The 56,854-nt window shown below is 44.9% G+C and carries 61 protein-coding genes (2 of these 61 running past the window's edge); 55 read left to right on the top strand and 6 right to left on the bottom strand.

Annotated features, from left to right (window positions below; translation table 11 throughout):
* Positions 1-45: the final stretch of a threonine ammonia-lyase gene (gene ilvA / locus BQ9856_RS24825; protein ID WP_200801285.1), read on the top strand. It extends 1,179 nt beyond the left edge of the window; the window shows 45 of its 1,224 coding nt (coding positions 1,180-1,224); its start codon lies beyond the left edge, outside the window; its stop codon occupies positions 43-45.
* Positions 46-95: 50 nt separating this feature from the next.
* On the opposite strand, the gene BQ9856_RS10100 is transcribed toward ilvA, so the two are convergent.
* Positions 96-836: a LytR/AlgR family response regulator transcription factor gene (locus BQ9856_RS10100; RefSeq protein WP_159441977.1), complete on the bottom strand. Its 741-nt coding sequence runs from the start codon at positions 834-836 to the stop codon at positions 96-98.
* Between the two features lie 10 nt (positions 837-846).
* Positions 847-2,160, bottom strand: a complete 1,314-nt coding sequence (locus tag BQ9856_RS10095) for a sensor histidine kinase (protein ID WP_077610922.1) — start codon at positions 2,158-2,160, stop codon at positions 847-849.
* A gap of 177 nt (positions 2,161-2,337) precedes the next feature.
* Between BQ9856_RS10095 and BQ9856_RS10090 the strand changes: the two genes are divergently transcribed.
* The 3 genes from BQ9856_RS10090 to BQ9856_RS10080 all read left to right on the top strand — a co-directional run bounded on the left by BQ9856_RS10090 (position 2,338) and on the right by BQ9856_RS10080 (position 3,579).
* On the top strand, positions 2,338-2,901 hold the full coding sequence (locus BQ9856_RS10090; protein ID WP_159441976.1) for an accessory gene regulator B family protein: 564 nt from the start codon (positions 2,338-2,340) through the stop codon (positions 2,899-2,901).
* A gap of 4 nt (positions 2,902-2,905) precedes the next feature.
* Positions 2,906-3,061 carry an exodeoxyribonuclease V subunit alpha gene (locus BQ9856_RS10085; protein ID WP_077610920.1) on the top strand — a complete coding sequence of 52 codons (156 nt, stop codon included), beginning with the start codon at positions 2,906-2,908 and terminating at the stop codon, positions 3,059-3,061.
* Positions 3,062-3,399: 338 nt separating this feature from the next.
* On the top strand, positions 3,400-3,579 hold the full coding sequence (locus BQ9856_RS10080) for a hypothetical protein (RefSeq protein WP_077610919.1): 180 nt from the start codon (positions 3,400-3,402) through the stop codon (positions 3,577-3,579).
* A gap of 119 nt (positions 3,580-3,698) precedes the next feature.
* On the opposite strand, the gene BQ9856_RS10075 is transcribed toward BQ9856_RS10080, so the two are convergent.
* The gene (locus tag BQ9856_RS10075) at positions 3,699-5,438 is read right to left on the bottom strand and encodes an Rqc2 family fibronectin-binding protein (protein WP_077610918.1); all 1,740 of its coding nucleotides are present in this window, start codon (positions 5,436-5,438) and stop codon (positions 3,699-3,701) included.
* A 143-nt stretch (positions 5,439-5,581) separates the two neighbouring features.
* Here BQ9856_RS10075 and BQ9856_RS10070 point away from each other — a divergent pair, with 143 nt between their 5' ends.
* The 11 genes from BQ9856_RS10070 (at position 5,582) to BQ9856_RS24820 (ending at position 13,744) form a co-directional block, all read left to right on the top strand.
* Positions 5,582-6,460: a YicC/YloC family endoribonuclease gene (locus BQ9856_RS10070; RefSeq protein WP_077610917.1), complete on the top strand. Its 879-nt coding sequence runs from the start codon at positions 5,582-5,584 to the stop codon at positions 6,458-6,460.
* A gap of 16 nt (positions 6,461-6,476) precedes the next feature.
* Positions 6,477-7,097, top strand: a complete 621-nt coding sequence (gmk, locus tag BQ9856_RS10065) for a guanylate kinase (protein WP_077610916.1) — start codon at positions 6,477-6,479, stop codon at positions 7,095-7,097.
* Positions 7,098-7,120: 23 nt separating this feature from the next.
* Positions 7,121-7,378 (top strand): DNA-directed RNA polymerase subunit omega, encoded by a 258-nt coding sequence (rpoZ, locus tag BQ9856_RS10060; RefSeq protein ID WP_442855518.1) that lies wholly within the window; start codon positions 7,121-7,123, stop codon positions 7,376-7,378.
* 73 nt (positions 7,379-7,451) lie between these two features.
* The gene (rimO, locus tag BQ9856_RS10055; protein ID WP_077610914.1) at positions 7,452-8,792 is read left to right on the top strand and encodes a 30S ribosomal protein S12 methylthiotransferase RimO; all 1,341 of its coding nucleotides are present in this window, start codon (positions 7,452-7,454) and stop codon (positions 8,790-8,792) included.
* Entirely contained in the window at positions 8,776-9,318 is a 543-nt protein-coding gene (pgsA, locus tag BQ9856_RS10050) for a CDP-diacylglycerol--glycerol-3-phosphate 3-phosphatidyltransferase (protein WP_077610913.1), read from the top strand. Before rimO ends, pgsA begins: the two co-directional genes overlap by 17 nt.
* A 2-nt stretch (positions 9,319-9,320) precedes the next feature.
* The gene (locus BQ9856_RS10045) at positions 9,321-10,568 is read left to right on the top strand and encodes a competence/damage-inducible protein A (RefSeq protein ID WP_077610912.1); all 1,248 of its coding nucleotides are present in this window, start codon (positions 9,321-9,323) and stop codon (positions 10,566-10,568) included.
* Positions 10,569-10,590: 22 nt separating this feature from the next.
* Positions 10,591-11,931 (top strand): hypothetical protein, encoded by a 1,341-nt coding sequence (locus BQ9856_RS10040; RefSeq protein WP_077610911.1) that lies wholly within the window; start codon positions 10,591-10,593, stop codon positions 11,929-11,931.
* Positions 11,912-12,241: a hypothetical protein gene (locus BQ9856_RS10035; protein WP_077610910.1), complete on the top strand. Its 330-nt coding sequence runs from the start codon at positions 11,912-11,914 to the stop codon at positions 12,239-12,241. The genes BQ9856_RS10040 and BQ9856_RS10035 overlap by 20 nt, the downstream gene beginning before the upstream one ends.
* 7 nt (positions 12,242-12,248) lie before the next feature.
* Entirely contained in the window at positions 12,249-13,124 is an 876-nt protein-coding gene (locus BQ9856_RS10030) for a DUF2953 domain-containing protein (protein WP_077610909.1), read from the top strand.
* A gap of 17 nt (positions 13,125-13,141) precedes the next feature.
* Positions 13,142-13,552, top strand: a complete 411-nt coding sequence (locus BQ9856_RS10025) for a GerW family sporulation protein (protein ID WP_077610908.1) — start codon at positions 13,142-13,144, stop codon at positions 13,550-13,552.
* Between the two features lie 54 nt (positions 13,553-13,606).
* On the top strand, positions 13,607-13,744 hold the full coding sequence (locus tag BQ9856_RS24820) for a hypothetical protein (protein WP_013272624.1): 138 nt from the start codon (positions 13,607-13,609) through the stop codon (positions 13,742-13,744).
* 110 nt (positions 13,745-13,854) lie between these two features.
* Here BQ9856_RS24820 and rpmB read toward each other — a convergent pair whose 3' ends face one another.
* Positions 13,855-14,040: a 50S ribosomal protein L28 gene (gene rpmB, locus BQ9856_RS10020; protein WP_077610907.1), complete on the bottom strand. Its 186-nt coding sequence runs from the start codon at positions 14,038-14,040 to the stop codon at positions 13,855-13,857.
* A 168-nt stretch (positions 14,041-14,208) separates the two neighbouring features.
* Here rpmB and BQ9856_RS10015 point away from each other — a divergent pair, with 168 nt between their 5' ends.
* The 10 genes from BQ9856_RS10015 (at position 14,209) to BQ9856_RS09970 (ending at position 23,925) form a co-directional block, all read left to right on the top strand.
* Positions 14,209-14,565 carry an Asp23/Gls24 family envelope stress response protein gene (locus tag BQ9856_RS10015; RefSeq protein WP_077610906.1) on the top strand — a complete coding sequence of 119 codons (357 nt, stop codon included), beginning with the start codon at positions 14,209-14,211 and terminating at the stop codon, positions 14,563-14,565.
* A 14-nt stretch (positions 14,566-14,579) separates the two neighbouring features.
* A complete protein-coding gene (locus BQ9856_RS10010) occupies positions 14,580-16,253 on the top strand; it encodes a DAK2 domain-containing protein (protein WP_077610905.1) in 1,674 nt (557 codons plus the stop codon).
* A 21-nt stretch (positions 16,254-16,274) separates the two neighbouring features.
* Positions 16,275-18,401, top strand: a complete 2,127-nt coding sequence (recG, locus tag BQ9856_RS10005) for an ATP-dependent DNA helicase RecG (protein WP_077610904.1) — start codon at positions 16,275-16,277, stop codon at positions 18,399-18,401.
* A gap of 30 nt (positions 18,402-18,431) precedes the next feature.
* On the top strand, positions 18,432-18,881 hold the full coding sequence (locus BQ9856_RS10000; RefSeq protein ID WP_077610903.1) for a DUF975 family protein: 450 nt from the start codon (positions 18,432-18,434) through the stop codon (positions 18,879-18,881).
* 244 nt (positions 18,882-19,125) lie between these two features.
* The gene (locus tag BQ9856_RS09995; protein ID WP_077610902.1) at positions 19,126-21,012 is read left to right on the top strand and encodes a leucine-rich repeat domain-containing protein; all 1,887 of its coding nucleotides are present in this window, start codon (positions 19,126-19,128) and stop codon (positions 21,010-21,012) included.
* Between the two features lie 62 nt (positions 21,013-21,074).
* Complete coding sequence (gene udk, locus BQ9856_RS09990) at positions 21,075-21,689, top strand: uridine kinase (RefSeq protein ID WP_077610901.1); 615 nt, start codon at positions 21,075-21,077, stop codon at positions 21,687-21,689.
* Positions 21,690-21,898: 209 nt separating this feature from the next.
* Positions 21,899-22,102, top strand: a complete 204-nt coding sequence (locus tag BQ9856_RS09985; protein WP_077610900.1) for an alpha/beta-type small acid-soluble spore protein — start codon at positions 21,899-21,901, stop codon at positions 22,100-22,102.
* Between the two features lie 154 nt (positions 22,103-22,256).
* Positions 22,257-22,838: a 16S rRNA (guanine(966)-N(2))-methyltransferase RsmD gene (gene rsmD / locus BQ9856_RS09980; RefSeq protein WP_077610899.1), complete on the top strand. Its 582-nt coding sequence runs from the start codon at positions 22,257-22,259 to the stop codon at positions 22,836-22,838.
* A complete protein-coding gene (gene coaD, locus BQ9856_RS09975) occupies positions 22,835-23,323 on the top strand; it encodes a pantetheine-phosphate adenylyltransferase (RefSeq protein WP_077610898.1) in 489 nt (162 codons plus the stop codon). The genes rsmD and coaD overlap by 4 nt, the downstream gene beginning before the upstream one ends.
* Positions 23,324-23,346: 23 nt before the next feature.
* Positions 23,347-23,925, top strand: a complete 579-nt coding sequence (locus BQ9856_RS09970) for a vacuolar family H+-ATPase subunit H (protein WP_077613327.1) — start codon at positions 23,347-23,349, stop codon at positions 23,923-23,925.
* Here BQ9856_RS09970 and BQ9856_RS09965 read toward each other — a convergent pair.
* A complete protein-coding gene (locus BQ9856_RS09965; RefSeq protein ID WP_077610897.1) occupies positions 23,882-24,808 on the bottom strand; it encodes a nucleoside recognition protein in 927 nt (308 codons plus the stop codon). The genes BQ9856_RS09970 and BQ9856_RS09965 overlap by 44 nt on opposite strands.
* A 51-nt stretch (positions 24,809-24,859) precedes the next feature.
* Between BQ9856_RS09965 and BQ9856_RS09960 the strand changes: the two genes are divergently transcribed.
* From BQ9856_RS09960 to BQ9856_RS09875, 18 genes are all read left to right on the top strand, one after another.
* The gene (locus BQ9856_RS09960) at positions 24,860-25,669 is read left to right on the top strand and encodes a M23 family metallopeptidase (protein WP_077613326.1); all 810 of its coding nucleotides are present in this window, start codon (positions 24,860-24,862) and stop codon (positions 25,667-25,669) included.
* Between the two features lie 43 nt (positions 25,670-25,712).
* Positions 25,713-27,077: an RsmF rRNA methyltransferase first C-terminal domain-containing protein gene (locus BQ9856_RS09955; RefSeq protein WP_200801283.1), complete on the top strand. Its 1,365-nt coding sequence runs from the start codon at positions 25,713-25,715 to the stop codon at positions 27,075-27,077.
* Positions 27,077-27,802 (top strand): pseudouridine synthase, encoded by a 726-nt coding sequence (locus BQ9856_RS09950; protein WP_139348678.1) that lies wholly within the window; start codon positions 27,077-27,079, stop codon positions 27,800-27,802. The genes BQ9856_RS09955 and BQ9856_RS09950 overlap by 1 nt, the downstream gene beginning before the upstream one ends.
* A 16-nt stretch (positions 27,803-27,818) precedes the next feature.
* Positions 27,819-28,484, top strand: coding sequence for an HAD family hydrolase (locus tag BQ9856_RS09945; RefSeq protein WP_077613324.1), 666 nt, complete (start codon positions 27,819-27,821; stop codon positions 28,482-28,484).
* Positions 28,481-30,370, top strand: coding sequence for a YgiQ family radical SAM protein (locus BQ9856_RS09940; RefSeq protein WP_077610895.1), 1,890 nt, complete (start codon positions 28,481-28,483; stop codon positions 30,368-30,370). The genes BQ9856_RS09945 and BQ9856_RS09940 overlap by 4 nt, the downstream gene beginning before the upstream one ends.
* A gap of 32 nt (positions 30,371-30,402) precedes the next feature.
* Entirely contained in the window at positions 30,403-31,173 is a 771-nt protein-coding gene (locus BQ9856_RS09935; RefSeq protein ID WP_077610894.1) for an SDR family NAD(P)-dependent oxidoreductase, read from the top strand.
* Positions 31,174-31,204: 31 nt separating this feature from the next.
* Positions 31,205-31,774 (top strand): O-linked GlcNAc transferase-like protein, encoded by a 570-nt coding sequence (locus BQ9856_RS09930; protein ID WP_077610893.1) that lies wholly within the window; start codon positions 31,205-31,207, stop codon positions 31,772-31,774.
* A gap of 25 nt (positions 31,775-31,799) precedes the next feature.
* The gene (locus BQ9856_RS09925) at positions 31,800-32,798 is read left to right on the top strand and encodes an RluA family pseudouridine synthase (RefSeq protein ID WP_077610892.1); all 999 of its coding nucleotides are present in this window, start codon (positions 31,800-31,802) and stop codon (positions 32,796-32,798) included.
* Positions 32,771-33,304, top strand: a complete 534-nt coding sequence (locus BQ9856_RS09920) for a Holliday junction resolvase RecU (protein ID WP_077610891.1) — start codon at positions 32,771-32,773, stop codon at positions 33,302-33,304. The genes BQ9856_RS09925 and BQ9856_RS09920 overlap by 28 nt, the downstream gene beginning before the upstream one ends.
* Positions 33,305-33,462: 158 nt before the next feature.
* Entirely contained in the window at positions 33,463-34,725 is a 1,263-nt protein-coding gene (hisZ, locus tag BQ9856_RS09915; protein ID WP_077610890.1) for an ATP phosphoribosyltransferase regulatory subunit, read from the top strand.
* 12 nt (positions 34,726-34,737) lie between these two features.
* The gene (hisG, locus tag BQ9856_RS09910) at positions 34,738-35,388 is read left to right on the top strand and encodes an ATP phosphoribosyltransferase (RefSeq protein ID WP_077610889.1); all 651 of its coding nucleotides are present in this window, start codon (positions 34,738-34,740) and stop codon (positions 35,386-35,388) included.
* Positions 35,385-36,686, top strand: a complete 1,302-nt coding sequence (gene hisD / locus BQ9856_RS09905) for a histidinol dehydrogenase (protein WP_077610888.1) — start codon at positions 35,385-35,387, stop codon at positions 36,684-36,686. The genes hisG and hisD overlap by 4 nt, the downstream gene beginning before the upstream one ends.
* Before the next feature lie 23 nt (positions 36,687-36,709).
* Positions 36,710-37,297: an imidazoleglycerol-phosphate dehydratase HisB gene (hisB, locus tag BQ9856_RS09900; RefSeq protein ID WP_077610887.1), complete on the top strand. Its 588-nt coding sequence runs from the start codon at positions 36,710-36,712 to the stop codon at positions 37,295-37,297.
* A 12-nt stretch (positions 37,298-37,309) separates the two neighbouring features.
* Positions 37,310-38,050 carry a 1-(5-phosphoribosyl)-5-[(5-phosphoribosylamino)methylideneamino]imidazole-4-carboxamide isomerase gene (gene hisA, locus BQ9856_RS09895; RefSeq protein ID WP_077610886.1) on the top strand — a complete coding sequence of 247 codons (741 nt, stop codon included), beginning with the start codon at positions 37,310-37,312 and terminating at the stop codon, positions 38,048-38,050.
* Positions 38,050-39,339: a bifunctional phosphoribosyl-AMP cyclohydrolase/phosphoribosyl-ATP diphosphatase HisIE gene (gene hisIE / locus BQ9856_RS09890; RefSeq protein WP_077610885.1), complete on the top strand. Its 1,290-nt coding sequence runs from the start codon at positions 38,050-38,052 to the stop codon at positions 39,337-39,339. The genes hisA and hisIE overlap by 1 nt, the downstream gene beginning before the upstream one ends.
* Positions 39,340-39,460: 121 nt before the next feature.
* Positions 39,461-40,963, top strand: a complete 1,503-nt coding sequence (locus BQ9856_RS09885) for a hypothetical protein (RefSeq protein WP_077610884.1) — start codon at positions 39,461-39,463, stop codon at positions 40,961-40,963.
* A gap of 34 nt (positions 40,964-40,997) precedes the next feature.
* On the top strand, positions 40,998-42,227 hold the full coding sequence (gene pepT, locus BQ9856_RS09880) for a peptidase T (RefSeq protein WP_077610883.1): 1,230 nt from the start codon (positions 40,998-41,000) through the stop codon (positions 42,225-42,227).
* A gap of 38 nt (positions 42,228-42,265) precedes the next feature.
* Complete coding sequence (locus BQ9856_RS09875) at positions 42,266-43,387, top strand: M20/M25/M40 family metallo-hydrolase (RefSeq protein ID WP_442855517.1); 1,122 nt, start codon at positions 42,266-42,268, stop codon at positions 43,385-43,387.
* A gap of 8 nt (positions 43,388-43,395) precedes the next feature.
* Here the strand turns inward: BQ9856_RS09875 and BQ9856_RS24200 are convergent, their stop codons facing one another.
* Positions 43,396-43,641: a hypothetical protein gene (locus BQ9856_RS24200; protein WP_139348677.1), complete on the bottom strand. Its 246-nt coding sequence runs from the start codon at positions 43,639-43,641 to the stop codon at positions 43,396-43,398.
* A 12-nt stretch (positions 43,642-43,653) separates the two neighbouring features.
* On the opposite strand from BQ9856_RS24200, the gene BQ9856_RS09870 reads away from it, so the two are divergent.
* The 12 genes from BQ9856_RS09870 to BQ9856_RS09815 all read left to right on the top strand — a co-directional run.
* Complete coding sequence (locus BQ9856_RS09870) at positions 43,654-45,384, top strand: ABC transporter ATP-binding protein (protein ID WP_077610882.1); 1,731 nt, start codon at positions 43,654-43,656, stop codon at positions 45,382-45,384.
* Positions 45,381-47,237 carry an ABC transporter ATP-binding protein gene (locus tag BQ9856_RS09865; protein WP_077610881.1) on the top strand — a complete coding sequence of 619 codons (1,857 nt, stop codon included), beginning with the start codon at positions 45,381-45,383 and terminating at the stop codon, positions 47,235-47,237. The genes BQ9856_RS09870 and BQ9856_RS09865 overlap by 4 nt, the downstream gene beginning before the upstream one ends.
* On the top strand, positions 47,237-47,710 hold the full coding sequence (locus tag BQ9856_RS09860; RefSeq protein ID WP_235839184.1) for a MarR family winged helix-turn-helix transcriptional regulator: 474 nt from the start codon (positions 47,237-47,239) through the stop codon (positions 47,708-47,710). Before BQ9856_RS09865 ends, BQ9856_RS09860 begins: the two co-directional genes overlap by 1 nt.
* Positions 47,711-48,088: 378 nt before the next feature.
* Positions 48,089-49,405, top strand: a complete 1,317-nt coding sequence (locus BQ9856_RS09855; RefSeq protein WP_077610879.1) for an acetyl-CoA hydrolase/transferase family protein — start codon at positions 48,089-48,091, stop codon at positions 49,403-49,405.
* Between the two features lie 148 nt (positions 49,406-49,553).
* Positions 49,554-50,453: a LysR family transcriptional regulator gene (locus BQ9856_RS09850; protein ID WP_077610878.1), complete on the top strand. Its 900-nt coding sequence runs from the start codon at positions 49,554-49,556 to the stop codon at positions 50,451-50,453.
* A gap of 72 nt (positions 50,454-50,525) precedes the next feature.
* Positions 50,526-51,707, top strand: a complete 1,182-nt coding sequence (locus BQ9856_RS09845; RefSeq protein ID WP_077610877.1) for an acetyl-CoA C-acetyltransferase — start codon at positions 50,526-50,528, stop codon at positions 51,705-51,707.
* 62 nt (positions 51,708-51,769) lie between these two features.
* The gene (locus BQ9856_RS09840) at positions 51,770-52,546 is read left to right on the top strand and encodes an enoyl-CoA hydratase-related protein (protein ID WP_077610876.1); all 777 of its coding nucleotides are present in this window, start codon (positions 51,770-51,772) and stop codon (positions 52,544-52,546) included.
* Between the two features lie 53 nt (positions 52,547-52,599).
* Positions 52,600-53,439 carry a 3-hydroxyacyl-CoA dehydrogenase NAD-binding domain-containing protein gene (locus BQ9856_RS09835; RefSeq protein ID WP_077610875.1) on the top strand — a complete coding sequence of 280 codons (840 nt, stop codon included), beginning with the start codon at positions 52,600-52,602 and terminating at the stop codon, positions 53,437-53,439.
* A 74-nt stretch (positions 53,440-53,513) separates the two neighbouring features.
* Positions 53,514-54,665 (top strand): acyl-CoA dehydrogenase, encoded by a 1,152-nt coding sequence (locus BQ9856_RS09830; protein ID WP_077610874.1) that lies wholly within the window; start codon positions 53,514-53,516, stop codon positions 54,663-54,665.
* 11 nt (positions 54,666-54,676) lie between these two features.
* Positions 54,677-55,459 (top strand): electron transfer flavoprotein subunit beta/FixA family protein, encoded by a 783-nt coding sequence (locus BQ9856_RS09825; RefSeq protein ID WP_077610873.1) that lies wholly within the window; start codon positions 54,677-54,679, stop codon positions 55,457-55,459.
* A gap of 24 nt (positions 55,460-55,483) precedes the next feature.
* A complete protein-coding gene (locus BQ9856_RS09820; RefSeq protein WP_077610872.1) occupies positions 55,484-56,527 on the top strand; it encodes an electron transfer flavoprotein subunit alpha/FixB family protein in 1,044 nt (347 codons plus the stop codon).
* Positions 56,528-56,709: 182 nt separating this feature from the next.
* Positions 56,710-56,854 carry the beginning of a hypothetical protein gene (locus tag BQ9856_RS09815; protein ID WP_077610871.1) on the top strand. The gene runs 1,271 nt beyond the window's last position, so only the first 145 of its 1,416 coding nucleotides appear in the window; it begins with the start codon at positions 56,710-56,712; its stop codon lies off the right edge, out of view.

Below are 56,854 nucleotides of genomic sequence, written 5' to 3'. Positions count from 1 at the left end.
TACCGGCCCAAGCTGGTAAAATCAAAAGGTACTTATGGGGAATAACATTAGGGAAAGCCAGGTTTATTCTGCCTGGCTTTTTCTATATGGATCAATCAAAGCTGGTTTAAGGCCTTTTGCACTTTTCCCATCATGCGAACGGATACAGAAAAGGTTTCTTTATTATCCATGGTGAGCAGAGCTTCTTCTCTGGAATACTTTATCACATGTTTCAGATTAACAATGGTAGAACGGTTGCATTGGCAGAAAGTGGAATTCAGGGTTGCGTACAGTTCTTTTAACGAGCCGGCCAATTGCCGGATTCCGGTTTTTGTATGAATGGTAATCTTGTGATAATCGTCACCGGTGGTAATGGCCACAATGTCATTTTGATCCAGAACCAGCGAAGCTCTGTCAACTTTTACGGATAAGAGACGATTGGAAGAGTCCAGCTGTACTCTGTAATTGCTTTCTGCGTTTTGAATACAGGCACAAATCTGCTCCGGCAAAGTTTCCGGTTTATCTTTTACAATAAAATCCATGGCTTCCACCTTATAGCGGAAGGTGAGAACAGCCATTTCACTGTGGGTAGTTACGAAAACAATATATCCCCGGGGATCATATTTGCGTATTTCCTGGGCCAGTTCAATGCCGTTTTTCTCTGCATGCAAATCAATGTCGAGAAAATACAGCCCGGTAATGTTGGAGCGCCTCCGCATGGAAAGCAGTTCCTCCGGCTTTGAGACAGAACAATACAGCCGGGATTCTGTCGAGTTCATTAATAAATATTTTTCTATGATGTCTTTCCATCGTTTTAATTGTTTTTTATCATCTTCGCAAAGGTATATGTGGATCATTTTGTACTCCTCATGAACCATTATGCATTAGGATTAGTTCCTGGGTGAAATAAGGTTCTTCGTATGTTGTATTCCAAATGGCATTTTCATAATTTTTTAAGATCATAACTACATTGAACAGTCCGACACCCCGGTTTTCGCCTTTCGTTGAAACGCCTTGATTATTAAGATCAGTTATGGCATGAGCTGGAGGAAGGGCGGTATTCCGAATGATAAGATAAAGATCATTCTCTTTATAAAACATACAGAAACGTAATTCTCTTTCTGCTGTTTCCATAGCAGCTTCTATGGCATTGTCTAAAAATATACCGATAATTCGCGAGAGGTCCAGAGAATCTATGAACAATTTGTCGATTGGCTCGGTCAGCTCTATTTCCGCTTGAATTCCTATTTCCATCGTATATATAAATTTGGAGGAGAGCAGGCTTTTCAAAGCTGTATTCTTAATATTGGAAAGCGCTCCCAGTTTGGTATCTGATTCCGTAAATGCATGGCTGATAGGAAGGATTCTGTCACCGTAATATTCCTTTAAACCTTCCATGTCTTTTTCGTTTATATATCCGGATAATGTGCTAAGGATATTTATGTAGTCGTGTTTGAATTTACGCATAACTCCATAGGATTCTTCCAGTCTGTCCGTATAGAGCCGAAGGTTTTCAAATTGAGCCATGCGGTGTTTATAAGCCTGTTCTGCCACAGTGATCTTATAGATAGAGTACATGAGGAAAACTGTAATTGCAAATAGTAATAGGAATATAATTCCGTTTAATGCAATGACACCGTAATTGTAGCCGAGACGTTCCCCATAGGAAAAATTAAAAATATAAAAGAACACCAGGAGAAACAGGTCAATAAAAATAGTTTTCACAAGGTGGCGGTTGGCCAGATATTGGGAAAGATTTAATTTCATGTGCAGAAACCAACCTAATAACTTGGTTGTAGACCCGCAAAACAAACAATAAATACAGGAAAAAGCTATTGTCAGTTCACTGTGGGATAATAGTTCTACCATATTCATTTTTAATAAAGAACCAGTTAGCCACATGATTACATAATTAAGAGTAACCGCATACAAATATCCAAAAAGATTGCAGGATAGGCTGAAAAAATCATATTTTGAGAAATAAAAAGTAAAGAGCAGAATTCCTCCATAGGTCAAAAAAGTACTTGTCTGCCCAAAAGTTTTATTAAAAAAGTAAACTGTAATAAAAATATAAAAAAACAGGAGGCATCTTTTTACTGCGGAAAACTTATATGGCAGCAGATTGACACAAGAAAAGTAACTGCATAGGCTTCCTGTTAGTGAATATATAAAGTAAGTCATATTCTGGCACCTCTTTTTGTAGGTACTAATATTCTACAATTCCTATGGGAAAAAGTAAAGTAAAATTGTACTAAAATAACGGGCAATTAACGTTTAGGAAGAAAAATACAACGAAAATTGCGAAAACATATCTAATTCAATATTTGTGGTAAAATGACATTGTCTGGTGGTGATAAGATGGTTATAACAAAGTTTTCAGCCATTCTTTGTGGTTTGTTGAATAAAATTAATCCAAGAAGCGATGAAGATAATATAGCAATCCAATATGGTTTTGAATTAATTTTAGATAATATAATAAAGTTATTCTTTCTTCAAATGTTAGGAGCATTTTTAGGAAAAGGTTGGGAGACCTTTATTATATTATTTTCTTTTTGCTTGTTGCGTCTACAAGCAGGAGGAATACATGCAAGGACGAATATTGGATGCAGCTTAGGGATGATATTGGTTTGGGGATTATCACTAGTTGGAAGCGTGTTTATAAAAATCAAGGTACCTTTTTTGATTTTGCTTTATGTTATTTGCGCAATTGTTGTAGCTTATCGTGCACCTAGAAGTAAAAATATAAGTCACTTTACATATTCATCAAAATTAAAAAAGAAATTTGTGTCTTTAGTGATATTAACATTAATAATGGTAATTGCATATATGAATGAGAGTTTGCGGGAATTACTAGTATATCCGGTTACTTTGGAAGTTCTAACATTACTTCCTGAAAATAATACAGCTGCGAAAGGAGAATGAAGTTATGAAGGGAAAAATTGTAGAAGGATTACAGAAGGCATTGGTGAAGGTTTCTATTAATTCAATTGGAAGAAGTATCCCTGCAACGATGTATGAAAGAGAGATACCAAAAGAAGTATTAAAAAAATTTGAAGACGGTAACAAGGAAATGAAAGGTTAAATCTATTTAAATCATTTGATACATAATAAGCAAAAGTTATTAAAAGGTATTTTACAGTCGTATTCCTGTAAATACTGATAAACAAATCCGGTATGAGTAACACGATAGTTATACGATCGTTGAAAAAGAAAAAGCGCTATTAGTCATGAAAGAAACTAGGGGGAACTTCTTTTTGAATAAATATAATTTCAATTAATGAATATTGTATATTTATAGTATTTTTTCCTTTTTAGAAGTTTATTTGTTTCTTTCAATGGTCATAAGGTCAAAAAATTGCTGCCTTTTGAATGATTTCAAAAGGCAGTTGGTTATATCCGATAGATTAGGGGATAATGCGAATGAGAGAGAATTTGTTTCGAAAAATTCTAAAACTGGAAGAGAAAATGGCAGATGCTTCTGCGCTAAAGAGTATCATATCAAAGCGCAGAAAGAGAAAGATCATTCCAGAAGAATATTTCATAGAAGTGATAACGGTAATACCGGAAAGGAAAACCGTTTTAGAAATTAGTGAGGTATAAACGAATTCAGATTCAAAAAATTTGATCCGGAATATTTAAAGCAGGTACTGGGAAGAAAACGGTTTTCTCCCCTATACCTGCTTTTTGTACTATAAAAGCCAGAATTTTCTTAATATCTTCTAACATTCTTCCAAAAGTACCTGAGGTTCTGCGACCATGGAATAATTGGTGTGGTATATAACAAAACCAGGTGCTGCTCCGGTTACCTTTTTGATCTGCTTTTTTTGAACATAATCCACTTCAACCTTGTCATTTTCCCGGCCTTTGGAATAGTAGGCTGCCAGGGCCCCGGCTTCTTCAAATACCCGGTCCGGAAGCTCCTTACCTTCTGCCTTTACGATCACATGGGAACCTGGGATTCCTTTTGCATGGAACCACCAGTCATTGCCGCTTGCAACTTTAAAGGTCAGTTCTTCATTCTGGTAATTATTCTTTCCCACATAGATATGGAAGCCGTCTGAAGAAAGGTAGTGGAAGGGCTTACTTGTGATTTTGGGCTTCTTGTCGCCGGCACGGCGGTGCTTGATGTAGCCGTATTCCATCAGCTCTTCTTTGATCTGCACCAGATCCTCCTCCATTAAGGCAATGTCCAGAGCGGCGCTGACAGATTCCAAATGGTCGATTTCCTGCCTGGTTTCCGTAATTTGTTCTGCCAAAGCCTCAAAGGTACGTTTCAGCTTATTGTACTTATCAAAATATTTCTGGGCATTTTCCTTAGCGGATAACTGGTCATCCAGAGGAATGGTGATTTCCTCATTGGTATAATAATTCAGGCAGGTAAACTGTTTTTCCCCGACCGTTATTTCATATCCATAGGTATTTAAAAGTTCCCCGTAAATCTTATACTTGTCCCGTTTCTCCGTATCCTTAAGCTGTTTTGTCTGCAAATCATACTTTTTATAATTCCGTTCCAATGCGGTCTGTACGATTTTTCGTAAGTCCATAGATTTCTGACGGATTCTGGTGATGGTATTCTTCGATGCATAATAGCTTTCTAAAAGAGAGCTAATGGAATCAAAGTGCTCCGCCTCATAACCCTCCCCTTCGTAGCAGGTCAGGGGAAGAGCAGAGAATTCCACAGGTTCTTCCTTCCTATATACAATATTTGGGGAGAAATGTCCCTGTTTTACGTCATCCATCAATAAAGTAAACATGCGATACAAATGGACCAGCTCCAACTCGCTCATTTCATTGGCAGAGTAATCGCCGTCAATGGAAGCCAGATGGCAGAGTTCGTGGCCCATAACAGGGCTTAAACCGGTCAGCTTCATATACAGCGCTTTTTGTACGGGAGCTGCAGTATGACCGATCACATCAATGAATTCTTCCTGAGTGATATTTAAAGGGTCCTTTTTATCCATGGTCTGCGGAATAAAATAGGTCCTGCCTGGAAGAACCTCGCGAACGGAACTGACCTGAGCGGAAATGTGTTTGATGCTGTCTATAATCAGGTCCTCTTCATTGCAGAAGATGATGTTGCTGTGTTTTCCCATGATTTCAATGATTAATTTTTTTGTCTGCCTGTCACCTAATTCATCTAAGTGTTCTACTTCCATGCACAGGATCCGCTCCAGGCCAGGCTGGCTCACCCGAATAATGCGTCCGTTTCCAATGTGCTTTCTTAAGAGCATACAGAAATTCGGAGCAGTCATGGGACTTTGTTTGTTTGCTTCTGTAAAATAAATCAGGGGGAGGCTGGCGCTGGCCGAAATTAAGAGCCTCCAGGTGTTTTTTTGATTTTTAATGGTAAACAGCAGTTCATCCTTTTCCGGCTGGGCGATCTTTGCGATTTTACCGCCTTCCAACCGGTTTTTCATTTCTGCTGCGAGATTTGCCATAACAATTCCGTCTAATGCCATTGTTTGATTCCTCCGGTAAATGGTCTATATAATAGAAACAGTATAGCACAGAAACGCTGTTCTGTAAAATTTAAAACCAATTGACTTGTTTTTTATTATGACTTATAATGGATAATATCTATGGCGAAAGAGAGGCATATGCAATGATTAAGAGCATGACAGGTTTCGGCAGGTACGAAACCGTCACGGATGAGTATAAGATTTCCGTCGAGATGAAAGCTGTAAATCACAGATATTTGGATTTGAGCATAAAGATGCCGAAAAAGTTTAATTTCTTTGAAGCAGGGATCAGGAATCTGTTAAAAAATTATATCCAGCGCGGAAAGGTTGATGTATTCATCAGCTATGAGGATTACACGGAGAATAAATTGTGTTTAAAGTATAACAGCGCGCTGGCTGCTGAATACATGGATTATTTCGCCAAGATGGAGGAACAGTTCGGGATTCATAACGACATCAATGTATCAGCCTTAGCGAAATGCCCGGAAGTTATCACCATGGATGAGGTACCGGAGGATGAAGAGCAGATGTGGAAGCTCCTCTCGGATACCATTGAGGAAGCCGCAAAACGGTTTGTGGAAACCCGAGTGACAGAAGGAGAGAATTTAAAGAACGATCTCCTTGGAAAGCTTAAATATATGACCGGGCTTTTGGAATTTATAGAAGAGCGGTCTCCGAAGATCCTTTCAGAATACCGGGCCAAGCTGGAGGACAAGGTAAAGGAATTATTGGCAAGTGCTTCCATTGATGAAGGCAGAATTGCCACAGAAGTTACGATTTTTGCAGACAAAATTTGTGTGGATGAGGAGACCGTGCGGTTAAGAAGCCACATTGAGAATACCCGGACAGAGCTGGAAGCAGGAGGAAGTGTGGGAAGAAAACTTGATTTCATCGCTCAGGAGATGAACCGGGAAGCGAATACCATTCTTTCCAAGGCCAATGACCTGGAGATTTCCGACAAAGCCATCGCATTAAAAACCGAGATCGAAAAGGTTCGGGAACAAATCCAGAATATTGAGTAGGGAGAAAAGCAAAAACATGAATGAACACGGCATGTTGGTAGTTGTATCCGGCTTTTCAGGAGCTGGCAAGGGAACTATAATGAAGGAACTTCTGAAACGGTATGATAATTACGCACTGTCCATTTCAGCCACTACCAGAAAACCCAGGGAGGGTGAAGCAGATGGCAGGGAATATTTCTTCGTGACAGAAGAACGGTTTCAGAGTATGATAGAGAAAGATGAATTGATTGAATATGCCCAGTACGTCAACCATTATTATGGAACGCCTAAGGAATATGTTTTAAACCAGATGAAAACGGGCAAGGATGTCATCCTGGAAATTGAGATTCAGGGGGCGCTTAAGGTGAAGAAGTGTTTTCCGGAGGCGATTTTAGTCTTTGTAATGCCGCCCAATGGGTCGGAGTTAAAACGCCGTCTCATCGGCCGGGGTACGGAAAGTATGGATGTAATAAACGCCAGACTCCGCAGGGCAGCTGAGGAAGCGGAAGGTATGGAAGCCTACGACTATATCCTTATCAACGATGAGATTGATACCTGTGTAGAAGAAATGCACCGTATGATTTCAGTCCAGCATAACCGGGCTTCCAATAATATGGCATTTTTATCCCAGATCCGGGAAGAATTAAAGAATATATAGATTCCATTTAGAAAGGGGAAAGAATGATGTTACATCCATCTTATTCAGATTTGATCAATGTAGTAAACAGCGAGGTAGAGCCGGGAGAGGCTCCGGTAGTGCAGAGCCGTTATTCCATCGTAATCGCCGCATCAAAAAGAGCGAGACAGATCATCGGCGGCTCAGAGCCTGAGATACCGGGAGCAGGCAAGAAACCGCTTTCTGTTGCCGTAGAGGAATTGTATGAAGGCAAAGTGAAGATTTTGAGCGAAGCGGACGCTACAGAAGAAGACGATAATTAGGAAGAAGGCCGTCTCCCTTTTGGCAGAGATGGCCTTTCCTTTACTTGCAAAAAAGAATGACAGGAGTTAGAACATGAAGTTATTATGTATTTCACTGGGCTGCGATAAAAATCTTGTTGATACGGAGATGATGCTGGGCCTTCTGAATAAAGACGGATATACTTTTACTGATGATGAATATGAGGCGGATGTCATTGTGATCAATACGTGCTGTTTTATCGGTGATGCCAAAGAGGAGAGCGTGAATACCATTCTGGAAATGGCCCGGAGGAAGGAAGACGGCAATTGTAAGGCACTGATTGTAACAGGCTGCCTGGCTCAGCGGTACAAACAGGAGATCATTGACGAGATCCCCGAAGTGGATGGGATTTTAGGGACATCGACCTATGACGAGATCTCCCGCGTTTTAAGTGAGGCTCTGGGGGGCAAAGAGCATGTACAGTGCTTTCACGAGCTGGACGGGCTCCCGGAGTTAAAAACAGACCGTGTACTTACAACAGGAGGTCATTATGCCTTTTTAAAGATTGCAGAAGGGTGTGACAAGCATTGTACCTACTGTATCATACCGACCCTGCGCGGCAATTACCGCAGCATTCCTATGGAGCGTCTGATTAAGGAAGCGGAAGGGCTGGCGGAGAAAGGGGTAAAAGAACTCATTCTGGTAGCACAGGAAACAACTCTTTACGGTGTGGATCTATATGGGAAAAAGGCTCTGCCTGAGCTTCTTAAAAAACTGTGCCGCATACCCGGAATTCAGTGGATCCGGATCCAGTACTGTTATCCGGAGGAAATTACGGACGAGCTGATTGAAACCATAAAAGAAGAGGAGAAGATATGCCATTACCTGGATCTGCCGATTCAGCATGCCAGTGACCGCATCTTAAAACGCATGGGACGGAGGACCACAAAGGCCCAGCTTCGGGAGATCGTGGAAAGGCTCCGGAGAGAAATCCCGGATATGGCCCTGCGCACCACTTTGATTTCCGGATTCCCGGGGGAAACGGAGAAGGATCACGAAGAACTGATGGAATTTGTTGATGAGATGGAGTTTGAACGCCTTGGAGTATTCGCATATTCTGCTGAGGAGGATACGCCGGCCGCAGAATTTCCGGATCAGGTTCCGGAAGAGGTCAAGGTGGAACGCCGTGATGCCATTATGGAGCTTCAGCAGGAAATATCTTATGACCATTCCCAGTCCATGACCGGAAAGATACTGGAAGTAATGATTGAAGGAAAAGTGGCTGATGAAAGCGCTTATGTAGGCCGAACCTATATGGATGGTCCGGGTGTGGATGGAATGATTTTTGTTCAGACCGGAGAAGAACTGATGTCAGGTGATTTTGCCAGGGTCCGTGTGACGGGTGCCATGGAATATGATTTGATAGGAGAGTTGGAAAATGAATTTACCGAATAAACTTACGATTTTAAGGGTTATCATGATTCCGTTTTTTGTTCTGTTTCTGCTGCTTGACGGTGGCTCGAATGCAGCATACCGTTACATTGCTGCTGTTGTGTTCATTATCGCCAGCTTTACGGATATGTTAGATGGAAAGATCGCAAGAAAATATGGCCTGGTGACCAATTTCGGCAAGTTTATGGATCCGCTGGCGGATAAGCTGTTAGTGTGTGCGGGACTGATTTGTTTTACGGCTTTGGGCCAGCTACCGGCCTGGATCGTCATCGTGATCATAAGCCGTGAATTCATTATCAGCGGATTTCGCCTGGTAGCTTCCGACAATGGCGTTGTGATCGCGGCAAGCTATTGGGGAAAATTCAAAACAGCATCACAGATGATCATGTCGGTTCTCTTAATCTTGAATATTCCGGCTTTGTCGCCTGTTACGGCAGTATTTATCTGGATCGCTGCCGTACTTACTGTGGTTTCGCTGATTGATTATATAGCAAAGAATTATCGTGTTCTTATGGAAGGGAGTATGTGATTATGGTAGTTGAACTGATTTCGGTTGGAACAGAGCTTCTTCTTGGTAATATCGTGAATACCAATACCCAGTATCTGGCGGAGAAGTGTGCTCTTTTGGGACTCTCCATGTATCATCAGGTTACAGTAGGAGATAACAGGGAACGCCTTTCGGAGGTATTAACAAATGCCTTAAACCGATCGGATGTTGTTATTTTGACCGGAGGCCTGGGACCTACGGAGGATGATTTGACAAAAGAGGTCTGTGCTGAGGTCATGGGATTTTCTTTGGAAGAAGATGCCCATACAAAAGAGCGGATAAAAAAGTATTTTAAGAACAGCATATACAAAGAGATTCCGGACAATAACTGGAAACAGGCTCTTGTTCCCCTTGGGGCAATTGTTCTTGAAAATGACAACGGTACCGCTCCGGGACTGATCATGGAAAAAGACGGGAAAGCTGCGATATTACTGCCCGGACCGCCAAATGAATTAAAACCTCTTTTCCGTGACCAGGTATTCCCCTACCTTCAGAAGCTTCAGCCGGAAGTGATCCGTTCCCAAATGATAAAGATCTGCGGTCACGGAGAGAGCCAGGTGGAGGACAAGCTTCTTGACCTGATCGATGGACAGTCCAATCCAACCATTGCCACTTATGCAAAGACGGCTGAGGTCCATTTAAGAGTTACAGCCAAGGCATCAAGCGAGGAAGAGGCCAAGAGTCTGTTAAAGCCTGTGGTAAAAGAGATTAAAAACCGTTTCGGAAACGATGTTTATACCACGAAAGAAGAGGAAACCCTTGAAATGACAGTTGTCCGTCTTCTTAAAAAATATGATTTGACCGTAACGACTGCAGAATCCTGTACCGGTGGTCTGATTGCCGGACGGCTGGTAAATGTCCCGGGGGCATCCGAAGTGTTCCGGGAAGGTTTTATTACCTATTCCAACAAAGCGAAAAGAAAGCTTCTCGATGTAAGCAAAAGCACCTTGAAAAAATACGGTGCGGTCAGCGAGCAGACCGCCAAGGAAATGGCCACCGGAGGCGTTTTTGCCACCGATGCGGATGTCTGCATCGCCGTAACCGGAATTGCAGGACCTGATTCAGACGGCGAAAAGCCGGTAGGGCTTGTTTATATTTCCTGCTATATGAAGGATAAGGTTAAGGTGGAGGAATACCATTTTAAAGGAAATCGGGAAAAGATCAGGGAACAGTCCGTTGTAAAGGCATTGGATTTACTGCGCCGTTCCATCCTTGCCAATTACCATTCATGATATATTCCGGGAGGAGAGAAAATTGGAAACCCGTTTACTGAAAAAACAGATGACTGCAGCGTACCAATACTCTTATGTCAGGCTGACGCTGAATTATTATACTTTATTTGAAACCATATCAGAGGAGACTGTGGTTTCAGAGCGGATTACCGCTTACTGCCGGCGGCTTAATCATCTGCTTAAGAATCACTTTTCCGGAAATGATGTGGAAGAGGGGCTGCTGGACCTTAGAAAGGACATCACTCATGAAGTGGAAGTCCTGACATCCTACACCGACTGCTTTCAGATTTATGAATATGTCATAAACAGGCTGGAACGGAAATTTAAGACATTGCCGGAAACAGGGCTTGATGATGAAAACTTTACAAGGCGGCTGATGGAATTTTTAGCGGATGCCGAAGAAGCGGCTGTTATGAATGAAAGGATCAAACAGATAATCAGTCAGCTTCCGGTCCGCTTGACGAAGCAGAAATTTTTTTGTCTTATTATGGAAGGACTTTCGGTTTACATCGGTTCTCCTAAGGAAAACTTAAAGGATATGCTGTATACCCTGCGTACCGAATCCATGGCAAAATTACCGGCAGGCATGGATGAGGGACATAAGGATTTTTATGAAACATTGGAACAGTTCCGGCATACCGATTACCACAGTATGACCAAAGAAGGCTATGAAGAGGCATCCGACAGGCTTATCCTTGCCAGTGAGGGCCTTATGGATGAATCCGGGCTTTATTTGATGCTGCAGGAAATCATCAATGATTTTTGTGTCCTTACGTTTGCCCGGCCGGAAGCAGTTATTGACGGGAAGGAAGAAGCGTTTTACTGCTCCCTGGTGACGGAGATTATTGAAAAGTTTGATAAAGAGGATTATTCTCCTGAAAACGAAGAATTTTTTGATAAGCTCACCCGGTTAGAGGGAAGACAGGAAGCATACTATGAGCGCTATTTAAAGACGGAACTTCCGGAGGAGAGCGATGCATTAAAGGCTGACCCGGATTTTATAAAAGCGGTCAACATTGACAGGCTTTTATCAGGCAGCAGCTTTGCGGAATTGAAAAAACGGAGCGATGAAACAGAAACTGTGATCACCGGAGAAGAGACGGTTGTTGACCGTTCCTGTTTAGAGGAAGCGGCTGGGATATATTTTAAAGAACTGGAAGAGGTGTTCTCCGGTGCTTCCAAGCCAGTGGTCCGGGCGATTATGGCTAAGGTTTTATCCGATATCCCCGTCTACTTTAACTCCATTGACGAAATACAGGCATACATCAGAGGAAGTCTGGAAAGCTGTCTGGACGAAGCGGAAAAGGAAACTTGCAAGGAATTGCTGGAAGAGCTGATGGATTATGAAAATAAGCTGGTTTGATCATCTGTATGTAGGGGAAAAAGCAAAAAAGAAACGTTACCGGATCATTCAGGGAATTCGCAGGTTAAAGCCACAACCAGGTGTTTATGTGATTACACCTGCTTCTAATGGGAATAATATACTTGATATCTACCCGTGGACAGCACTGGTACTGCCCTTTTACCGGGAAGAGGCATTTCTCATTATGGGCATTGCGTCTGATTACTGGGAAGCGCTGGAGGTAGCCGGGCGTATTGTAAATGATATGTACCGGAAAACTGGAGGCTTCGACCTGCCTTCTTTTATAGGGGAAGAGGCCGGTAAGGTGTGAGGTGTTCATGCTTCATATAATTTTGTTACTATTAAAAATCTTAGGGCTTTTCGTACTCATCGTTTTAGGTCTTATTCTGTCGGTGTTTCTTTTGGTCCTTCTGGTACCGGTCCGGTATCGGGCGGAAGGGTCTTATTACGGGAAGGTAAAGGGGCATGCCAGATTTTCCTGGCTGTTACATATCCTTACCGTAACGGTCTCATACGAAAAAGATTTAACCATGGCGGTCCGCCTTTTCGGATTTCGTATTTTAAAGCCTAAGAAACTGGAGGCAGAGCTCGAAGAGGCAAAAGATATCATGGTTCAGACCATGGAGATAAGGGAACCGGAAGCTCTAAGGGAAGTGAAAGAAGAAATCCGTGAGAAACCCAAAGGCCAGCTTCCACCGCCAAAGGAAGAGACGAAACATGGAAAGAAGCCGGGACTTTGTCTCTGGCTTTCCAGGCTTAAGAGGAAAGTCCTCAGGGTTTTATCAAAACTTAAGTTTTTTTTCCATAGGATTTATGATACACTAAAAGCGGTGAAAGAGAAAAAAACAGAACTATGTGCCTGGGTTTCCGATAAGGATAATCAGAAAACAGTAAAACTGTTTTTTAAGCAGGCCAAAAAACTGATTCGGCATATCCTTCCCCGCCGGGGAAAAGGAAATATTACATTTGGTTTTGATGACCCTTATTTGACCGGACAGGTGCTGACGTATGCAAGCGTGATTTATCCGCTGTGCCATAAGCATCTGAATCTGTATCCGGTATTCGACCGGAACGTATTTACGGCAGAAGGAACTTTCCGGGGAAGGGTTCGGTTGGGAACTGTTCTTCTCATTGGAATCCGGATGTTACTGGATAAAAATTTCAGGCTTCTGTTAAAGAGATGGCTTCGATAAAGGAGGAATTGTTTAAAGTGGCAGAGAATTATTTTACATCTACGGTTGAGGCGCTATTTAAGGGAATGGATGCTTTTGTGGCGACAAAAACGGTAGTAGGAGATGCGGTAAAGGTGGATGATACGATTATTTTGCCTTTGGTGGATGTAACCTGCGGTATGGCAGCCGGTTCCTTTGCAGAAAATGCAAAACAAAATGGTGCCGGCGGTATGCACGCAAAGATGAGTCCCAGTGCAGTTTTGATCATCCAGAACGGAGTGACAAAGCTGGTTAACATCAAACAGCAGGATGCTGTAACAAAGATTTTGGACATGGTTCCGGATTTTGTCAATAAATTTGCCGGCGGAGCAAAAGAGGTTTCTCCGGAAGCCTTAAAGGTGGCAGAAGAGATGGCGGCCGCAGAAGATAATAAAAAAGCAGAAGAATAAGAAAGGGATAAGCCGCATAGGATGTCATATAGCCTGAATGGATTGAGGGATGATATGAGAAGAGTATGCGGACTGATGCTGTTCTGTTTCGGAGCAGGTATGGCAATCCTGCTTTTTATCCCGGCGACTATCGTTACGATTCTGTTTATAATTGGATGTCTGGTACTGGGATATAACCTGTTCTGCTGCTAAAAGAGCATTGCTATTAATCATAAACAGGGCCCGCCTTTGAAAAAAGGCCGGGCCCTGTGAAAAAAATAAAAAAATACTCCTGACTGACATCAGCCAGGAGTTTCCTTCGATTAAGCTCTTTCAACTAATCCGGATCTTAAGCAGGAAGTACATACGTACATCTTCTTAGCGCCGCCGTTAACTTTTACTTTAACGGACTTCACATTTGCTTTCCATATCTTATTGGATCTTCTATGGGAATGGCTCACTGCGTTGCCAAAGTGAGCAGCTTTTTCACAAATTGCACATTTTGCCATGATTGCACCTCCTTAAAAGCTACTTGGATTTTTTATGGTTGAAAAATCCACAACAAATGTATGATAACAGAAAACGCTATGATTTGCAAGTGAAAAATAAAAATTTGTTTCTTTTTTTGGAAAAATCATGTATAATTAAACCAGACAGAAAGAACGGAGGTAGAGACTATGAAGGGTTATATCAATAATAAACTGGGCGAAATCCAGGTAAGCCCTGATGTTATCGCCATGTATGCCGGAACTACGGCAGTAGAATGCTTTGGTATTGTCGGCATGGCGGCTGTCAGCATGAAAGACGGACTCGTAAAGCTTTTAAAACGGGAAGGCCTGACTCACGGAATTAATGTAAACATACAGGACAACCATATCACCATTGATTTCCATGTTATCGTTGCATACGGAATCAGCATTTCCGCGGTGGCTGATAACCTGATTGAAAATGTAAAATACAAAGTAGAAGAATTCACCGGTATGGCGGTAGATAAAATTAACATCTTTGTCGAAGGCGTAAGAGTGATTGATTAAGGAGGAAACTACCTGTGGGTATGAAGTATATAGACGCAGAAATGCTCCAGAAGGCATTTCTGGCAGGTGCAAAAGGACTGGAAGCAAAAAAAGAATGGATCAATGAACTGAATGTGTTTCCGGTACCGGATGGAGATACCGGAACAAACATGACGATGACGATTATGTCAGCAGCAAAGGAAGTGGCTGCCATTGAAAATCCTACTATGGAAGCTCTGGCCAAGGCAATTTCTTCCGGCTCTTTAAGAGGTGCCAGAGGTAACTCCGGTGTTATCTTATCCCAGTTGTTCCGCGGATTCACCAGGGAGATCGCGGCTGCCGACCAGGTGACTGCCACTATTTTGGCTAATTCCTTCGTCAGAGCTACCGAAACCGCATACAAAGCTGTTATGAAACCAAAAGAAGGAACCATTCTTACCGTTGCCAAAGGTATGGCTGAAAAGGCCGCGGAACTGGTTACTGAGACAGAGGATGTGCTTGAGTTTTGTCAGAAAGTGATTGAATACGGTGACTATGTATTAAGCCAGACACCGGAAATGCTTCCGGTATTAAAACAGGCCGGAGTGGTTGATTCCGGAGGTCAGGGACTCATGCAGGTAATGAAGGGGGCCTTTGACTGCCTCTCGGGCAAGGAGGTTGACTTATCCGCCCTTGGCGTAAAAAGAACCGAAGCCATTTCGGGAGTTTATACGGCAAAAAAGGATGATTTTAATATTAAATTCGGTTATTGCACCGAATTCATCATTAATCTGGAAAAACATTATGACGAAAAGGAAGAGCACGAATTCAAGGGGTATCTGGAATCGATCGGTGATTCGATTGTCGTTGTTTCAGACGATGATATGGTGAAAGTACATGTCCATACCAACGATCCGGGCCTTGCGATCCAGAAAGCTCTGACCTATGGCTCCTTATCCCGGATGAAGATCGATAATATGCGGGAAGAGCATCAGGAAAAATTAATTAAGGAATCGGAAAAACTGGCGGCACAGCAAAAGGCGGAGGAAGAAAAGAAGGCGGAGCCGAGAAAACCATATGGCTTTATTTCCGTATCTGCAGGAGATGGCCTTGATGAGATTTTCCGGGGGATCGGTGCAGATTATCTGATTCAGGGCGGTCAGACCATGAACCCAAGCACGGAAGACATGTTAAACGCCATTGACCGGGTAAATGCCGATACCATTTACATCCTGCCGAACAATAAGAATATCATCCTGGCAGCCCAGCAGGCAAAGAGCCTGGTGGAGCACAAAAAGGTGATCGTTATCCCTTCAAGGACCATACCCCAGGGAATCACTGCCATCATAAATTTTGCACCGGATCTGTCTCCGGAAGATAATGAAAAAATCATGACAGAAGAGATGGCTCGTGTTAAGACAGGACAGGTTACCTATGCGGTCCGCAATACCACGATCGATGATACCGCGATCCGGGAAGGTGATATCATGGCACTTGGGGACAAAGGGATTCTGGCTGTCGGAAAAGACCTTGGAACCACAGTGCTGGAAGCCTTAAAGTCCATGGTGGAAGAAGAGTCGGAGTTGGTGACCATATATTATGGAAAAGATGTAAGGGAAGCGGATGCAGAAGAATTAAAAGGGAAAGCAGAAGAGCTGTTTTCTGACTGCGAAGTAGAGCTTCACGCCGGCGGCCAGCCAATTTATTATTATCTGTTATCCGTAGAATAAAGAAGAGCCGGCAGCTTTTTTATCCCGGGCAGACGAAGGTCCCGTCTGTCCGGTTTTTTTACCGTAAAGCAGGAAAGACAGGAGGTGAACGAAAGGATGAACCGGGAATCCATTGATTCTTTAAAGGGAATTGGAGAAAAAACGGGAAAATTATTTCAAAAGATGGGAGTTTTCACCGTAGATGATCTTCTGGAATACTATCCAAGAGCGTATGATACTTATGAAGAACCTTCGCTTATCGGAGAGCTGAAACCGGATACGGTCATGACGGTGGCCGGGATGCTTTATAAGACTCCGGATATCAAACGTTACAGCCACATCCAGGTCATAACAACGACCCTGAAGGATATGACAGGGACCCTTAAGCTGACCTGGTATAACATGCCTTATCTTCATGCTACCTTAAAAGCCGGGATGCGGGCTGTTTTACGGGGCCGTGTGGTGAAGAAAAGCGGCCGCCTTACAATGGAACAGCCGGAGGTATTTACGGCGGAAGCCTATGAACAGGTGGTTCATTCCATGCAGCCGGTTTATGGCCAGACCAAGGGGCTCAGCAACAAGACCATTGTCAGAGCAGAAAAACAGGCTTTAAGCCTGCGCCGGATGATACGGGATTACATGCCTGCAGACTTGCGCAAAAAGCATGAATTGGCGGAATATAATTTTGCAATTGAACATATTCATTTTCCGACAGACAGGAAAGAGCTTTTATTTGCCAGAAAGCGGCTGGTTTTTGATGAGTTTTTTCTCTTTCTCATGGCGGTCCGGCGGTTAAAGGAGCAGAGAGGAGAAAAAACAAGTTCTTATTCCCTGCATCTGTCCCCGGTGGTGGAGGCGTTAAAGGAAAGCCTTCCTTACTCTCTTACAAAAGCCCAGCAGAATGTTCTTTCAGAAGTATACGGTGATCTGACAGAAGGCCGGGTAATGAACCGTCTGATCCAGGGGGATGTTGGTTCGGGTAAGACCATCATCGCCATTCTGACCCTCTTACAGGCAGCTTACAACGGATATCAGGGAGCTTTAATGGTACCAACGGAAGTGCTGGCAAAACAGCATTTTGAATCCATGTCAGAGCTGTTTGCGGAGCATAAGATTGATAAAAAGCCCATACTTGTTACGGGCTCCATGACAGCAAAGGAAAAAAAGATTGCCTACGAGAAAATTGCATCTCACGAAGCGGATATCATCGTCGGAACCCATGCACTGATTCAGGAGAAGGTTGTATATAACAATCTGGCTTTGGTGATTACCGATGAACAGCACCGGTTCGGAGTCAGCCAACGGGAGATGTTTGGAAAAAAAGGGGAAGAGCCCCATGTGCTGGTTATGAGTGCCACACCTATCCCCCGGACCCTGGCCATTATTATTTACGGGGATCTGGACATTTCTGTTATTGATGAGCTGCCTGCAAACCGCCTGCCTATAAAAAACTGCGTTGTAGATACCGGCTACCGGGGTAAGGCTTATGATTTTATACGAAGAGAAGTCGCTGACGGCCGTCAGGCCTACGTCATATGCCCTATGGTGGAAGCCAGTGAGATGATCGATGCAGAAAATGTAGTTGATTATACAAAAACCCTGCGGGATGCTCTGCCGGGCATTTCTATCGAATATCTTCACGGAAAAATGAAGCCCAGGGAAAAAAACGGGATCATGGAGCGGTTTGCCGGCGGGGAGATCAAGGTTTTGGTATCGACTACGGTAATCGAAGTGGGAGTGAATGTACCCAATGCAACGGTAATGATGATCGAGAATGCGGAGCGGTTTGGACTGGCGCAGCTTCACCAGCTCAGGGGACGTGTAGGGCGTGGAAAATACCAGTCTTATTGCATTATGGTCAATGGCTCTGACCAGGAAGGAACCAAAGAGCGGTTGGATATACTAAATCATTCCAATGACGGCTTTTTGATTGCCTCAGAGGATTTAAAGCTTCGGGGCCCAGGGGATATTTTCGGGATCCGGCAGAGCGGGGATCTGGAATTTAAGCTGGGGGATATTTTTACAGATGCAAACCTGTTAAAAACAGTATCAGAGGAAGTAAAACGGCTGTTTCACGAAGATCCGGAACTGGAAAAAGAGGAACACCGGGAGCTTCGTAATAAACTGCAGGAGTATCTGGATAAAAGCTATGATAGACTGAATCTGTAATAAAATTCAATTTTATTACATTTATGGAAAATGTTTGGATATCAGTCTTACTGTTTAAAGGTTGCCAACCGGGATAGCACCATGTCATATGGGGACCTGTTTGCAAGCACAAAGTATTTGCTGAAAGCATTGGGACTGTCCATTATGATCGCATTGTTTACCATATTGTGGTCCTTGCTTTTTCTTATTCCGGGCATTATAGCCGCTTACCGTTACTCTCAGGCGATTTTTGTTCTGGTTGAGAACCCGGATAAGGGCGTGATGCAGTGCATCTGTGAAAGCAGGGAAATGATGGTCGGCCATAAATGGGAGTTCTTTGTTCTGGAACTTTCTTTTATCCTATGGCAGCTTCTGGTACTGGTTACCTGTTTTCTGGCTAATATCTACGTATATCCCTATATGATGGTTACCTATGCTAATTATTATAATGCCATAAAACCAAAAACCGTTGTATATGAGGAAACGGCTGTGTTCGAATAAACGGTCCAATGGGTTCAACTCTTTTCTTAAGGGGTTGAACCTTTGTTTTTATTTATGCGGGCAACGAGCCAAGCGAACATGTAAACATGTTCATTTGGCGACTGCCGCAATAACCGTAGAAACTCGCAGAGCGTGTTTCTTCCGGTTTTCAGATAAAGTACAGGAAAAGAATTGAATAAAGCTTTTGATTCTGTTAAAATATGGAATATGTGCATTTAAGAGACAAAATTAAAGGGAATGTAGGATGAAAATAACGGAATTAAAGTGTACGTCCTGTAATGGAACGCTGAAAATCAGTGAGGAGAACCCACATATAGCGGTTTGCGAATATTGCAATACCCGGTATGTGATAGAGAAAGACGGAAATCAGAATGTTCATTTAAGCATGGAAAATCAAAAGAATCAGAATGCCTCCCGGGGATCAGTTATTCTTGAAGGCGAGACAGGAGGGAATGGCAAAAGAATTGCAATCTTTGCAGCCTGTGCTCTCTTTTTTATAATTACATTTGGCTTAAGAGGTGCCCTGTACCAGTATCAGAATAATAAGGCGGAGAAAGAAGCGGCTGCCATGGCAGGCAGGAATAGTTTGACAGTGGAAAGCAGCACAGAGGAATCCGGCGTTCCGTTAACAGGAGCTCTGGCTTCCATGGCGGAAACAGCTTTCGGCAGGCCTGCAACAGAACTGAGTGAAGAAGAGCTTTCCAGATTTAAGTGGCTGGAATTAAAATACGAATCCGATGAGCTCCAGCTTGGATACAGCTTTGAGAACCCTTATGAAGATGCTCATGCAGAACTTGTGTGGCTGTCTTTTCCCAGAGACGGAAGTGGAAATGAATATGAACAGCTTTCCCGGTTTACCGGCTTAAAAAAGTTAAATGTAGCGGGATACCTGCCTGTAGAATCACTAAAAGGCCTCTCTCTGGAAGGTCTTTCCTGTTTCGCAAATTCACCATCAGATATTGCGGAACTATCGGTTGATGCGGCAGGCTTAAAGGAAATCAATTTTGTGGCAGGGCTGGAAGACTTAAGCGGTTTGAACGGATTTCAGAACCTGGAAAGCCTGACTTTGGAAGGCTCTAATTTATCGGATATCAAGGACCTTGTTAATATGAAGAGCTTAAAGAGCTTAAATCTGATGAACTGTGATGATGTCACTGATTTTACCGTATTGTCTGTCATGCCATGGCTGGAGGAGCTTTCTGTGGAATCGGAAGCAGTCCGCGATATCGGATTTTTATCCAACCTGCCGAATTTAAAAGCATTTTCCCTGACAGATGCCCAGGTGCTTGAGGTGAATGATCTGGCAGCCACGGGCCTTACCTCCCTGACCATTGACGATTGCGATGAAATAAAGGATTTAAGCGGTATTGCGGGCCTTTCCGGTCTTACCGGACTTTCTTTAGATATCCCTTATAACTGTCCCCAGCCCGATCTTTCCGGCCTTACCGGGCTTACCAGCCTATCGATATCCGGGGCTAAAGATATGGGGTTCCTGCAGAATATGAAGTCTCTTGAGAGCCTTTTACTGGAAGGCTGTAAAATCAACAATAACGATGTGTTTTCGGGACTTACAGGCTTAAAACGGTTAAGCTGCTTCCGGCTTTCCGGAGATTTCCCCGGCTTAAGCTTTATAAACAGCATTCCGTCTCTGGAATACTTAAATGTAAACGGGATGTCTACTTATGAAGATATATCCGGCCTCTTTGGGATCCCTGCTTTGCAGGAATTGTATTTAAACGGTGTGGAATGTGAGATAAATTTTGCAAAAATAAAACCAAATGAATCCCTTAAAATTCTGGAAATGGATGGGATGAAGCTCTATACCAACGTACAGATCAGCGGAAGCGGCGGGATCTATTATGTGGATTATGACAAAGTTTCTCTGGATGAAAATACCGGCTTCCTGACGAATTTTCCAGGTCTTAAGAAGCTTAGTTTGGCGGATAATACCTTAACAGGGATTGCTTTTGCCTCATCGCTTCCTTTGCTTGAAAGCCTTAATATCAGTGAAAACTATGTGACGGATTTAAAGCCCCTTGCAAACCTGACAGAATTGAAAACGGTTACCTGTACCAATAACCCAATTGAAAATTACCGGGTGCTGAACGATAAAGTGACGGCAATACATTAATCATATGATTATGGATCGGTGCGTGTTGTTTTACATTTAGGAAATGAGGAGGAATGCAAGGGATGAAGTGTGTTTTAATAGGGATTGCCGGTGGAACCGGATCCGGAAAGTCAACCTTTACCAACCGGCTAAAGGATGCGTTTTGTGACAATATTGCAGTTCTCTATCATGATAATTATTATAAAAAACAAAATGGGATTCCTTTTGAAGAACGGAAAAAGATGAATTACGACCATCCGGAGGCTTTTGAAACAGAGCTTTTGTTAGATCAGCTTCGCATGCTGAGGGAAGGGAAAGAAATTGAATGTCCTGTTTATGATTACGCCAGGCATAACCGTTCCCAGATGGTGGTGAAGGTGGAGCCGAAAAAGGTCATCCTGGTTGAAGGAATCCTGGTTTTTGCGGATGCGCGTTTGAGAAATATGTTTGATATTAAGATTTTTGTGGAGGCTGATGCGGATGAGCGGATACTCCGCCGTGTGATCCGGGATGTAAAGGAGCGGGGCAGAGACATTGAGGGCGTTGTGGAGCAGTATCTCACTACCGTCAAGCCCATGCATTATTTATATGTGGAACCTACGAAATCACTGGCAGATGTTATCATCAACAGCGGCATGAATGAGGTGGCTTTCCAGCTTGTAAAGACCAATATAGAGAAGATCCTGGAGACCGGCTGACAGGGCTTTTTTGCTGTTTTTATCAGCGAAAACAGCGCCTGTATAAGAACGATTATAAAGGCTAAAAATATTACTAAAATATGACATTTTACGAAAAACCTTCTAGTGTATTTCATTCTGATACAGCCATAATAGGAGTGTAGCACAAAACACACCATGAATTATTTCAACAAATGCATGGTGAATAGATGAAAAGGAGGCATAACATTATGTCAGGAAGATCTAACACTACAAATGTACCAGAAGCAAAAGAAGCACTGGATCGTTTCAAAATGGAAGTTGCCAACGAAATTGGTGTTCCGTTAACGAATGGTTATAACGGTAACTTAACTTCCGCTCAGAATGGTTCCGTAGGCGGTTATATGGTTAAGAAAATGATCGAAGCCCAGGAAAGACAGATGGCAGGTAAATAATCTGTAAAACAAAAAAAGAAAAAAAGAAAAGAGGAGCTGTAGCTTTGTAACTGATTATCAGTTGCGGGGCTATGGCTCCTTTCTTTTCGGAATGGGTTGCGCTCCGTGCTGATTCATACTATAATGATCTGGAAAAATAAAGTGAGGATTTATCATGAGAGTAATAGCAGGGAAAGCCAGAAGGCTTGTTTTAAAGACCATAGAAGGGCAGGATACCAGGCCCACGACAGATAGAATTAAGGAAACGCTTTTTAATATGATTCATGGGGACATGCAGGGCTGCTGCTTTTTGGACCTTTTTTCCGGAAGCGGAGCCATTGGAATCGAAGCATTAAGCCGCGGAGCCAGACTGGCAGTCATGATTGAACAGAATCCGAAAGCGGCAGAATGCATCCGTGAGAATTTAAAAGCCACCAGATTGGAAGAAGACGCCATTGTGATGAACTGCGATGTTATGACAGGACTCCGCCGGCTGGAGGGCAAAGGATATGTATTTGATTTTGTGTTTATGGACCCTCCATATCATAACGAATGGGAAAAACAGGTTTTGCAATATCTGATTCATTCCCGGCTGACCGCGGAAGATACTGCCATTATTATTGAGGCGGCTCTGGAAACCTCCTTTGACTACCTGGAATCCATGGGGTACCGGATGATTCGGGAAAAGAATTATAAGACCAATAAACATGTATTTGTAACAAAGAAAAAACCGAAGGAAAAGGAAGAGACAGTATGAGAAAAGCAGTGTACCCGGGAAGCTTTGATCCGGTAACTTTTGGTCATCTGGATATCATCGAGCGTTCCGCCAGGATGTCAGACCATTTGATCATAGGAGTTTTAAATAATAATTCAAAAACGCCGTTGTTTTCTGTAGAAGAACGTGTTAATATGTTAAAGAGCATTACCAGAGATTTTCAAAACGTGGAAGTGAAAGCGTTTGAAGGGCTTTTGGTGGATTTTGTACGAGCCAATCAGGCGGATGCGGTCATTCGCGGGCTTCGCGCTGTAACAGATTTTGAATATGAATTGCAGATCGCACAGACAAACCGGGTCATAGCCCCGGAAGTGGACACTGTGTTTTTGACGACGAATTTAAAATATTCTTACTTGAGTTCCAGCATTGTGAAGGAGATTGCTGCCTACGGCGGAGAGATAAACGCGTTTGTGCCTGCCGGCATTGCAGAACGTGTGATGAAGAAGATGGAAGATAGAATGAAATAAGAGTAAGGAGTGTTCGTATTATGATGAGTAGGATTGAACAGTTAATCGGCGAAATTGAAGAATATATTGACAGCTGTAAATACCAGCCTCTTTCAAACAGCAAGATCGTGGTAAACCGGGATGAATTGGAAGAACTTTTGGTGGAACTGCGCCTGAGGATTCCGGATGAGATCAAACAGTACCAGAAGATCATCAGCAACCGGGATGCCATTATGAGTGAGGCCCGCCAGCAGGCGGATTCTATTCTGGCCCAGGCCAATGCCCAGACAAATGAGCTGGTCAATGAACATGAGATCATGCAGAAAGCATATGCCCAGGCCAATGATATCATCGAACAGGCCAATCAGCAGGCGCAGCAGATTGTAGAAAAAGCGGTAGCTGATGCTAATGGGATCCGGCAGAGCTCCGTTCAGTATACCGATGACATGTTAAAAAGCCTGCAGACGATTATCAGCCACTCCATGGAAGGCGCTCAGGGCCGCTTTGACGCTTTTATGACCTCCATGCAGTCAAGCTATGATATCGTATCCTCCAACCGTCAGGAACTGACCGGAGCGGTTATGCCGCCGGCAGAAGCAGAGGGCAGCGGGACAGCAGAATAAAAAGGATGATGGTAAGGAGGCTGTGAACGGCTTTCCAAGCTACATAGTGCCGGATGGATAATCCGGCATTTTTTATGACACTCTTTGTTTGAAAGATGCCGGACAAACCGCCGAAAGCAGTAACGGTTCCGATCCATAATCCGCTTAAGATGCCGGGAAATGCCTCTGATATGGCCTTGATTCCGGTGGTGATTTCTACAAAGCCTAAGAGAACGGCTTTTTGCTCCGGAGCGTTTATGGGGAGCCTTGTTATGTACAGAGCCAGAATGGAAAAGAGCATGATATACCCTCCGATTTTTACCATAACTTCGCAGGAGTCCATCAGGCTGTCGTCAAAGGACTGGTAAGACTCCCTGGTAACGGGAAGGGAACGGGCAGGCTCTTTTATGCCGTAATATTTCCGTGCTGCCCAGGAAATAGGGAGTATGGGCAGATAAATGGAAGTCAGAAGGAGCCAGACCGGTACCGATGAAGGAAGTCTGGAAGCAGCATAGCCTAACAGGAACATGGGGCTGGGGTGATTGCAGATGGCCAGAAGATACCTCCCCTCTTTTTCGGATATCCGTTTTTGATCCATGAAATCGCTGCAGTTCCTGGCCCCCATGGGATAACCGCAAAGAAGGCCGGAAATAAGGGTATAGCTCCCGGCATCAGAGAGGCAGAAAAACCGGTGGAGAAGCCGCCTGACCGGAAAAATAAGGATATGGATTGCATTCAGGGATACAATGATGTTGGAGCATATCATAAAGGGAAGCAGGGTGGGAACCACCACAGAGCCCCAGAGGATCAGCCCGTTTCTGGCCCCTGCGGAGGCTGTGGACGGATAGAAGAGCAGCAGAACCAGTGCGGCTACGGAAAGCAGGCGGAAAAAGGATTTTTTCATATGCACCTGAATAGATTATTTTATACAATTATATGAAAGGGCATGATTGATATGATGGTGATTCTTTTTTTCATTCTTATCCTTTCTGTTTTCCATGTGACCATGATCGATTATCTGTATAACAATCCTACTTTTTACCAGTTAGATGCCTATACCTGGGAAAGTGATGATTTCAGAAGCTTAAAGCTTGGTAAAATGGTGGCGGAGTGGGATTCCATCGATTACGAAGCGCTGACCTCTCTGATGGTGGAACACCAGTATGATCTGACCAAAGTTACAGACGGGGATCATAATACCGCCCGGCTCATGAAGGTGAAGCCGGAAGAGTACCGGAAACTCAAACAGGCATATGAGACCATTCTAAATGACTTGAAGTTTTTTCCGGTCCCCGTAAATGTCAATCAGGATTCTCCGGATGTGAATTTTCAGAACGGCTGGATGGAAACCCGCACCTATGGCGGGGAACGGGGGCACGAAGGATGTGACATCATGGGAAAGTCAATGCCAAGGGGATATTATCCGGTTGTAAGCATGAGCGATGGAAAGGTGGAAAAAATAGGCTGGCTGGAAAAGGGAGGCTGGCGCATCGGAATCCGTGCACCGAAAGGTGCGTACCTGTATTATGCCCATCTTTACGGCTACAGCAGGCAGTGGAAGGAAGGAGACGAGGTAAAAGCCGGAGAACTTTTGGGATTCATGGGGGATACCGGATACAGTAAGGTAGAGGGGACTACCGGAAACTTTGATGTCCACCTCCATGTAGGAATTTATTTGAGGACCGATCATAACAAAGAAATGAGCGTGAATCCGTACTGGGTCCTAAAATATCTGGAGAAATACCGGTTGAAATATTCTTATTAGTATATTAAGATTGCTTACATAGATACAAAACAGGAGCGAAAACGTGAAGGAAATCAAGATTTCGGAAGAATTTTTAAACAGAATGAGGGATTTGTTAGGGGAAGAGGATTATCAGGCATACTTAAAGAGCTTTGAGGAGGAACGGCTCTATGGACTGCGCGTGAATACTCTTAAAATTACCCCGGAAGAATTTATGGGAATAACTGCTTTTAAGCTTAAGCCTGTTCCCTGGATCTACAATGGATTTTATTATGAAGGAGAAGACCGGCCGGCCAAAGATCCCTATTATTATGCGGGGCTTTATTATCTGCAGGAACCAAGTGCCATGACGCCGGCAAATTTACTCCCTGTCACTCCGGGGGACAGAGTCCTTGATCTATGTGCGGCTCCGGGAGGCAAAAGTACAGAGCTTGGTATAAAGCTTAAGGGGAAAGGGCTGTTGGCAGCCAATGATATCAGCAATTCCAGGGCAAAGGCCCTTCTTAAAAATCTGGAGCTGTGGGGAATTGAAAATATTTGTGTCACCAGCGAGGAACCGGGGAAGCTAAAGGAAACGTTTGGGGAATTTTTCGATAAGATCCTGGTTGATGCGCCCTGCTCCGGAGAAGGAATGTTCCGCAAGGATGCAGATATGGTAAAAAGCTATGAAAAGCATGGACCGGAGTATTATGCTGCAATACAGAAGGAAATTGTCTGCCAGGCGGCAGACATGCTGGTTCCAGGCGGACTCCTTTTGTATTCCACCTGTACCTTTTCTGTTTGCGAGGATGAAGAGATCATTCGCTGGGTCTTGGAACAGCATGAGGAAATGGAGTTAGTGAGACTTCCTCTTTTTGAAGGAGCCAGTGACGGAATCGGCCTTACCGGCTGCCTGCGTCTCTTTCCCCATAAGATAAAGGGAGAGGGGCATTTTATGGCACTTTTAAAAAAGAAGGATTCGGCTGCAGGGAAAACCATTATCAGCAAGGAGACGAAAAAAGAGCCTGCTCTTCCCGAAGAACTTTCCGGTTTTCTTTCCATGGTCTTAAAGCCCCTGGAACGTTCCCGCATCCGTGTGAAGAACGATGCCGTTTACTATATGCCGGAGCACTTTCCGGAAAAAGCCGGAGGTCTGCGCTATTTAAGGACCGGTCTTTTGCTGGGGGAATTGAAGAAAGGGCGCTTTGAGCCGGGACAGGCATTTGCCATGGCCTTAAAGCCGGAGCAATTTAAACAGTCCATTTCCTGGGAAAAGCAGGATGAGAGGGTGATCCGTTATTTAAAAGGAGAAACCATTTCCTTAAAGGAAGAGGAGGGGCCGGTAAAGGGCTGGTGCCTGGTCTGTGTGGACGGATTCCCTCTGGGCTTTGCCAAGGGAACCGGATATTCCTTAAAAAACAAATACTATCCGGGATGGCGGTGGCAGTGATGAAAGAAATCAGGCTGGATAAATACCTGGCGGATATGGGCAATGGAACCCGGAGCCAGATCAAAGAAATGGCCAGAAAAGGCAGGATTGCCGTAGATGGGATTCCGGAAAAAAAAACGGACCGCAAAATCGACCCGGAGCAAAATAAGGTTTCCGTGGATGGGCGCTTAGTTTCCTATGCGGAATATGAATATTACATGTTAAATAAGCCCCGCGGCGTGGTTTCTGCCACCCAGGATTCCCTGCATGAAACGGTGGTCGGTCTCATAACGGACCGGAAACGGGATGATCTTTTTCCGGTGGGGCGGCTGGATATTGATACGGAAGGCCTTCTTCTTATCACCAATGACGGAGATCTGGCTCATCAGCTTCTGTCTCCGAAAAAGCATGTGGATAAGGTTTATTTTGCACGGGTGGAAGGAGAGATACCGGATGATGCGAAGGAGCGCATGGAAGACGGCCTTGTGCTTTCGGATGGGACACCGGTCCTTCCGGCCCGTTTAGAAGTGTTGGAACCCGGAAAGGGCGGGGAACCTTCTGAAATCCGCCTTACCATTCGGGAAGGAAAATTCCATCAGGTAAAGCGGATGTTTGAAACCCTCGGGTGTCATGTGGTATACTTAAAGAGGTTGTCTATGGGCAGCCTTACATTAGATGAGGCGTTAAAGCCTGGAGAGTACCGTCCCCTTAATGAGGCAGAAATCCAGAAGCTCAAAAGCCGTTGAAAGGAAGAAACAGAAGATGTTAGATGAGAGGAAGGCTGTGATTTTTGATCTGGATGGAACGCTGGTTGATTCCATGTGGATGTGGAAATCCATTGATATAGAATTTTTAGGCAGCAGAGGACTTGCATGCCCGGAGGATCTGCAGAAGGAAATTGAAGGGATGAGTTTTTCGGAAACTGCATTTTATTTTAAGGAACGGTTCAAGCTAAAGGAATCCCTTGATGAAATCAAGTCCGTCTGGACGGAAATGTCCATTGAAAAATACCGGAATGAAGTTCCCTTAAAGCCGGGAGCGGGTGAATTCCTTGCGTACATTGCTTCGAAAGGGATCCGGGCCGGAATTGCCACCAGCAATGGCAGGCAGATGGTGGATGCGGTGATTGATTCCCTGAAAATCGGTCAATATTTTCAGGTAGTGGCAACCGCATGTGAAGTAACCGCTGGGAAACCTGCGCCGGATATTTATTTAAAGGTGGCAGGGGAGCTGTCCGTATCTCCGGCTCATTGTCTGGTATTCGAGGATGTTCCTGCCGGCATCCTGGCAGGGAAGCGGGCAGGAATGACGGTCTGTGCCGTTGACGATGAATTTTCCAGAGAAATGGAAGAGGAAAAAAGACGGTTAGCTGACTACTTTATCTACGACTATCATCAGATATTAAACAGAAATGGAGCAGAAGCATGATGCACGATTATCTTCCCATCAGCCGGTCGGATATGAATATCAGGGGATGGAAGCAATGTGACTTTGTCTACATCATCGGAGATGCCTATGTAGACCACCCCTCCTTCGGACACGCCATCATCAGCAGGCTTTTGGAGGCCCATGGATATAAGGTGGGAATCATATCCCAGCCCGACTGGAAGGATCCGAAGAGCATTCAGATATTGGGAGAGCCGCGCCTGGGGTTTTTGGTTACCGGCGGGAACATGGATTCCATGGTTAACCACTATTCTGTTTCGAAAAAGCGAAGACAGCAGGATTCCTATACGCCGGGCGGAGTAATGGGCAAACGTCCCGACTATGCAACTACGGTCTACTGCAACCTGATCCGGTCCGTATACAAAAAAGCGCCTGTCATCATCGGCGGCATTGAGGCCAGCTTAAGGCGGCTGGCCCATTATGATTACTGGTCGGACCGGCTAAAGCACTCCATCCTGATCGATTCCCAGGCGGATCTCATATCCTACGGGATGGGAGAAAAATCCATTGTGGAAATTGCAGATGCATTAAACAGCGGCATTGCCATTCAGGATATTACCTTTATTGACGGTACCGTTTATAAGACAGACAGTCTGGAATCTGTGTATAATGCCCTGACGCTTCCCTCTTTTGACAGCATGAAGGCGGATAAGCTGGAATATGCAAAAAGCTATTATATCCAGTACGGCAATACGGATCCCTTTATCGGAAAACGCCTGGTGGAACCATATAAGGACAATCTGTTCGTAGTTCAGAATCCTCCGGCGAAACCGCTTTCCATGGAGGAAATGGATGCGGTTTATGCACTTTCCTATATGCGGAATTACCATCCTTCCTATGAGGAGCTTGGCGGAGTGCCCGCTATCCGGGAGATCAAATTCAGTCTGATCAGCAACCGGGGCTGCTTTGGTGCCTGCAGCTTCTGTGCGCTTACGTTCCATCAGGGCAGGATCATACAGGCCAGAAGCCATGATTCCCTGCTGGAAGAAGCCAGGATTTTAACGGAAGAGCCGGATTTTAAGGGATATATCCATGATGTAGGCGGACCCACGGCAGATTTCCGTTCCCCGGCCTGCCAAAAGCAGATAACCAAAGGGGCCTGCCCGAACCGCCAGTGCCTGTTCCCGGAACCATGCAAGAATTTAAATGCGGATCATACGGACTATATCGAACTGCTGAGAAAACTAAAAAGCCTTCCAAAGGTAAAAAAAGTATTTATCCGTTCCGGAATCCGGTTTGATTATGTGCTGGCAGACCCATCAAAAAAATTTTTGAAGGAACTTTGCCAGTACCACGTCAGCGGTCAGTTAAAGGTTGCTCCGGAGCATGTGTCGGATAAAGTCCTTTCGAAAATGGGAAAACCTCAGAATCAAGTCTACCGCCGGTTTGTAAAGGAATATAACGAAATGAACGGGCAGCTTGGCATGAAGCAGTATCTGGTCCCCTATTTAATGTCCTCTCATCCGGGCTCCGGGCTTTCCGAAGCCATTGAGCTTGCGGAATATCTGCGGGATCTGGGATACATGCCGGAACAGGTACAGGATTTTTATCCAACCCCTTCTACCATATCCACCTGTATGTATTATACCGGATACGATCCGCGCACCATGGAAAAAGTGTATATACCTGACAATCCTCATGAAAAGGCCATGCAGAGGGCGCTTATCCAGTACCGGAATCCGAAAAACTACGACCTGGTACTGGAGGCCCTGAAACTGGCCGGACGGACCGATTTGATCGGGTATGATAAGAAATGCCTGATCCGTCCGAAAGCAGGAGCAAGAACCGATGTGCAAACTGCAGGAAAACAGCGTGAGCGCAAAAAAAAGACGATCCGGAATGTTCACAAAAAAGCAGTAAAAAAATAAAAATCAAAATTTTATGAAAAGAAGGGATCAATATGAAGATTGCGATTGTAACTGGTGCATCTTCCGGCATGGGAAGAGAATTTATCATGCAGATTGCCGACCGTTTTAATGGAATCGGAGAAATATGGGCGATTGCCAGAAGGAAGGAACGCATGGAAGAACTATCCCCCCTTGTACCGGTAAAGCTCAGGCCCTTTGCAATTGATTTGACCGATGAACGTAAGCTCATGCGCTTACAGGATACCCTGTTTGAAGAAAAGCCCGAGGTTAAGTGGCTGATCAATGCAGCAGGCTATGGAAAAATCGGTACGGTAGGTTCGGTAAGCATGGAAGACGAGGCAGGCATGCTGGATTTAAACTGCAAAGCCCTTTGTGCCGTGACTCACATGGTGCTTCCCTATATGACAGAAAACAGCCGTATCATTCAGTTTTCGTCTGCGGCTTCTTTTCTGCCACAGCCGAAGTTTGCCATCTATGCAGCCACCAAATCCTTTGTACTAAGCTACAGCCGGGCGCTCAACGAAGAGCTAAAGCCCAGAGGAATCCTTGTTACGGCGGTCTGTCCCGGCCCTGTAAGGACAGAATTTTTTGATGTGGCTGAAACGACAGGCCGGATCCCGCTTTATAAAAAGGTCGTGATGGCTGACCCGAAGAAAGTAGTCCGTCTGGCTCTTCGGGACAGCATGATGGGGCGGCCGGTTTCCGTATATGGGATCACCATGAAGTCATTGCGGCTTTTGTGCAAACTAATGCCTCACAGCATGGTTTTACGCCTCATGAGGGGGCTCATGAAGACCACTTAAAAAAGAAGACAAAGGGAAGAGGAATACGAAAGTGAAACGATACAGGAAGGGACAGTACGGTTACCGTAATTACCATAAGAAAATGGAACTCGGGAAGGTCTGCATCGGAGCAGCCCTCATACTCGCCCAGTTAACGCTCCGGGCTTTTGTGGACAGCACGTCCTGGAAGAATATTCTGACCGTTATGGCGATCCTTTCCGTACTTCCGGCTGCCAATGCGGCTTCTCCGCTTTTGGCAGCCTGGCGGTACAAAACCCCGCGGCCGGAACTTTTTAAGAAAGCGGCCGCTTATGAAGGAAAATGCCGGATCCTCTATGATCTGATCATTACCTCCAAGGATGCGCTCATGCCTATGGATGTGATCGCGGTCCATCCTACAGGCGTGTATGCCTATTGTACCGCAGGAAAAATTGACACAGCCAAAGCAGAACGTTTTTTCAAAGATATGTTTTCAGGCCATAAGCTGGAGCCCAATGTAAAGCTGATTCTGGATGAAAAGGCGTTTTTTAACCGTCTTAACAGCTTAAAACCGGAAGCGGAGTATGAAGATGACGGCAGCGTGGAATATACGGTTACGCTGTTAAAAAGCCTGTCAATGTAAAGCGGCAGGACAGAAAGGACGGATTATGCAGTCTTTGATCGTATCGAAAAATGAATCAGGGCAGCGTTTGGATAAGCTGCTGGCCAAATATTTAAATCTGGCAGGGAAGAGCTTTCTTTATAAGATGATGAGAAAGAAGAACATCACCTTAAATGGAAAAAAGTGTGATGGTTCGGAAAAACTGGCGGAAGGGGATGAGATCCGGCTTTTTCTTTCGGATGAGACCATTGGGAAATTTTCCGAAATCAGGATCCCCGATGTAAAAAAAATTTCTTTAAATATCATTTATGAGGACGAACACATTCTCCTGGTGAACAAACCGGCCGGGATGCTGTCTCAGAAAGCAAAGGAATCGGATGAATCTCTGGTGGAATACATGATCGATTACCTGATTTCAAGCGGCCAGTTATCTAAGGACCAGTTAAGGAGCTTCCGCCCCTCGGTATGCAACCGTCTGGACCGCAATACCAGCGGCCTGGTGGTATGCGGAAAGTCCCTCCCGGCGCTTCAGCTTATGTCCGCTGTCTTTAAGGACCGGAGCATTCATAAATACTATCAGTGCGTGGTAAAGGGCCGGATTGCAGAAAAACAGGTGATCACGGGATTTTTAACAAAGGATGAAGCATCCAACAAGGTAACGGTCCACAAGCTGGAGGTGCCGGGCAGCGTACCCATTATGACAGAGTATGAGCCCATACACGTTTATGAAGGTTATACCCTTTTAAAGGTTACGCTGATCACAGGGCGCTCCCATCAGATCCGGGCCCATCTTTCTTCCATCGGCCACCCGATCGTAGGCGATTTTAAGTATGGAGACAGGAAAACCAATGAGGAAGCGAAGAGGCTCTATTGCATTCATTCCCAGCTCCTTCATTCCTATCAGGTGATATTCCCGGAACTGCCGGAACCGCTTACGTATTTATCAGGCAATACGTTCCACGCACCTTTGCCGAAAACATTTACAAAAATCTGCAGCGACTGGAAACAGGAGGCGCCATGGGAACCTGGAATACAAGAGGATTAAGAGGTTCCACCCTGGAGGAACTGATTAACCGCAGCAATGAAAGCTATCGGGAAAAAGGGCTGGCTTTGATCCAGAAGATTCCCACACCAATCACCCCCATTTCCATTGATAAGGAAAGCCGCCACATTACCCTGGCTTATTTTGACCAGAAAAGTACGGTGGATTATATTGGCGCTGTCCAGGGAATTCCGGTATGCTTTGACGCAAAGGAATGTGCAGCAGGCACCTTTCCGTTACAGAACATCCATCCACATCAGATCGCTTTTATGGAAGAGTTTGAAAGCCAGGGAGGCATTGCCTTTATCATCCTGTCCTATACTCTGAAAAATGAAATCTATTATCTGCCCTTTGACCGGATGAAACAGTTCTTAAAAAGGATGGAAGATGGAGGGCGGAAAAGCTTTACTTATGAGGAAGTGGATAAAACCTGGCGGATCCGAAGCTGCAGGGACATTTTTGTCCACTATCTGGAAATGATTCAAAAAGATTTGGATCGAAGAGATTGACAATTACGGATTTGTCCCCTATAATTAACTACACGTTATTGAATTATCACTTTACTACAAGAAAGTGGCAAAAAACAGTAAACTGTGAAAAAGATTTTCTTGGCTGCTTTCTCTAAGGCGGCTTTCATGGGAAAACCAGTTACAGGACGGAGGGTGTTATGGCAAACAAACTGTTACATACGCCGGACGGGGTCCGGGATATCTATGGAATAGAATGCACGAGAAAGGCTGCGGTACAGGAAAAAATGTTAAAGGTCTTTCATCTGTGCGGGTATCAGGACATTGAAACTCCCACCTTTGAATTTTTTGATATCTTCAACGAATCCCGGGGCAGCGTCAAAGCGAGGGAGATGTTTAAGTTTTTTGACCGGGATAACCACACGCTGGTGCTCCGTCCGGATGAAACGCCTGCCATTGCCAGGTGTGCGGCCAAATATTTTCTGGATGAGGATATGCCCATCCGTCTCTGCTATATTGAAAGAACGTTCATCAATAACTCCAGCTATCAGGGCAGGCTGAAGGAATCCAGCCAGACCGGGGCAGAGTTAATCGGCGATGATTCGGCAGATGCGGATGGGGAGATCCTGGCCATGGTAATCCGGGCTTTGAAAGCAGCAGGCCTTACCGAGTTCCAGGTGGAATTAGGCGAAGTGGATTTTTTCAAAGGACTTTTGGAAGACGCCGGCATGGATGGGGAAATGGAAGAGGCCTTAAGGGAGCTTATCGAAAACAAGAATTATTTCGGCGTGGAAGAACTGGTCAGGCTTCAGCCAATGAAAGAAGAGCTGAAGCAGGTATTTTTAAAGCTTCCGGAACTTTTCGGTTCTCTGGATCAGATTCAGGCAGCAAAAGAACTGACTGCCAACCCCAGGGCCTTAAAGGCCATTGAACGCCTGGAAGAGGTGAGCCGGATTCTGGAGCATTATGGCCTTTCGGATTACGTCTCCTATGACCTGGGCATGTTAAGCCAGTATCAGTATTATACCGGTATTATTTTTAAAGCTTACACCTATGGGACCGGGGATTATATTGTCAACGGAGGCAGATATGACAGGCTGTTGGAACAGTTCGGAAAGGATTCCCCTGCCGTGGGCTTCGGAATATCCGTAGATGAACTTTTGCTTGCCCTTTCCAGACAGAAAATCGAGACAGAAGTTGACCTGGTAAACACCATGATCCTTTATGAGCAGGAGTCCAGGGAGAATGCCATCCGCCTTGCAGACCATTTCCGGAACGCCGGCATGGCCGTCCAGCTTCAGTTAAAAAGGCAGGAACGTTCCCTTGAGGCCTATCAGGCTTATGCCGCCCGCAGGGATTTAAATAATCTGCTGTATCTGGATAACAGCGGATTTTCCGTAAAAGTCATGAATCTTGTTTTGGGCCGCACGGATGAAATACCGCTGTCGGAATATTTAAAATAATCGGGGGAACGTATGAGATATTTGACATTTGCCCTGGCAAAAGGGCGCCTGGCGAAACAGTCACTTGAAATGTTTGAAAAAATCGGAATCACCTGCGAAGAAATGAAGGATAAGGATTCCCGAAAGCTGATCTTCACCAATGAGGAGCTGGGGATGCGCTTCTTTCTTGCAAAAGCCAGTGATGTACCCACTTATGTGGAATACGGTGCCGCCGATCTTGGCATAGTCGGTAAGGACACCATTCTGGAAGAAGGAAGAAAGCTGTATGAGGTCATGAATCTGGGAATCGGAAACTGCCGTATGTGCGTCTGCGGTCCCCAGTCAGCCGGCGAACTTTTAAAGCACCATGAAAGAATCCGTGTGGCCACCAAGTATCCGGCCATTGCGAAGGACTATTTTTACAATAAAAAGCATCAGACCGTGGAAATCATCAAGCTGAACGGTTCCATAGAGCTGGCACCCATCGTAGGGCTCTCCGAGGTCATCGTGGACATTGTGGAAACGGGAACCACACTGAGGGAAAACGGGCTTACCGTATTGGAGGAAATTTCTCCCCTTTCCGCCCGCATGGTGGTCAATCAGGTAAGCATGAAACGGGAGAATGACAGGATCACAAAGCTGATCCGTGATCTCCGTACCTTGCTGCAGGAGGAAAACCAATGAGGATTATAAAACTAGACGAAGCATCCAGACAGAATATACTTGCCGATCTGTTAAAAAGAGATCCGAACAATTATGACACCTATGCCGATACGGTAGAGAAGATCGTGGAAACGGTAAAGCGGGACCGGGATGAAGCTGTCTTTGCTTATACGAAGGAATTTGACCGGGCGGACATCAATGCTTCAAATGTACGGGTGACAGATGAGGAAATGAAAGAAGCCATGAAGGAAGTGGACCCGAAGCTTCTGGAAGTGATGAAAAAGTCCATGAAAAACATCCGTCAGTTTCACGAGAAGCAGAGACAGTACAGCTGGTTTGACAGTAAGGCGGATGGAACCATTCTGGGACAGAAGGTAACCCCTTTGGAAAGCGTGGGCGTCTATGTTCCGGGAGGGAAAGCGGCTTACCCGTCTTCGGTCCTGATGAATATCATTCCGGCAGAAGTGGCAGGCGTGGGCCGCATTGCCATGGTGACTCCTCCGGGGAAGGATGGAAAAGTGGACCCGGTTACCTTAACGGCAGCACATCTGGCAGGTGTCACCGAGGTTTACAGGGTAGGCGGAGCGCAGGCGGTGGCAGCACTGGCATTTGGAACGGAATCCATCCCCCGGGTCAGCAAAATTGTAGGACCTGGCAATATTTTTGTGGCCCTGGCCAAAAAGGCGGTTTACGGACATGTGAGCATAGACAGCATTGCAGGCCCCAGTGAGATCCTGGTCCTTGCGGATGAGAGCGCCAATCCGCGTTTTGTAGCGGCGGATTTATTATCTCAGGCAGAGCACGATGAACTGGCTTCCGCTATTTTGGTAACAACCAGTATGGAACTGGCAGAAAAAGTGTCTAAGGAAGCAGAAAACTTTACAAAGGAGCTGTCACGCGCTGAGATCATCCGGAAATCTCTCGATCATTACGGATACATTCTGGTGGCTGATACGATGAAAGAGGCCATTGCCACAGTCAATGAGATCGCTCCGGAGCATCTGGAGATCGTTACAAGAAATCCGTTTGAGGATATGACGAAAATTCACAACGCAGGGGCCATTTTTATCGGAGAGTACAGTTCCGAGCCGTTGGGGGATTACTTTGCCGGACCAAACCATGTGCTTCCCACCAATGGGACAGCTAAATTTTTCTCGGCACTAAGCGTCGATGACTATGTTAAAAAGTCCAGCATCATTTATTATTCCAGAGAGGCCCTGGAAGAGGTCCATAAGGATATAGAAGCGTTTGCTGAGGCTGAGCATCTGACCGCCCATGCAAATTCTGTGAAAGTACGGTTTGAAGGGCAGGAATCTTAAAGGAAAAGGGAGAAGAACGGAACATGGGACGAAGTGCAGACATTTCGCGGGTAACCCGGGAGACGGATATCCGGATAAAGCTTGACCTTGATGGCAGCGGAAAGGCTGAGATCGACACAGGAATCGGTTTTTTTGATCACATGCTGAACAGCTTTGCCCGTCATGGCTTTTTTGACTTAAATCTTATGGTAAAGGGGGATCTGGAGGTAGATACCCACCATACCATCGAAGATACCGGCATTGTTCTTGGGTCAGCCATCAGGCAGGCACTTGGAGATAAGAAATCCATAAAACGGTATGGCAGCATGATACTTCCTATGGATGAAACTCTGGTCCTCTGTGCCATCGACTTATCCGGCAGGCCGTATTTGGCTTATGATGTGCCGCTTACAGCCGAACGGGTAGGAGATTTTGAGACAGAGATGGCAAAGGAATTTTTCTATGCTGTTTCCTATGCATCGGAAATGAATCTGCATATCAGGAAGCTGGCAGGGGAAAATAATCACCATATCATCGAGGGAATGTTCAAAGCCTTTGCAAAGGCTTTGGATGAGGCGGCATTAACCGACCCCAGAATAACCGGAGTCCTGTCTGCCAAGGGAACATTGTAAAGGAGAATCCGTATGCAGCTTTATCCGGCAATTGATTTAAAAAACGGGCAGTGCGTCCGGTTGAAACAGGGTGAATTTAAAGAAATCACCGTATATTCCGATGCACCGGAAGAGGTAGCCGCCTTCTGGCAGTCCCAGGGAGCCACATTCCTCCATCTGGTGGACTTAGACGGCGCCCTGGCCGGGCGTTCTGTGAATGAGGATGTGATAAAAAAAATTGCGGCCGCGGTTTCCATACCGATTGAGATCGGAGGAGGCATCCGAAGCGAAGCCGCGATAGAATCCATGCTTTCCCTGGGGATTTCCAGGGTGATCATTGGAACGAAGGCAGCAGAGAATCCGGAATTTATCCGGGATATGGTGAAAAAGTTCGGGCAGGAACGGATTGTGGCAGGCGTGGATGCAAAGGACGGCATGGTAGCGGTAGAAGGCTGGGAAAAGATCAGCGGGATAACCGCATCAGAGCTTTGCAGCCGTATGAAGGCTTACGGTATCCGCCATATCGTTTACACCGATATATCCAGAGACGGGATGCTGACAGGACCTAATGTAGCCTATACGAAGAAACTGACAGAGGATACCGGGATGGATATTATCGCCTCAGGCGGTATGTCTTCCATGGAAGATTTAAGACAGCTTTATGAGTCAGGCGTTCATGGTGCGATCATTGGGAAGGCTCTGTATGAAAAACGGATTGATTTAAAAGAAGCCATAGATGCCTTTGAAAAACAGGACCATCAGGGGAGGAAATAATGATGGAATGTAAAAAAATAATTGCAGGTTTTGGAATTCGGGAGGGCAATGCCTTAAGACTTGATGATTTTAAGGTTTGTTATGAAAAAAGTCTTTTGGAATTGGCTTGCTTTTATGGTGACAGCGGAGCCGATGAACTTTTTATATACGATTTATCGGAGTCGGATGACGAACATGAACGGACAATCGGCCTTATAAAAGAAATTGCAAGACTTTCTGATGCTCCGGTAATTGCAGGAGGGAGAGTAAAGCGGCTGGAAGATATGAAGAAATATCTGTATGCAGGAGCAAAGGCAGCTTTTCTTGATGTAAGTCTGGATGAAAATGTGGATCTGATGAAAGAGGCAGCGGACCGGTTCGGCGATGATAAGATTTATGCTTATCTTCCGGACTGCTCATATCTGGAACGGACAAAGGAGTATGCCCAGCTCGGTGCTTCCATAATGATTTTGGGAGATACTGAAATTACAGAGGAAAAACTCAGGGCGGTTTCTGCCTGTGAGGAGATCTTTTTGATTACAGGCACCGGCACAGACGCCTCTCTGCCGTCACTGGTGCTTCAAAAGGATAATGCAGCCGGTTTTATCGGGGTTTTTGACGGGGAGTCCGGCTGTATGGATTTAAAACAGGATTTGAAAGCCCGGGGAATTGGAGTCGACACCTTTGAAAGCCCGGTAAGCTTTGACCGGTTTAAACATAATTCCGACGGGCTGATCCCGGTCATTGTACAGGATTACCGGACCGGAGAGGTGCTGATGCTGGCCTATATGAATGAAGAGGCTTTTCATGAAACCTTGAGAACCGGCCGTATGACCTATTACAGCAGGAGCCGGAAGAGCCTTTGGTTAAAAGGAGAGACCTCCGGCCATTATCAGTATGTAAAATCCCTTTCCCTGGATTGCGACAATGACACGCTGCTTGCAAAGGTGAACCAGATCGGGGCCGCCTGCCATACAGGGGCAAGAAGCTGTTTTTATCAGAATCTGGTGAAGAAAGAATATCAGGAAACCAATCCCCTTAAGGTGTTTGAAGAAGTATTTCAGGTAATACTGGACAGGAAGGCAAACCCGAAAGAGGGCTCCTACACCAATTACCTGTTCGATAAGGGAATGGATAAGATATTAAAGAAGCTGGGAGAAGAGGCTACGGAAATCATTATAGCAGCGAAAAATCCCAATCCTGAGGAAGTGAAATACGAAATCTCAGATTTCCTCTATCATATGATGGTGCTGATGGCACATAAGGGAGTGACCTGGGAAGACATAACCAGGGAGCTGGCCAACCGTTAGCCCGACAAAAACGCTGGGAAGTGAACAGAATTTCCCTGCGTTTTTTGTTTGTATACAACCATAGACAGTGTGACTGCTCTATGGTATAATGAAAAAATTGAGATTATGGGAGGCTATGAATATGAGAGAACAGATGTCCAGTAAAATGAAACGTATGACACAGCTATACCGCTGGGTAATACCGGTCATCTTGCTGTACGGCATTGCAATTTCCTTCTTTTTAGCAGGTCTGGGCCTGATGTTTATAGGAAATACAAAACCTGATGGGATGCCGGAAAAGTTTAACGTGTACAATGGGGAGGACATTTACAGCAGTTTAAAGGCAAAGATGATGACACGTGAATTTGCCTCCGATTTTAAGGAAACCAATCATTATTATTTTGCTTATGATGAGGAATTGCTGCCTTACATTGTACAGGTACATGGAGAACTTTCCGAAGAATGTTTAAAAGTTCAGTCATACCTGTATGATGAATCCGATGAAACGCCTGAGCCTGTGATGTTTTATGGCATGTCGGCTCCCATTGAGGATGATATCCGGGAATACGCAATAGAAAGCTACAACGACATGTGGGGCGAGGAGCTTGTAACAGAGGATAATTTTTCGGACTATTTTGGAGAATACTATCTGGATACGACCAGAAAGCCGGGATATCCGGTCGCAGATCATGTTTATTTGTTTTTTTCATTTACTTTCATGCTGGTGTCGATCGCAACCCTGCTTCTTGCATGGAATCTGAAAAGTCAAAAGTTAAAAAGAGGCCGTGCTACGCTGAAAGCCTGGCCGGAAGAAAATCTTCTTGCACTGGACAGGCAGCTTATGCAGGTCACTACGGCTGCTTATGAGAAAGAACGGCTATATTTGACAAATGATTATATCGTTACCAATGCAGAAGGATTTGAAATCATTCCGTATGGGGACATTGAGCGGGTCTACGATACGGTTACCGGCACAAGAAAACGTCTTATGGCGGAAACCAGGGACCAAAAGTACCATACTCTGGCGCTGGTAAAGGGTGCCGGACACAAAAATCAGGAAGCATTTCAGGAATTTGTCAATCAGGTCAAGAAGAAAATTGCGGTTAAAAAAGAAGAACTGCCGGAAAATCCACCGGCCGCAGAATATCAGACGGGCCTGGCGAATGCGGACATGGAAGCGCTCTTTCAAATGTCCGCGGCTCTGGATAAGAAACAGGGGAATATGTTTCTTGGAATCATCGGAGCACTGTTCGGATCCCTTGTAGGAGTAGGGCTGTGGGTTCTGATCGGCCAAATCGGATTTATTGCCGGAATTGCCGGATTTGTCATGCTGAAGCTTGCCTTAAGCGGTTATCAGAAGCTTGGGAGGTCATTGGATAAAAAGGGAGCTGTTATTTGTCTCATGATTGCAGCCGGAATGATACTGGGTGCCAATTTCCTGGATTATGCAGTTTCCATGGTGCGGGCATATTTCCAATATGAAGCAAGCTTTGAAACCCTGGCTTATGTTTTCCTGAATTTTGGCGGGCTGATGTCCGATATGGATTTGTGGAGGGGCTTTTTTCTTGATCTTGCTATCGGTTATGGCCTGTCTGTCTGGTCCAGCGCAAGCGCCATTAAGGAAATTTTGAGAATGTCGAATTGATAAAAAGAAAAATAGAAAAAGAGGCGATCCTATCATGTCAGAAGTTTTAAATCATTTTTTAAAGTATATATCCTTTGACACGCAGTCCAGGGATGGGGTGGAGGCTGTTCCCAGTACGGAAAAGCAGCGGGTACTGGCAAAGGAACTGGCCAATGAACTGCAGGCAATGAAGGCCGTAGATGTAAGAATTGACGAACACAGCTACGTTTATGCTACCATACCTGCTACCATGGAAAAAAAGGTTCCGGTTCTGGGTTTTATTACTCATATGGATACTTCACCTGCCTATTCCGGAGCGGATGTAAAACCAAAAATCGTAAGAAATTATGACGGCGGTGATATCCTGATGAATCAGGAAACCGGTTTGACCATGAAAGTCAGCGATTTTCCTGATCTTTTAAAATATAAGGGACAGAATATCATTACCACCGACGGAACCACTCTTCTGGGAGCGGATGACAAAGCCGGAGTGGCTGAAATCATGACTATGGCAGAATTTCTCCTGGCACATCCGGAGATTCCCCATGGAACGGTCCGCATTGGTTTCACACCGGATGAAGAGGTCGGCCGGGGTGCCGATTTCTTTGATGTAAAGGGGTTTGGCGCCGATGTGGCTTACACGGTTGACGGCGGCGGCTTAGGCGAACTGGAATATGAGAATTTCAATGCGGCATCAGCCAGGGTCATTGTTCACGGCTCCAGCATCCATCCGGGGTCTTCCAAAGGGAGAATGAGAAACGCACTGCTCATGGCAATGGAATTTCATAACATGCTGCCTGTTGCTGAGAACCCCATGTATACGGAAGGATATGAGGGATTTTACCATCTGGATTTGATGAGCGGAACGGTGGAAGAGGCCCGTCTGGAATATATAATCCGTGACCACAGCAGGGAAAAATTTGAAGCAAAAAAGGCATTTATGGAGCGGGCAGCTGAGTATTTAAATGACCGTTATCCGACCGGTACCGTGGAGCTGATCTTAAAGGACAGTTACTATAATATGAAGGAAAAAATAGAGCCCCATATGTACCTGATCGACATAGCAAAGGCAGCCATGGAAGAAATTGGGGTAGAGCCTCTGGTTACTCCGATCCGCGGAGGTACCGACGGAGCCCGTTTATCCTATGAGGGCCTTCCCTGTCCGAACCTGTGTACAGGCGGCTATAATTTTCATGGGAAATTTGAGTTCATACCGGTTCAATCCATGGAAAAGGTAGTGGAACTCCTTCTCAAGATCGTAGAAAAATTTACAGAAGGACAATAAAGATCGGTTTTATTGATTTGGCTTCAGGAGGATAAGCAATGATATCACAGGAAGTAAAGCAGTATATCAAAGAACACGAAAAAGAGGCATATGAGCTGTTAAAGACCATTGCCCGGATTCCGTCACCCTCGAACCAGGAAGAGAAGCGGATGGAGTTCTGTAAAAACTGGCTGGAAGCTGCGGGAGCTGAGGGGGTATATACCGATGAAGCGCTGAATGTGGTATACCCCTACTGTGTGACGGATGACAGGCCGGTGGTCATATTTATGGCACATATGGATGTCGTATTCCCGGATACCGCCCCTCTGCCTTTTAAGGAAGAGGACGGAAGGTTATGCTGCCCGGGCATCGGGGATGATACGGCAAACCTGGTAAATATCCTGCTGACTGCCAGATATCTGACACAGAAGCAGATCCGGCCAAAGGATGCGGGATTGGTATTTGTCTGCAACTCCGGCGAGGAAGGCCTGGGCAATTTAAAGGGAAGCCGAAAGATATGTGAGACCTACAAGGGGAAAATCAGAGCGTTTTACAGCCTGGACGGCGGGTTAGACGGAGTCGTGGACCGGGCTGTGGGCTCCAGCCGGTTCAAGGTGACTGTGAATACGGAAGGAGGGCATTCCTATGGCAGCTTCGGCAATGCCAACGCCATTCAAAAGCTGGCGGATCTGGTGGAGGAGATTTATCAGATTCAGGTGCCTAAGGAAGGAAAGACGACTTACAACGTGGGAACCATCGAAGGCGGAACCTCTGTTAATACCATTGCGCAGAATGCCAGTATGCTCTGCGAATTCCGTTCCGACAGCAGAAAGGGCCTGGAGTTCATGGCTAAGAAATTTGAGGAAATCTTTAATAAGGAGGGCGTGACCGTGGAAGTGACAGGGATAAGACCCTGTGAGAACCTTTCCGCGGAAGAAAACAGCAGGAGAGAAGCGCTTCTTTGCAGGGCAGAAGAGCTGCTGGAGCGTGTGACAGGAAAAAAAACGGTCAGACGTCCCGGCTCCACTGACTGCAATATCCCTCTGTCCATGGGGATTCCCAGCGTCTGCTACGGTACCTATTACGGAGATGGCGCACATACAAGGGAAGAGTACGTGGAAAAGGCTTCCCTGTCCATGGGGTATGAAGTTGCCTTTGAAACGGTACTGAGCTACTGCTGATTCATGGCTCAGGCAGAAGAGGGCAAAGCAGCGTCAGCCTTTCCGGGTCTCTTTAAAAATAATAAAAAGCTGAAAAACGCCTTATCCGTAAATTTTACATTTCGGGTAAGGCGTTTTTTAATCTTATCAAGGAAGTCCTTTTCTTTGATTCCTGGACAAATACTCATACCTTCTATTGACAATTTCAGGAATTGGAATATAATTGTTGTATATGCAATAGTTGCATTTGCAATTATTGCTTTAATAACTGACATGGGGAGCCTAACATGAAAAACTTATTGCATTATACCAAAAAATATAAAAAAGAATTCATTCTGGCAGTTATCTGCATTGAAGCAGAAACCATATTTGAATTAATAATTCCAATGATCATGGCTGATATCATAGATGTTGGTGTTGCCAACGGCGATAAGAATTATATCCTGCTAAAAGGCTGCCAAATGGTGATCTTTGCTATCATTTCTCTTGGTCTTGGACATGCATGTGCCCGGTATATCGCAATCTTTGGTAATGGCGTTGGTGCACAGATCCGGATCGCCGAGTTTCAGAAAATGCAGACGTATTCTTTCGCAAACACGGATCGTTTCAGCACTCCTTCTCTGGTAACCAGGCTCACAAGCGATATTACCACAATTCAGAATTCCATAGTAAGCGGAATGCGCCCTGGTTTCCGCTCGCCTGTCATGATGATGACAGCTATGATCGTTTCTTTTAAGCTAAATGCCGAACTGGCTGTGATATTTTTCATTGCAGCGCCAATACTGGCTATGATTTTATTTACCATTATCAAAAATGTAAGGCCGTTATATGCCAAAATGCAGGGAGCCATTGATCTTGTAAACCGGATCATACAGGAAAATCTGATAGCGATCCGTCTGGTGAAGGCTTACGTTCGGGGAGATCATGAATTAAATAAGTTCAAAGAGGGAAACGCGAACCTGCAGAGTTCCTCTGAAAAATCCTTCGCTCTGGCAGCCTTAAATATGCCTGCTTTGCAGTTTGTTATGTATGGGACCATATTGAGTATTTTGTGGTTCGGCGGAAATCTTGTTATGTTGGGCAATATGAAAGTCGGTGCTCTGACCAGCTTCTTAAGTTATGTGCTGCAGGTGCTGAATTCCCTTATGATGTTTTCCAATGTTTTTCTTTTGTTTACCCGTTCCTTAACATCATGGAGGAGAATTTCAGAGGTTCTCGAGGAGAAACCCATCATCAATGATGACCGTGCAAAGGATATTTATATTACTAACGGAAATATCCGTTTTGAAAACGTATCTTTTAAATACAAGGACAGCGCCAAAGAATATGTACTTTCCGATATTTCCTTTCAAATCAGTTCCGGTCAGACCATTGGCATCATTGGCCAGACAGGTGCTGCCAAAAGTACACTGGTACAGCTGATCCCAAGACTTTATGATGTGACATCGGGAAATATTTATATCGATGACCATCCGATCTACGAATATACACAGGATCATTTAAGAGATTCCATTGCCATGGTACTTCAAAAAAATACCCTTTTTTCCGGTACGGTAAAAGAAAATCTTTACTGGGGAAATGAGGATGCCACGGATGAAGAAATAGAAAGAGCCTGCAGCATTGCCTGCGTAAATGAATTTATTGACCGGCTGGATCATGGCTACGATACGGAGCTGGGGCAGGGCGGCGTCAATGTTTCAGGAGGTCAGAAGCAGCGGCTGTGCATAGCAAGAGCAATCCTGAAGGCTCCTAAGATCCTTATTTTGGACGACTCCACCAGCGCCCTTGACACTGCGACAGAGGCAAAAATAAGAGAAGGTCTGGAAAAAACGCTTCCGGACATGACAAAAATCATCATCAGTCAAAGGATCTCCTCTATCATGCATGCGGACCAGATTATCATCCTTGATGATGGAAAGATAAATGCCATCGGAACTCATGAGCAATTATTGGCCAATAATGAAATTTACCAGGATATTTATTATTCTCAGCAGAAAGGAGTCAGCCAGGCTTTATGAAAAATACCGGACATGCAAAACCCAAAAATACAAGAAAAACCCTTGTGCATCTTTTAAAATACATAGGACATTACAAATTCTCAATATTATTGATCGCAATTCTAGTATGCATCAGTGCACTTTCCGGAATTATGGGAACCTATTTGCTTAAGCCTGTTATGAATAAATATATTTTGCCTGGAGATATTTCCGGACTGATCCGGATGATTTTTCTGATGGGACTGATCTATCTGGCAGGAGCTCTGTCCTGTCTGTGCTATAACCGGATGATGGTCCACATTTCCCAGCAGGTGGTCAGCGATATCCGTATTGACTTGTTTCGCCATACCCAAAAGCTTCCTCTGAAATATTTTGATGCCCACACCCATGGAGATTTAATGAGCCATTTTACAAACGATGTGGATACGATCTCAGAAGCGCTCAACAACAGCTTCACATTATTGATCCAAAGCTTTATTACATCGGCAGGAACGGTTATCATGTTAATTCTGCTGGACTTCCGGCTTTCTCTGATTGTTGTATTTTTTCTCCTGATCATGTTAATATATATCCGGCACAATGGGAGACTGAGCAAAAAATATTTTACAGAACAGCAGAAAAATCTCGGCAATATAAATGGATTTGTTGAAGAAATGGTGGAAGGACAGAAGGTCGAAAAGATCTTTCGGCATGAGAAGCAGGATTTACGGAAATTTTGTGAGCTGACTGAAAAACTGAGGGAATCCTCCACGATGGCAACTACCTTTACCGGCATTACCATCCCAACGATCGTTTCCCTTTCTTACATTAATTATGCCGTTTCTGCCTGTATCGGGGGATTATTTGCGCTATCAGGACTTATTAATCTGGGAACACTGGCATCTTATCTGGTTTATGTCAGGCAAAGCGCCATGCCAATGAATCAGTTTACCATGCAGATTAATTTTCTTATGGTAGCACTTGCCAGTGCAGAAAAAATTTTTGATATGATGGAAGTAGAGCCGGAATCGGATGAAGGAACCGTTACCTTATGCAAAGCAGCCCGGGAGGAAGATGGCAGCCTTAAGGAAACGGATGCCTATACCGGTCTTTTTGCCTGGAAAGTGCCTGACCAGGATCATGGGTATCATCTGGTTCCGCTCAAAGGAGATGTCCGTTTCCATGATGTGGTGTTCGGATATACAAAGGGAAACACCATATTAAATGGCATTAGCCTGTATGCAAAGCCCGGCCAGAAAATAGCATTTGTCGGATCCACCGGTGCCGGTAAAACGACGATCATCAATCTGGTCAACCGATTCTATGAATTAAATGGTGGAACAATCACCTACGATGGAATTGATATCAAAAATATAAAAAAGGATGACTTAAGGCGTTCAATTTCCTTAGTCATTCAGGAAACGCACCTGTTTACCGGAAGCATTGCGGATAATATCCGGTATGGCCGGCTTAATGCTTCTGATGAAGATGTGTTGGCTGCTGCAAAGATCGCAAATGCGGATTCCTTTATAAGGCGTCTTCCCAATGGATACGATACTTTATTGGAAAGCGACGGCAGCAATTTATCACAGGGCCAGCGGCAGCTGATTGCCATAGCCAGAGCTGCCATATCCCAGCCTCCTGTCCTGGTTATGGACGAAGCTACCAGTTCCATTGACACCCGGACTGAAAAACTGATTGAAAAAGGCATGGATGCACTGATGAAAGACCGGACTGTATTCGTTATTGCCCATAGGCTCTCAACCGTCAGGAACTCCAACGCGATTCTGGTTCTTGAAAAAGGTGAGATCATTGAACGGGGCAGCCATGATGAATTGCTTCAGGAAAAGGGGAAGTATTATCAGCTGCATACAGGCCTGTTTGAACTGGAATAATGGATAAAAGAAAAGAGGTGAGGTATATGTTACGCCAAAATATAAGAGAACTGTTGATTCGTGAAGAAAAGGCAAGAAAACAGATTATTTCTCCGCTTCTGTCAAATATTGGATTAACGCCAGGGCAGGGTCAGGCCAGGATTTTATACTATCTTTTGCAGAAAGATCATATCACGCAAAAAGAAATTGCAGATAATTGTCATTTTGATACAGCCACCATGTCAAGGAATATTGATAAATTAGAGGATATGGGACTGCTCACAAGGGAAAATAATCCTGACAGCAGACGTTCCTTTCAGATCTGTCTCACGGAAAAAGGATTAACTGAGGCTGTGAAAATAAGAAAAGTTTTTGAAAGATTTGAGGATCTTGCATGTTGTGATATTGCAGAAGATGAAATAGCAATCTTTCGCAAGGTGTTAATGAAAATGTGCGAAAATTTGGAAGCCTATAAAAATTCCTGTGACCAATAAAAAATATTTTATATAAAATGGACCGTCAGTTTAATTCTGACGGTTTTTTTTATGGAAAATTACGTCCTTTGAGATAAAAAAGCCCTCTGGGCAGGATGCGTAGACGCAATCTTTGGAACCTGACAAGTCTAAAGATTGCTATTTTTTTAACTAAATGGCCGGAATTTTTGTATTCAAAAAGAATTTTATTGAAAATGACGGTTCTAAAACGGAATTAAAAGCAAAAATATGTCAAATGTCATATGAAAATCCTATCGTTCATGATAAATAATTAGTATTTTTCATTAATAATAAATGGAGTTAAAATAAAAAGCAGAAAGAATGTTAAAATTTTCACCATTAAATAAGTCGTAATTTTTGCCAGGGAGGTGTGCAAGTATGGATTGGAAAGAACTGTACATATCAAAGCTTAAAACCATGGAAGAAGCAGTGAAAATCATAAAATCCGGCGACAGGGTGGTAATCGGCCATGCGGCAGGGGAACCTGTAAAATTGGTGGATGCAATGGTAGATTATGCTGTAAAGGCCGGTCTGAAAGATATTGAAATTAACCAGCAGGTAGATATGGGGCACTCTCTTTACGCCCAGCCGGGAATGGAAAAACATTTCAGAGAAAACAGCTTATTTGTAGGCGTCAGAACCAGGGAATGTGTAAACAGCGGACGGGGAGATTTTACACCTTGCTTTTTTTATCAGATTCCGGATCTGTTCCGTTACTCGTTAAAGCCTAATGTACTTCTGGCTACCTTATCCCTGCCGGATGAGCACGGTTACTGCAGCTTCGGCGTATCCTGCGATTATACAAAACCTGCAGCAGAGATAGATGGGGTAAAGGTAATTGCGGTATTGAACACCAATATGCCCCGGACGCTGGGAGACAGCTTTATACATATCAGTAATATTGATGTGATCGTAGAAGATGACACGTCTGTGCCGGAACTGCCGATTCCTGAAATCGGGGATGTGGAGATGGCCATCGGCGAACATATTGCGTTTTTAGTAAAGGATGGAGATTGCCTGCAGCTGGGAATCGGTGCGATTCCGGATGCGGTTTTGAAATTCCTGGGCAACAAAAAGGATTTGGGGATCCATTCTGAAATGATATCGGACGGTGTTGTTGATTTATACGAGAAAGGCGTGATCAACTGCAGGGCGAAGAATTTTAACCGGGATAAGATGGTAGTGTCATTCCTCATGGGAAGCAGGCGGTTATATGATTTCGCAGATGATAACCCGTGCATTTATATGGCTCCTGTAGATTATGTCAATAACCCTGTGGTAATTGGCCGCAATGACAATCTGGTATCCATTAATTCATCTGTGGAAGTGAATTTAATGGGAGAGGCATGTTCGGAAGCCATGGGACTGAAACAGTTTTCCGGGGTCGGCGGACAGGTGGACTTTATCCGCGGAGCTTCCTTTTCAAAAGGAGGGCGTTCCATCCTCGCCTTTCCCTCGACGGCCAGGAAAGGAACCGTTTCAAAGATCGTGCCGTTTTTGACCCAGGGTGCAACCGTAACGACATGCAGAAATGATGTGGACTATATCGTGACGGAATACGGAATTGCCAGGATGAAAGGGCATACGCTGAGAGACAGAGCCCGCCAGCTCATCCGAATCGCAGCCCCTGAGTTTAAGGACGTCCTTGCGGAAGAATTTGAAAAACGGTTTGCTGAAAAATATCGGAAGGTGTAGAAAAACGGATTGGAGCGATATTTAAGCGGCATACTTTCTCATCGTGGTTATTCATAATGAACCTTCTTTTGAAATAGTCTATCAGTAGAAAGCTTGTCAATCAGGAATAGCAGACAGGCAAAAAATATGGGAGAAGGAAGCAATTGGTATGACTGCTAATTATGAATATTATAAAATTTTCTATTATGTAGCAAAGTATCAAAATTTCACAAGGGCTGCAAACGCCCTTTTAACAAGCCAGCCATCTATTACATGTTACATGCATAATCTTGAAAACGCATTGGGCTGCAAGCTGTTTATACGGTCAAGAAAAGGCGTTACTCTGACTACTGAGGGAGAACTGCTTTACAGTTATGTTGCTCCTGCCTGCAAAAAACTGATTCAAGGGGAAGAAGCGTTAAGAGAGAGCCTGGGAGAACAGCATGAGTGTATTAACGTGGGAGCTACGCAGATGGCCATGCACACCTATCTGTTAACAGTACTGAACCGGTTTCAGGAACGGTTTCCACAGGTCAAGCTGAACATTTTTAATTATAATACACCGCAGACGTTGAACGAACTGAAAGCCGGCAAGATTGATCTGGCCATTATCACAACGCCGTTTGACTGTAATCTGACATTAAAGGCTGTTAAAGTGAAACCCTTTAACAGCATATTGGTGGGAGGAAGCAGGTATGCGGAATACGGCACCGGGACCATGTATCTTTCGGAGCTTGCGAAGCTTCCGCTGATTACCATGTCCAGCACTACAACCACCTTTGCCTTTTTTCAGGAATTTTACCATTCTTGTGGTTTGACGATGCAGCCGGCCATTGAGGTGGCTGCAATTGATATGGTTCTTCCGGTAATCGCGAAAAACTTAGGGATCGGATTTGTTCCCGAAGAGCTGGCCCAGCCGGCGCTTGAGGAAGGTGAAATCGTAGAGATAAAGCTGTACGAACGGATACCAGAACGGTACATCTGTATAGTCAGCGATAACCGAAGCCCTTTAAGTTCGGCTGCAAAACAGCTGCAGTATATGCTGGAAGGTAAAGTGCAGCAGCAGTAACGGGAGAACAGGTTATGGTTATGGTAATTGTAAGAACATTTTAATATATCTAATTTAAGAGGAGGATTACAAATGGCAAAAAAAATTGTTTTAGCAGGCGCTTGCCGTACTGCGATCGGAAGCATGGGAGGAGCTTTAAGTACGGTTCCGCCCCAGGAACTGGGAGCAATCGTCATCAGGGAGGCCTTGAAGAGGGCAGGCGTTAAGCCGGAGCAGGTTGATCATGTATATATGGGATGTGTCATCCAGGCTGGTTTGGGACAGAACGTTGCCCGTCAGGCTTCCCTGAAAGCAGGGATTCCGGTTGAGACTCCGGCAGTTACCGTTAATGTTGTATGTGGTTCCGGTTTAAATTGCGTTAATTTGGCAGCTCAGTTGATTATGTGCGGGGAAGCGGACATTGTAGTTGCAGGAGGTACGGAAAATATGTCTTTTGCTCCGTATCTTTTAAAAAATGCGCGTTTCGGTTACCGTATGAACAATGGACAAATTATTGACAGCATGGTAAATGATGCATTATGGGATGCCTTTCATGATTACCATATGGGAATAACAGCTGAAAATGTAGGTGAAAAATGGGGGCTTAAAAGGGAAGAACTTGACAGGTTCGCCGCTTCCAGCCAGCAGAAAGCATGCGCGGCTTCGGAATCCGGCCGGTTCAAAGATGAAATCGTTCCGGTGGAAATCAAGAAGAAAAAAGAAACAATCGTATTTGATACGGATGAAGGCCTGCGTCCGGGAACCACAGAGGAAGGAATCGCAAAACTGCGCCCGGCATTTAAACAGGACGGCATGGTAACAGCAGCAAACGCATCCAGTATCAATGATGGCGCGGCAGCTATCGTGGTGATGAGTGAAGAAAAGGCAAAAGAGCTTGGAGTTAAGCCGATGGCAACATGGGTAGCAGGTGCTCTTGCCGGAGTGGCTCCGGAAATCATGGGCATAGGCCCGGTGGCCGCCACCAGGAAGGTTATGGATAAGACCGGAATGGACATTAAGGACTTCGATCTGATTGAGGCGAATGAGGCATTTGCAGCCCAGTCCCTGGCGGTAGCCCGTGAACTTAAATTTGATATGTCAAAAGTAAATGTGAATGGAGGCGCAATCGCCCTTGGACATCCGGTAGGTGCGTCAGGCTGCCGTATTCTTGTTACCCTTTTGCATGAAATGGAAAAACGCGATGCGAAAAAGGGGCTGGCAACCCTTTGTATCGGCGGCGGCATGGGATGCGCGACGATTGTTGAACGTGACTGATAAATCAAGAATCTATGCAGGGGAACTATCATCAGGAAAAGTAAAATTGAGGTGTTAAAAGTATGGAGTTTATTATGTATGAGGCGGAAGGACAGGTGGGAATCATTACGATCAACCGTCCCAAAGCGTTGAACGCGTTAAACAAACAGGTTTTGGAAGAACTTGATATGGCCCTTAACAGCGTTGATCTAGATACGGTCAGAGCTTTGATTATTACAGGGGCCGGAGATAAATCTTTTGTGGCCGGTGCGGACATCGCCGAGATGAGTACTCTGACCAGGGAGGAAGGAGAAGCGCTCGGAAAAAAAGGAAATGAAGTATTCCGCAGACTGGAAACATTTCCGGTTCCGGTCATAGCGGCAGTCAATGGATATGCTCTTGGAGGCGGCTGCGAAATATCCTTAAGCTGCGATATTCGCATCTGTTCCGACAACGCGGTATTCGGTCAGCCTGAGGCTGGGCTGGGCATTACTCCCGGCTTTGGCGGAACTCAGAGGCTGGAGAGGATCATCGGAGTGGGTATGGCAAAACAGATGATTTATACTGCAAGAAATATAAAGGCAGAAGAAGCTTACAGGATCGGCCTTGTAAATGCCGTATATCCGCAGGAGGAACTTCTGGGAGCGGCCAGGAAGATGGCAGAGGAAATTGCAAAAAATGGGCCGATTGCAGTGAGAAATTGCAAGAAGGCAATGAATGACGGCCTTCAGATGAACATGGACCAGGCAATCGTGATAGAAGAAAAGCTGTTTGGTGCCTGCTTTGAAACCCATGACCAGAAAGAAGGGATGAGCTCATTTCTTGAAAAGAGAAAAGAAAAAAATTTCATTAATAAATAAGAACACGGAGCGGTTGGCCCGGATACATATAAAAGTTTAAGGAGGACTACATCATGAAGGTTGGCATTATTGGTGCCGGAACTATGGGTTCAGGAATTGCCCAGGCATTTGCCCAGGTAGAAGAATATGAAGTGTGCTTATGCGATATTAACGAAGAATTCGCTTCAAATGGAAAGAAAAAGATTGCCCGTGGTTTTGAAAAGAGGATTGCCAAAGGCAAGATGACACAGGAAGCGGCAGATGCGGCTCTGTCAAGGATTACAACAGGCGTAAAGGATATTTGTACGGACTGTGATCTGGTTGTGGAAGCGGCTGTAGAGAATCTGGCCATCAAAAAACAGACTTTTAAGGAACTTCAGGACATTTGTAAAAAGGACTGTTTGTTTGCAACAAATACCTCATCGCTCTCGATCACGGAAATCGGTGCCGGGCTTGACCGGCCGGTTGCAGGTATGCACTTTTTCAATCCTGCACCGGTCATGAAGCTGGTGGAGGTGACAGCAGGCTTAAATACCCCGGCGGAGACGGTTGACATCATCAAGAAAATAGCGGAGGAGATCGGTAAGGTTCCGGTACAGGTAGAAGAAGCAGCCGGATTTGTAGTAAACAGGATTCTCATCCCCATGATCAATGAGGGAATTGGTATCTATGCAGATGGGATTGCCAGCGCTCAAGGCATTGATAATGCGATGAAACTGGGGGCGAATCATCCAATGGGACCGCTGGCCTTAGGCGACTTGATCGGCCTTGATGTGGTGCTTGCCATCATGGAAGTGCTTCAGGCAGAAACCGGAGACCCAAAGTACCGCCCTCATCCGCTGTTAAGAAAAATGGTACGCGGCGGCAAATTGGGCCAAAAAACCGGTATGGGTTTTTACGATTATAGAAAATAACTGAAATTATCCAGCCTCCTTCAAAAAAACTGAATCAGGCTGGATAATGCAATTAGAAAATGGAGGAGCAGAACATGGACTTTAGTTTATCAAAAAAACATCTTCTCGCACAATCCCTGTACAGGAGCTTTGCCGAAAATGAAGTAAAGCCATTGGCACAGGAAGTTGACGAGACAGAGGAATTTCCGGGATCAACGGTAGAAAAACTGGCAAAGTATGGCATGCTGGGTATCCCGGTTCCGAAGGAATATGGAGGTCAGGGCTGCGATCCTCTTACATACGTAATGTGTGTGGAGGAGCTTGCCAGGGTATGCGCAACCACTTCTGTTATTGTATCCGCCCATACATCCCTGTGTATTGATCCGATTCTTACATATGGTACGGATGCACAGAAACAGAAATACGTTCCCGATCTTGCTTCCGGAAGAAAGCTTGGTGCTTTCGGACTGACGGAACCAGGGGCTGGAACCGACGCTCAGGGACAGCAGACAAAAGCAGTTTTAGATGGGGATCAGTGGGTGTTAAATGGTTCCAAATGTTTTATCACCAATGGAAAAGAGGCAGATGTTTACATCATCATTGCTGTGACCGGTATAATTGAAAAGCGGGGGAAAAAACTGAAGGAAATTTCTTCTTTTATCGTGGAAAAGGGCACACCTGGCTTTTATTTTGGAACAAAAGAAAAGAAAATGGGTATCCGTGGTTCCTCAACCTACGAATTGATTTTTACTGACTGCCGCATTCCGAAAGAAAACCTATTGGGATTGCAGGGAAAAGGTTTTAATATTGCCATGCATACCCTGGACGGCGGACGCATCGGTATTGCCGCCCAGGCCCTGGGGCTTGCGGAAGGAGCGCTTGAATCCGCTGTAAAATATGTTAAGGAAAGAAAACAGTTTGGCCGTACCATCGGCCAGTTCCAGAATACTCAGTTTCAGTTGGCTGATATGGCAACAAAGGTTGAAGCAGCAAAGATGCTTGTATATAAGGCGGCCATGGCAAAGGCTACCCAGAAGATATACAGCGTAGAGGCGGCTATGGCGAAATTATACGCCACTGAAGCTGCTATGGATGTGACGACAGAGGCTGTCCAGCTTCATGGCGGTTACGGATATATCAGGGATTATGGTGTGGAGCGCATGATGCGTGATGCTAAGATTACGGAAATCTACGAAGGGACCTCGGAAGTTCAGCGTATGGTTATTTCCGGGGATATTTTGAAATAGGAGGACTTGTCATGAAAATTGTTGTTTGTATAAAACAGGTACCTGATACAAAAACCGGGGTAAAATTCAATCCGGATGGTACTCTGGACCGAGGTGCAATGTCAGCGATCATGAATCCGGATGATAAAGCAGGACTTGAGGCAGCCTTAAGATTAAAAGAACAATACGGGGCAGAAGTAACAGCGATCACCATGGGGCTTCCTAAAGCGGATGAAGTCTTGCGCGAGGCATTGGCCATGGGGGCGGATAAAGGGATTTTAATAACCGACAGGGTATTGGGAGGAGCCGATACATGGGCCACCTCCTCAACATTGGCCGGTGCGATCAGAAACCTGGAATATGATTTGATCATTACAGGACGTCAGGCCATTGATGGAGATACGGCCCAGGTCGGGCCTCAGATTTCCGAGCATTTGAATATTCCGGTCATCTCCTATGCCCAGAAAATCCAAATGGAAGGTGACAGCGTTATTGTCGAGCGGCAGTTTGAGGACAGATACCACGTTCTCAAGGCAAAGATGCCCTGCCTCATCACAGCACTCTCAGAATTAAATAAGCCCCGTTACATGACTCCCGGCGGGATATTTGATGCTTATGATGCGGACATCACGGTATGGGGAAGACAGGATCTAAAAGATGTGTCTGACAGTAACATTGGATTAAAAGGTTCTCCTACCCAGATTGCCAAGGCTTCCGATAAAGTGAGAAAAGGAAAAGGAGAAGTGGTGAACTTAGATCCACAGGAATCCGTCGCATATATTATGGGAAAATTAACTGAAAGGCATATCATTTAATTGAAAAGAAAGGTGGTGAACAGAATGGGGTTAGAAGAATATAGAGGCGTATATATTTTTGCGCAGCAGGCGGACAATCAATTAAACTGCATTGCTTTCGAATTACTTGGGAAAGCAAAAGATCTTGCAGAGGATTTAAATACTGATGTAACAGCAGTGCTTATTGGATCCGGCGTTAAGGGACTGGCTGATGAACTGGCTGCATATGGAGCACAAAAGGTCATTGTGGTGGATGATCCGGAGCTGAAAGATTACAGGACGGAGCCCTATGCCCATGCTCTTGCTTCCGTGATCAGGAACTATAAGCCGGAAATTGTTTTGATAGGAGCAACTGCCATTGGAAGGGACTTGGGGCCGCGGGTGTCCGCCAGAGTTGCTACAGGGCTTACGGCTGATTGTACGAAACTGGAAATCGGGGATTTCCCGCTGAATCCGATCTCTGGCAGGGAGCAGAAGCATAATCAGCTTCTGATGACACGACCGGCTTTTGGCGGCAATACCATAGCTACCATCGCCTGCCCGAACCACCGTCCTCAGATGGCTACGGTCCGTCCGGGCGTGATGCGTGCGATCGAAAGAATAGACGGGGCAAAGGCTTCGGTTGAAGCGTTTAATCCGGGCTTTACACAGAACCGGAATTATGTAGAGATCCTGGATGTTGTCAAATCTGTAAATGAAACAGTGGATATCATGGATGCCAATATCCTCGTGTCAGGCGGACGCGGCATGGGATGCCCGGAAAACTTCCGTGTTCTGGAAGAATTGGCCGGCGCACTCGGAGGTGAGGTCAGCTGCTCACGAGCCGTTGTGGATGCGGGCTGGAAGCCGAAGGATATGCAGGTCGGCCAGACCGGCAGGACGGTTCGCCCCAATGTATATATTGCGATTGGAATTTCCGGGGCGATTCAGCATGTGGCAGGCATGGAAGAGTCTGATCTGATTATTGCAATCAATAAGGATGAGAGCGCTCCCATTTTTGAGGTCGCTGATTACGGTATTGTTGGAGATTGGAAGAAAATAGTACCGGAGATGACGAAGCAGCTTCTGGCTGCAAAGGCCGGAAAGTAAAAAATACCCGATTATAGTAGCTGATTTTATTGAAACCGGAGAGATTCGCAATCTCTCCGATTTTTTTATCTGTTTCAATCTGTGTATGCAATTCAGAAAATAGTACCATAAAATAAATATGTTGAAAATTAATAAAATATGAAATACAATAAAACTATAACATGTTTGTCAGGAGATCAAAAGTGATTAAATTTACAGTTATTACTATTAAAAGTGAGAGAGATTATGATGAAGTACTAAAAAGGGAAATCCCTACATATTTAATAGATAATGATGTAATAGAGCGTTTAAGAAATTATGTGGGTTTGAAGTGTGATACCATCACGA

This window comes from Clostridium sp. Marseille-P2415 (assembly GCF_900155545.1).
Classification (GTDB): domain Bacteria; phylum Bacillota; class Clostridia; order Lachnospirales; family Lachnospiraceae; genus Lacrimispora.
The sequence above is the reverse complement of the archived record's forward strand: the minus strand, read 5'-3'. Positions and strand labels throughout refer to the sequence as shown.

What these genes read in the sequence shown, in the direction of transcription:
- BQ9856_RS09940 (WP_077610895.1), top strand. Translation starts at nt 28,481, where the DNA reads ATGATGCACGATTATCTTCCCATCAGCCGGTCGGATATGAATATCAGG.
- BQ9856_RS09860 (WP_235839184.1), top strand. Translation starts at nt 47,237, where the DNA reads ATGGATAAAAGAAAAGAGGTGAGGTATATGTTACGCCAAAATATAAGA.
- BQ9856_RS09825 (WP_077610873.1), top strand. Translation starts at nt 54,677, where the DNA reads ATGAAAATTGTTGTTTGTATAAAACAGGTACCTGATACAAAAACCGGG.
- hisA (WP_077610886.1), top strand. Translation starts at nt 37,310, where the DNA reads ATGCAGCTTTATCCGGCAATTGATTTAAAAAACGGGCAGTGCGTCCGG.
- BQ9856_RS10090 (WP_159441976.1), top strand. Translation starts at nt 2,338, where the DNA reads ATGGTTATAACAAAGTTTTCAGCCATTCTTTGTGGTTTGTTGAATAAA.
- BQ9856_RS10000 (WP_077610903.1), top strand. Translation starts at nt 18,432, where the DNA reads ATGTTTGGATATCAGTCTTACTGTTTAAAGGTTGCCAACCGGGATAGC.
- BQ9856_RS10100 (WP_159441977.1), bottom strand. Translation starts at nt 836, where the DNA reads ATGATCCACATATACCTTTGCGAAGATGATAAAAAACAATTAAAACGA.
- coaD (WP_077610898.1), top strand. Translation starts at nt 22,835, where the DNA reads ATGAGAAAAGCAGTGTACCCGGGAAGCTTTGATCCGGTAACTTTTGGT.
- hisG (WP_077610889.1), top strand. Translation starts at nt 34,738, where the DNA reads ATGAGATATTTGACATTTGCCCTGGCAAAAGGGCGCCTGGCGAAACAG.
- BQ9856_RS09885 (WP_077610884.1), top strand. Translation starts at nt 39,461, where the DNA reads ATGAGAGAACAGATGTCCAGTAAAATGAAACGTATGACACAGCTATAC.
- BQ9856_RS09960 (WP_077613326.1), top strand. Translation starts at nt 24,860, where the DNA reads ATGATGGTGATTCTTTTTTTCATTCTTATCCTTTCTGTTTTCCATGTG.
- BQ9856_RS24820 (WP_013272624.1), top strand. Translation starts at nt 13,607, where the DNA reads ATGAGAAGAGTATGCGGACTGATGCTGTTCTGTTTCGGAGCAGGTATG.
- BQ9856_RS10030 (WP_077610909.1), top strand. Translation starts at nt 12,249, where the DNA reads ATGCTTCATATAATTTTGTTACTATTAAAAATCTTAGGGCTTTTCGTA.
- BQ9856_RS24200 (WP_139348677.1), bottom strand. Translation starts at nt 43,641, where the DNA reads ATGTCAGTTATTAAAGCAATAATTGCAAATGCAACTATTGCATATACA.
- BQ9856_RS09985 (WP_077610900.1), top strand. Translation starts at nt 21,899, where the DNA reads ATGTCAGGAAGATCTAACACTACAAATGTACCAGAAGCAAAAGAAGCA.
- rimO (WP_077610914.1), top strand. Translation starts at nt 7,452, where the DNA reads ATGAAGTTATTATGTATTTCACTGGGCTGCGATAAAAATCTTGTTGAT.
- BQ9856_RS09970 (WP_077613327.1), top strand. Translation starts at nt 23,347, where the DNA reads ATGAGTAGGATTGAACAGTTAATCGGCGAAATTGAAGAATATATTGAC.
- pgsA (WP_077610913.1), top strand. Translation starts at nt 8,776, where the DNA reads ATGAATTTACCGAATAAACTTACGATTTTAAGGGTTATCATGATTCCG.
- pepT (WP_077610883.1), top strand. Translation starts at nt 40,998, where the DNA reads ATGTCAGAAGTTTTAAATCATTTTTTAAAGTATATATCCTTTGACACG.
- BQ9856_RS10070 (WP_077610917.1), top strand. Translation starts at nt 5,582, where the DNA reads ATGATTAAGAGCATGACAGGTTTCGGCAGGTACGAAACCGTCACGGAT.
- hisD (WP_077610888.1), top strand. Translation starts at nt 35,385, where the DNA reads ATGAGGATTATAAAACTAGACGAAGCATCCAGACAGAATATACTTGCC.
- BQ9856_RS09870 (WP_077610882.1), top strand. Translation starts at nt 43,654, where the DNA reads ATGAAAAACTTATTGCATTATACCAAAAAATATAAAAAAGAATTCATT.
- BQ9856_RS09965 (WP_077610897.1), bottom strand. Translation starts at nt 24,808, where the DNA reads ATGAAAAAATCCTTTTTCCGCCTGCTTTCCGTAGCCGCACTGGTTCTG.
- gmk (WP_077610916.1), top strand. Translation starts at nt 6,477, where the DNA reads ATGAATGAACACGGCATGTTGGTAGTTGTATCCGGCTTTTCAGGAGCT.
- BQ9856_RS10045 (WP_077610912.1), top strand. Translation starts at nt 9,321, where the DNA reads ATGGTAGTTGAACTGATTTCGGTTGGAACAGAGCTTCTTCTTGGTAAT.
- BQ9856_RS09835 (WP_077610875.1), top strand. Translation starts at nt 52,600, where the DNA reads ATGAAGGTTGGCATTATTGGTGCCGGAACTATGGGTTCAGGAATTGCC.
- BQ9856_RS10035 (WP_077610910.1), top strand. Translation starts at nt 11,912, where the DNA reads ATGAAAATAAGCTGGTTTGATCATCTGTATGTAGGGGAAAAAGCAAAA.
- BQ9856_RS10095 (WP_077610922.1), bottom strand. Translation starts at nt 2,160, where the DNA reads ATGACTTACTTTATATATTCACTAACAGGAAGCCTATGCAGTTACTTT.
- rpmB (WP_077610907.1), bottom strand. Translation starts at nt 14,040, where the DNA reads ATGGCAAAATGTGCAATTTGTGAAAAAGCTGCTCACTTTGGCAACGCA.
- BQ9856_RS09875 (WP_442855517.1), top strand. Translation starts at nt 42,266, where the DNA reads ATGATATCACAGGAAGTAAAGCAGTATATCAAAGAACACGAAAAAGAG.
- BQ9856_RS09945 (WP_077613324.1), top strand. Translation starts at nt 27,819, where the DNA reads ATGTTAGATGAGAGGAAGGCTGTGATTTTTGATCTGGATGGAACGCTG.
- BQ9856_RS10015 (WP_077610906.1), top strand. Translation starts at nt 14,209, where the DNA reads ATGAAGGGTTATATCAATAATAAACTGGGCGAAATCCAGGTAAGCCCT.
- BQ9856_RS09850 (WP_077610878.1), top strand. Translation starts at nt 49,554, where the DNA reads ATGACTGCTAATTATGAATATTATAAAATTTTCTATTATGTAGCAAAG.
- BQ9856_RS09855 (WP_077610879.1), top strand. Translation starts at nt 48,089, where the DNA reads ATGGATTGGAAAGAACTGTACATATCAAAGCTTAAAACCATGGAAGAA.
- BQ9856_RS09925 (WP_077610892.1), top strand. Translation starts at nt 31,800, where the DNA reads ATGCAGTCTTTGATCGTATCGAAAAATGAATCAGGGCAGCGTTTGGAT.
- hisIE (WP_077610885.1), top strand. Translation starts at nt 38,050, where the DNA reads ATGATGGAATGTAAAAAAATAATTGCAGGTTTTGGAATTCGGGAGGGC.
- BQ9856_RS09920 (WP_077610891.1), top strand. Translation starts at nt 32,771, where the DNA reads ATGGGAACCTGGAATACAAGAGGATTAAGAGGTTCCACCCTGGAGGAA.
- BQ9856_RS09845 (WP_077610877.1), top strand. Translation starts at nt 50,526, where the DNA reads ATGGCAAAAAAAATTGTTTTAGCAGGCGCTTGCCGTACTGCGATCGGA.
- rpoZ (WP_442855518.1), top strand. Translation starts at nt 7,121, where the DNA reads ATGATGTTACATCCATCTTATTCAGATTTGATCAATGTAGTAAACAGC.
- BQ9856_RS09950 (WP_139348678.1), top strand. Translation starts at nt 27,077, where the DNA reads ATGAAAGAAATCAGGCTGGATAAATACCTGGCGGATATGGGCAATGGA.
- udk (WP_077610901.1), top strand. Translation starts at nt 21,075, where the DNA reads ATGAAGTGTGTTTTAATAGGGATTGCCGGTGGAACCGGATCCGGAAAG.
- BQ9856_RS09865 (WP_077610881.1), top strand. Translation starts at nt 45,381, where the DNA reads ATGAAAAATACCGGACATGCAAAACCCAAAAATACAAGAAAAACCCTT.
- BQ9856_RS09935 (WP_077610894.1), top strand. Translation starts at nt 30,403, where the DNA reads ATGAAGATTGCGATTGTAACTGGTGCATCTTCCGGCATGGGAAGAGAA.
- BQ9856_RS10075 (WP_077610918.1), bottom strand. Translation starts at nt 5,438, where the DNA reads ATGGCATTAGACGGAATTGTTATGGCAAATCTCGCAGCAGAAATGAAA.
- BQ9856_RS10085 (WP_077610920.1), top strand. Translation starts at nt 2,906, where the DNA reads ATGAAGGGAAAAATTGTAGAAGGATTACAGAAGGCATTGGTGAAGGTT.
- BQ9856_RS09830 (WP_077610874.1), top strand. Translation starts at nt 53,514, where the DNA reads ATGGACTTTAGTTTATCAAAAAAACATCTTCTCGCACAATCCCTGTAC.
- rsmD (WP_077610899.1), top strand. Translation starts at nt 22,257, where the DNA reads ATGAGAGTAATAGCAGGGAAAGCCAGAAGGCTTGTTTTAAAGACCATA.
- BQ9856_RS09995 (WP_077610902.1), top strand. Translation starts at nt 19,126, where the DNA reads ATGAAAATAACGGAATTAAAGTGTACGTCCTGTAATGGAACGCTGAAA.
- BQ9856_RS09840 (WP_077610876.1), top strand. Translation starts at nt 51,770, where the DNA reads ATGGAGTTTATTATGTATGAGGCGGAAGGACAGGTGGGAATCATTACG.
- BQ9856_RS10080 (WP_077610919.1), top strand. Translation starts at nt 3,400, where the DNA reads ATGAGAGAGAATTTGTTTCGAAAAATTCTAAAACTGGAAGAGAAAATG.
- BQ9856_RS09820 (WP_077610872.1), top strand. Translation starts at nt 55,484, where the DNA reads ATGGGGTTAGAAGAATATAGAGGCGTATATATTTTTGCGCAGCAGGCG.
- hisB (WP_077610887.1), top strand. Translation starts at nt 36,710, where the DNA reads ATGGGACGAAGTGCAGACATTTCGCGGGTAACCCGGGAGACGGATATC.
- hisZ (WP_077610890.1), top strand. Translation starts at nt 33,463, where the DNA reads ATGGCAAACAAACTGTTACATACGCCGGACGGGGTCCGGGATATCTAT.